The 40,850-nt window shown below is 71.5% G+C and carries 28 protein-coding genes and 1 pseudogene; 23 read left to right on the plus strand and 6 right to left on the minus strand.

Annotation, left to right across the window (positions count from 1 at the left end):
* From P3L51_RS15545 to P3L51_RS15565, 5 genes and pseudogenes are all read left to right on the plus strand, one after another.
* Positions 1 to 247, plus strand: a pseudogene (locus P3L51_RS15545) (hypothetical protein); the annotation flags it as partial.
* Positions 244 to 1,254: a 2-hydroxyacid dehydrogenase gene (locus P3L51_RS15550; protein WP_354605799.1), complete on the plus strand. Its 1,011-nt coding sequence runs from the start codon at positions 244 to 246 to the stop codon at positions 1,252 to 1,254. The pseudogene P3L51_RS15545 and the gene P3L51_RS15550, both read left to right, overlap by 4 nt.
* A gap of 39 nt (positions 1,255 to 1,293) precedes the next feature.
* Complete coding sequence (locus tag P3L51_RS15555; RefSeq protein WP_354605800.1) at positions 1,294 to 2,700, plus strand: FGGY family carbohydrate kinase; 1,407 nt, start codon at positions 1,294 to 1,296, stop codon at positions 2,698 to 2,700.
* Between the two features lie 237 nt (positions 2,701 to 2,937).
* Complete coding sequence (locus tag P3L51_RS15560) at positions 2,938 to 4,032, plus strand: glycerophosphodiester phosphodiesterase family protein (protein WP_354605801.1); 1,095 nt, start codon at positions 2,938 to 2,940, stop codon at positions 4,030 to 4,032.
* An 85-nt stretch (positions 4,033 to 4,117) separates the two neighbouring features.
* Complete coding sequence (locus P3L51_RS15565) at positions 4,118 to 4,762, plus strand: superoxide dismutase (RefSeq protein ID WP_354605802.1); 645 nt, start codon at positions 4,118 to 4,120, stop codon at positions 4,760 to 4,762.
* Positions 4,763 to 4,941: 179 nt separating this feature from the next.
* Here the strand turns inward: P3L51_RS15565 and P3L51_RS15570 are convergent, their stop codons facing one another.
* Positions 4,942 to 5,580, minus strand: a complete 639-nt coding sequence (locus tag P3L51_RS15570; RefSeq protein ID WP_354605803.1) for a mycothiol-dependent nitroreductase Rv2466c family protein — start codon at positions 5,578 to 5,580, stop codon at positions 4,942 to 4,944.
* Positions 5,581 to 5,742: 162 nt separating this feature from the next.
* Here P3L51_RS15570 and pepN (P3L51_RS15575) point away from each other — a divergent pair, with 162 nt between their 5' ends.
* The 4 genes from pepN (P3L51_RS15575) to P3L51_RS15590 all read left to right on the plus strand — a co-directional run bounded on the left by pepN (P3L51_RS15575) (position 5,743) and on the right by P3L51_RS15590 (position 14,462).
* Positions 5,743 to 8,358 carry an aminopeptidase N gene (gene pepN, locus P3L51_RS15575; protein ID WP_354605804.1) on the plus strand — a complete coding sequence of 872 codons (2,616 nt, stop codon included), beginning with the start codon at positions 5,743 to 5,745 and terminating at the stop codon, positions 8,356 to 8,358.
* A gap of 219 nt (positions 8,359 to 8,577) precedes the next feature.
* Positions 8,578 to 9,714 (plus strand): hypothetical protein, encoded by a 1,137-nt coding sequence (locus tag P3L51_RS15580; protein WP_354605805.1) that lies wholly within the window; start codon positions 8,578 to 8,580, stop codon positions 9,712 to 9,714.
* A gap of 219 nt (positions 9,715 to 9,933) precedes the next feature.
* Positions 9,934 to 13,239, plus strand: a complete 3,306-nt coding sequence (locus P3L51_RS15585) for a S8 family serine peptidase (protein ID WP_354605806.1) — start codon at positions 9,934 to 9,936, stop codon at positions 13,237 to 13,239.
* Positions 13,240 to 13,433: 194 nt separating this feature from the next.
* Positions 13,434 to 14,462, plus strand: coding sequence for an aspartate-semialdehyde dehydrogenase (locus P3L51_RS15590; RefSeq protein ID WP_354605807.1), 1,029 nt, complete (start codon positions 13,434 to 13,436; stop codon positions 14,460 to 14,462).
* A 52-nt stretch (positions 14,463 to 14,514) separates the two neighbouring features.
* Here the strand turns inward: P3L51_RS15590 and P3L51_RS15595 are convergent, their stop codons facing one another.
* Positions 14,515 to 15,012: a DUF1203 domain-containing protein gene (locus tag P3L51_RS15595; RefSeq protein WP_354605808.1), complete on the minus strand. Its 498-nt coding sequence runs from the start codon at positions 15,010 to 15,012 to the stop codon at positions 14,515 to 14,517.
* A gap of 184 nt (positions 15,013 to 15,196) precedes the next feature.
* Here P3L51_RS15595 and pepN (P3L51_RS15600) point away from each other — a divergent pair, with 184 nt between their 5' ends.
* On the plus strand, positions 15,197 to 17,767 hold the full coding sequence (pepN, locus tag P3L51_RS15600; protein ID WP_354605809.1) for an aminopeptidase N: 2,571 nt from the start codon (positions 15,197 to 15,199) through the stop codon (positions 17,765 to 17,767).
* Between the two features lie 405 nt (positions 17,768 to 18,172).
* On the opposite strand, the gene P3L51_RS15605 is transcribed toward pepN (P3L51_RS15600), so the two are convergent.
* From P3L51_RS15605 to P3L51_RS15615, 3 genes are read right to left on the minus strand one after another with little or no spacing between them, the layout of a single operon-like run.
* On the minus strand, positions 18,173 to 18,409 hold the full coding sequence (locus tag P3L51_RS15605; protein ID WP_354605810.1) for a hypothetical protein: 237 nt from the start codon (positions 18,407 to 18,409) through the stop codon (positions 18,173 to 18,175).
* A gap of 58 nt (positions 18,410 to 18,467) precedes the next feature.
* Positions 18,468 to 20,636 carry a 4-alpha-glucanotransferase gene (gene malQ, locus P3L51_RS15610; protein WP_354605811.1) on the minus strand — a complete coding sequence of 723 codons (2,169 nt, stop codon included), beginning with the start codon at positions 20,634 to 20,636 and terminating at the stop codon, positions 18,468 to 18,470.
* Complete coding sequence (locus P3L51_RS15615) at positions 20,637 to 20,894, minus strand: hypothetical protein (RefSeq protein ID WP_354605812.1); 258 nt, start codon at positions 20,892 to 20,894, stop codon at positions 20,637 to 20,639. It lies immediately after the preceding gene.
* Positions 20,895 to 21,152: 258 nt separating this feature from the next.
* Between P3L51_RS15615 and P3L51_RS15620 the strand changes: the two genes are divergently transcribed.
* Positions 21,153 to 24,173 carry a glycoside hydrolase family 84 protein gene (locus tag P3L51_RS15620; protein WP_354605813.1) on the plus strand — a complete coding sequence of 1,007 codons (3,021 nt, stop codon included), beginning with the start codon at positions 21,153 to 21,155 and terminating at the stop codon, positions 24,171 to 24,173.
* A gap of 81 nt (positions 24,174 to 24,254) precedes the next feature.
* On the opposite strand, the gene P3L51_RS15625 is transcribed toward P3L51_RS15620, so the two are convergent.
* Positions 24,255 to 24,791, minus strand: coding sequence for an HNH endonuclease (locus P3L51_RS15625; protein ID WP_354605814.1), 537 nt, complete (start codon positions 24,789 to 24,791; stop codon positions 24,255 to 24,257).
* 290 nt (positions 24,792 to 25,081) lie between these two features.
* Between P3L51_RS15625 and P3L51_RS15630 the strand changes: the two genes are divergently transcribed.
* From P3L51_RS15630 to P3L51_RS15685, 12 genes are all read left to right on the plus strand, one after another.
* A complete protein-coding gene (locus tag P3L51_RS15630) occupies positions 25,082 to 26,158 on the plus strand; it encodes a mechanosensitive ion channel family protein (RefSeq protein ID WP_354605815.1) in 1,077 nt (358 codons plus the stop codon).
* Positions 26,159 to 26,539: 381 nt separating this feature from the next.
* Positions 26,540 to 27,706, plus strand: a complete 1,167-nt coding sequence (locus P3L51_RS15635; RefSeq protein WP_354605825.1) for an ROK family transcriptional regulator — start codon at positions 26,540 to 26,542, stop codon at positions 27,704 to 27,706.
* Positions 27,707 to 27,805: 99 nt separating this feature from the next.
* The gene (locus tag P3L51_RS15640; RefSeq protein ID WP_354605816.1) at positions 27,806 to 29,140 is read left to right on the plus strand and encodes an ABC transporter substrate-binding protein; all 1,335 of its coding nucleotides are present in this window, start codon (positions 27,806 to 27,808) and stop codon (positions 29,138 to 29,140) included.
* 19 nt (positions 29,141 to 29,159) lie between these two features.
* Entirely contained in the window at positions 29,160 to 30,101 is a 942-nt protein-coding gene (locus P3L51_RS15645; RefSeq protein ID WP_354605817.1) for a carbohydrate ABC transporter permease, read from the plus strand.
* A 2-nt stretch (positions 30,102 to 30,103) separates the two neighbouring features.
* Positions 30,104 to 31,009, plus strand: a complete 906-nt coding sequence (locus tag P3L51_RS15650) for a carbohydrate ABC transporter permease (protein WP_354605818.1) — start codon at positions 30,104 to 30,106, stop codon at positions 31,007 to 31,009.
* A gap of 8 nt (positions 31,010 to 31,017) precedes the next feature.
* On the plus strand, positions 31,018 to 32,292 hold the full coding sequence (locus P3L51_RS15655; RefSeq protein ID WP_354605819.1) for a 6-phospho-beta-glucosidase: 1,275 nt from the start codon (positions 31,018 to 31,020) through the stop codon (positions 32,290 to 32,292).
* A complete protein-coding gene (locus P3L51_RS15660) occupies positions 32,289 to 33,296 on the plus strand; it encodes an N-acetylglucosamine kinase (RefSeq protein ID WP_354605820.1) in 1,008 nt (335 codons plus the stop codon). Before P3L51_RS15655 ends, P3L51_RS15660 begins: the two co-directional genes overlap by 4 nt.
* A 286-nt stretch (positions 33,297 to 33,582) precedes the next feature.
* Complete coding sequence (locus tag P3L51_RS15665; protein ID WP_435594452.1) at positions 33,583 to 34,995, plus strand: GlnX family signal transduction membrane protein; 1,413 nt, start codon at positions 33,583 to 33,585, stop codon at positions 34,993 to 34,995.
* An 11-nt stretch (positions 34,996 to 35,006) separates the two neighbouring features.
* The gene (locus tag P3L51_RS15670) at positions 35,007 to 36,086 is read left to right on the plus strand and encodes a glutamate ABC transporter substrate-binding protein (protein WP_354605822.1); all 1,080 of its coding nucleotides are present in this window, start codon (positions 35,007 to 35,009) and stop codon (positions 36,084 to 36,086) included.
* A gap of 94 nt (positions 36,087 to 36,180) precedes the next feature.
* Positions 36,181 to 37,509, plus strand: coding sequence for a coiled-coil domain-containing protein (locus P3L51_RS15675; RefSeq protein WP_354605823.1), 1,329 nt, complete (start codon positions 36,181 to 36,183; stop codon positions 37,507 to 37,509).
* Between the two features lie 118 nt (positions 37,510 to 37,627).
* Complete coding sequence (locus P3L51_RS15680) at positions 37,628 to 40,474, plus strand: serine/threonine-protein kinase (protein ID WP_354605824.1); 2,847 nt, start codon at positions 37,628 to 37,630, stop codon at positions 40,472 to 40,474.
* Positions 40,475 to 40,486: 12 nt separating this feature from the next.
* On the plus strand, positions 40,487 to 40,850 hold a 364-nt coding region (locus P3L51_RS15685; RefSeq protein WP_494338542.1), incomplete at its 3' end, for a zinc ribbon domain-containing protein.

A 40,850-nucleotide genomic window follows, 5' to 3' on the forward strand; every position in this document is an offset into this window, starting at 1 on the left:
AGAGACAGGGACGGGGGACACCGGGCCGGGCGGGGCGGCGGACGGCGCCGTACGGGCTACGGTCAGCGCCCATGAGCCGCTCCTGGAGTCCGGAATCGCCACGCTCACGCTCGACGGCGTCGCGGAACCACTCGTCGTGGAGACCGGCCCGGAGGTCCGCCTGGACCGGGACGACACCGTGCGCGTCACCGCCGACCCGCAGCACACGCACGTGTTCGACGCCGAGACAGGAGATGCCCTGACGTGAAGATCCTCGCCGCGGGTGACCACTTCGTCCTCAACTCCCTGATCACCGAGGCTTTGCGGCACGATGTCGCCGCCCCGGCCGAGATCACCGAACTCACCCTCCCCTGGCCGCTCACGCCCTTCGGCAAGGTCGCCGAGGTCGACGAGGCCAACGACTCCGAGGACGCGCTGATCGAGGCGCTGGACGGAGTCGACGTCTGTGTGACCCAGATGGGTCCCTTCACCGAACGGGTGCTGGCCGCCTCCCCCGCGCTGCGGATGATCGCCGTATGCCGGGGCGGCCCGGTCAACGTCAACGTCGAGGCGGCTCGGGCGCGCGGCGTCAAGGTCTGCTTCGCGCCGGGGCGCAACGCGGCGGCCACGGCCGAGTTCACGGTCGGGATGATGCTGGCGGCGCTGCGGCGGATCCCCGAGGCGCACAACTCCCTCGCCCTGGACGGGAAGTGGGACGCCACGCACTACACGTACGAGCGCTGCGGCCCGGAGCTGGAGGACACGCCTGTCGGGCTGATCGGTTACGGCGCGGTCGGCAGCCGGGTCGCCCGTGTGCTGACCGCGTTCGGCGCCGAGGTGGAGGTGTACGACCCGTACGTACGCGGCGACGTGCACGGCATGCGGTCCCCGTCGCTGGAGGCGCTGCTGTCCCGGTCGAGCGTCGTCACCCTGCACGCACGGCTCACCCCGGAGACGAAGGGCCTGATCGGCGCGCGCGAACTCGCCCTGCTGCCAAGGGGATCGACCCTGGTGAACGTGGCGCGCGGCGGGCTGCTCGACACGGACGCGCTGTGCGACGCGCTCGACAGCGGGCAGCTCGCGACGGCCGCGCTCGACACGTACGAGCAGGAGCCGCTGCCGCTCGGCTCGCGGCTGCTCGGCACCCCGAATCTGGTGCTGACCCCGCATCTGGGCGGGGCGAGCAAGGCCGTGGCGCGCAAGGCGGCGCGGATCGCGTCGGCGGAGGTGGCGCGCTACGCCAAGGGCGAGCCGCTGGCGCACTGCCTGACGTGACAGCCACGCCCACCGAGACCCGGACCTGAGGAGAGCGTGATGTACGTCGGTATCGATGTCGGCACGTCCACGGTGAAGGCCGCGGCCTTCGACGCGGCCGGCCACGCCCTGGCCGTCGAGTCCCGCCCGGTGCGCCTCGACATCCACGGCGGCCATGTCGAGCAGGACATGGAGGAGTTGTACGGCGCGGTCGCCGACGCCCTGGGCACGCTCACCGCCGCCCTGCCCGAGCCGGTCGAACTGGCCGGGCTCACCGGCCAGGGCGACGGGGTCTGGCTGGTCGACGCCGAGGGGCGTCCCGTGCGGCCCGCGATCTCCTGGATGGACGGCAGGGCCCACGAGTTCGTGGACGCGTGGCTGGCGTCCGGCGTCTTCGAGTCGGTGTTCCGCCACAGCGGCAGCGCGATGTTCCCCGGCTGCCCGGGTCCCGTGCTGGCCTGGCTCGACCGTCACGAGCCGGCGGCGCTGGACGCGGCGACGACGGCGCTGTACTGCAAGGACATGGTCTTCCAGCGGCTGACCGGAGTGCGGGCGACGGACGTCTCGGACGCGTCGATGCCCTTCCTGGACCCGAGGACGCGGGCGTACTCCGACGACGTGCTCGGGGAGTTGGGGCTCTCGCACCGGGCGCGGCTGCTGGCCCCGGTCAGCGACCCGGTCGCGATCGGTGAGCTGCCCTCGGGCGTACGGATCGCCAACGGGCCGTACGACCTGCCGGCCAGCGCGCTGGGCGCGGGGGTCACCGAGCCGGGCGACGGGCTGCTCATCATCGGCACCTGCCTGGCCTCGCTCGTCGCGACGGACACGCTCGACCTGGACGGCGAGCCGGGCGGGCTGCACATCTCGACGGACCGGCCGGGGCACTGGCTGCGCGCCATGCCCGCGATGGTCGGGACCGCCGCGCTCGACTGGGTACTGACGACGACCGGCACGGACCACGCGGAGGTGGACGCGCTGCTCGACGCGGTGGAACCGGGCGCGGGCGGGGTCCGGGTGCTCCCCTACTTCGCCCCGTCCGGCGAGCGCGCGCCGTTCGTCGACCCGGCGCTGCGGGCCGAACTGACCGGTGTCTCCCTGGAGTCGACGGCCGCCGATCTGATCCGCGCCACCTGTGAGGGCATCGCCTACGCCGCCCGGCACTGCCTGGAGGCGGCGGGCCTGACGGGCACCCTGGCGGTGTGCGGCGGCGGCACGCGGAGCCCCGCGTGGACGCGGCTGTTCGCGGATGTGCTGGGCCGGCCGCTGCGCATCGTGGAGGGCGAGGTGGGCGCGCGTGGCGCGGTGCTCGCGTCGGCCGCGCGCCACGGGGTCCCGCTGGACGTGGCGGCGTGGACGACCCCGACGGCGGTGGTGGACCCGGATCCGGAGCGGGCGGCGTACTACGCGAAGGGGTACGAGGACCATCTGGCGCGGCTGGGCGCGGCGCGGGGGCGGGGCGGTTCGTAGGAGGCCGCCGCCCTGCGTGCGCGGGAGGGGCCGGCACCGTACGCCGGACGCGGTCCGGCGCCGTGGGTGACGTTCTCCGGCGGCCCGTGGTGAACCCGCGATGGCCACCCGGCGCACAGCCGGTGAATCAACCGCGCATCGCGCCAACTCGCCCCGCCCACCTGCCTATCGTGCTGCCGCCGAACCCTGGATCACGCCAACTGTCCGCCGTTCACGAGCCTCACGAGGGAGACCCGTATGTCCGCAGAGCCCAGACGCCGCTCGATACTGCTCGCGGCCGGGGCCGCCACCGCGGCGACCGCCGTCACCGCGCTGCCCGCCACGGCGGCGGCCACCACTCGGTCGCCGGGGCGCCCCGGCGGCTCCGGCCGCCCCGTGGTGATCGGCCACCGGGGCGCCGCCGGCTGGCGGCCCGAGCACACCGCGGCCGCGTACACCTACGCCGTGCAGACCGGCGCCGACTGGATCGAGCCCGATCTCGTCCCCACCAAGGACCATGTCCTGGTCGTGCGGCACGAGAACGAGATCTCCGGGACGACGGACGTCTCCAAGCACCCGGAGTTCGCCGACCGGCGTACGACGAAGACCGTCGACGGGCGGGCGGTGACCGGCTGGTTCACCGAGGACTTCACGCTGGCCGAGCTGAAGACCCTGCGGGCCGTCGAGCGCCTGCCGCTGATCCGTAACCGCAACACCGTCTTCGACGGCCGTGAGCCGGTGATGACCTTCGAGGAGGTCGTGAAGCTGGCCCGCGAGCTGTCCCGGCGGTACCGCCGCCGGATCGCCGTCTTCCCGGAGACCAAGCACCCCACCTACTTCCGCTCCATCGGGCTGCCCTTGGAGCCGGCGCTGGCGCGGATCGTGCGGCGCTACCGGCTGGACGCCGACGAATGCGTGGTGCAGTCGTTCGAGCCCAGCAGCCTCGCGGCGTTCGCCGAGGAGCGGCTGCGGCTGCCGCTCTGGCAGGCGCTGGGCACGACGGGCGCGCCGTACGACCACGTCGCGGCGGGTGACCCCACGACGTACAAGGACATGATGACGCCGGAGGGGCTGCGGAAGATCGCGCGGTACGCGGACTGGATCGGGCCCGACAAGTCGTCCGTCGTGGAGCCGTTCACTCTGCTGGCGGACGCGCACCGGGCGGGTCTGAAGGTGGGCGCGTACACCTTCCGCGCGGAGAACCAGTACCTGCCCGCGCAGTTCCGGCGCGGTACGAATCCCAACGAGTTCGGTGACGCCTTCGCCGAGTACGCGCTGCACTTCGGCCGTGGGGTGGACGCCGTGGTGACGGACTACCCGGACATCGCGGCGATGGCGCGGGACGCGTCCTAGGACCGACGCCTGATCAACACCGGGCCCTCTTGCTGTTAACGTGCAGTTGCATAAGATGCGCAATAAGCAGCAGGAGGGCTCGGCCATGGCCATCTACACACTCCCCGAACTTCCGTACGACTACGCGGCGCTCGAACCGGTCATCAATCCGCAGATCGTCGAGCTCCACCACGACAAGCACCACGCCGCGTACGTGAAGGGTGCGAACGACACCCTGGAGCAGCTGGACGAGGCGCGCGACAAGGAGTCCTGGGGCGCGATCAACGGCCTTCAGAAGAGCCTTGCCTTTCATCTCTCCGGCCACATCCTGCACTCGATCTACTGGCACAACATGACGGGCGACCACGGCGGCGGCGAGCCGCTGGCGGCCGACGGCCTCGGTGACCTGGCCGACGCGATCACCGAGTCGTTCGGCTCGTATCCGGGCTTCAAGGCCCAGCTGACGAAGGCGGCGGCGACGACGCAGGGCTCCGGCTGGGGCGTACTGGCGTACGAGCCGGTCAGCGGCAGGCTGATCGTGGAACAGGTCTACGACCACCAGGGCAATGTCGGACAGGGATCCGTGCCGGTCCTGGTCTTCGACGCCTGGGAGCACGCCTTCTACCTCCAGTACAAGAATCAGAAGGTGGACTTCATCGAGGCGATGTGGCGCGTCGTCAACTGGCAGGACGTGGCGCAGCGTTACGCGGCGGCGAAGGAGCGGGACGACATCCTGCTCCTGGCCCCCTGACGCGGCACCGCCGCCCCCGAAGTCGTCCTGCTCGTGATCGTCTTCTCAGCCTTCACCTGCGGACGGAATGACGAAGGACCCTCGCGAGGACATGACTCGCGGGGGTCCTTCCACATAGGCTCGGTCACCGGCGGGCGCCGCGACGAGCTCACCGCGCGGCCCGTGACACGGACCGCCGGTCAGTCGAAGATCGGCCCCTGCGTACGGGTGCGCTTGATCTCGTAGAAGCCGGGAATCGAGGCGACCATCAGCGTGCCGTCCCACAGCTTGGCGGCCTCCTCGCCCTTGGGCGCGGGGGTGACGACCGGGCCGAAGAAGGCGATCTGCTCGCCGTCCGAGCCGGGCACCGCGATCACCGGGGTGCCGACCTCCTGGCCGACCTTGTCGATGCCCTCGTTGTGGGAGGCGCGCAGCTCGGTGTCGTACGTGTCCTTGTCCGCGTACTCGATGAGGTCCGCGGGCAGGCCGACGTCCGCCAGCGCCGCGGAGATGGTTTCGAGGCTGTTGCCCTCGCCGGCGTTGTGGAAGCGGGTACCCAGGGCGGTGTAGAGCTTGCCGACGACCTCGTCGCCGTGCAGCTGCTGGGCGGCGATCACGACGCGGACCGGGGCCCACGCGGCCTTCAGGCCCTCCCGGTACTGCTCGGGAAGTTCGTCGATCTTCGGCTCGTTCAGCACGGCCAGGCTCATGACGTGCCAGCTGACCTCGACGTTCCTGACCTTCTCCACCTCCAGCATCCAGCGGGAGGTCATCCAGGCCCACGGACAGATCGGGTCGAACCAGAAGTCGACCGGCGTCTTGGTCTTCGTCTCACTCATGGGCGTGTCTCTCCTCGTAAAAGAACGGGTTCGGTCAGGCGATGGGCAACGTATCGGGCAACGCCACGGGTCGCCGCGGTCATTCCCGGAACACTCCCGGTGGGTGGCCCGTGGGAGAATTCGAACCGTTGTAGGCAAAAACACGTACACGAAGGAGTGCCCGTGCCCGGTGAGAATCTGTCCCGCGACGAGGCCCGCGAGCGGGCCGAGCTGCTGTCCGTCGACGGGTACGAGGTCGCCCTCGACCTGCGTTCGGCCGTCGGTGAGACGCCGGACAACTCGCCGGGGAGCGGCGCGGCGCGCACCTTCCGCTCCGTGACGACGATCCGCTTCCGGTCGGCGCGGCCGGGCGTCGCCACCTTCGCCGATCTGGTGGCGCCGAGCGTGACGTCGGTGACGCTGAACGGGCGCCCGCTGGACCCGTCCGTGGTGTTCGACGGCTCGCGGATCGCCCTGTTCGGGCTGGCCGAGGAGAATGTGCTGGTCGTGGACGCTCAGTGCGCGTACAGCCGCACGGGCGAGGGCATGCACCGCTTCGTCGACCCGGAGGACGGCGAGGTCTACCTCTACACGCAGTACGAACCGGCCGACGCGCGCCGGGTCTTCGCCAACTTCGAACAGCCCGATCTGAAGGCGCCGTTCAGCTTCGAGGTGACCGCGCCGGAGGGCTGGACGGTCTGGAGCAACGGTGCGGCGACCGGGTCCGGCGCCGATACCGGTGTGTGGACATTCGCGGAGACCAAGCCGATCTCGACGTACATCACGGCCGTCGTGGCCGGGCCGTACCACCACGTCACCGACGTGTACCGGCGCGCGCTGCCCGACGGCTCCACCCTGGAGATCCCGCTCGGCGCGCTCTGCCGCAAGGGTCTCGCCCGGCACTTCGACGCCGACGACATCTTCCTGGTGACCAAGCAGGGCCTGGACTTCTTCCACGACAACTTCGACTACCCGTACCCCTTCGGGAAGTACGACCAGGCGTTCGTGCCGGAGTACAACATCGGCGCGATGGAGAATCCCGGCTGTGTGACCTTCCGCGAGGACTACGTCTTCCGGGGCCGGGTCACCCAGGCGTCGTACGAGCGCCGCGCGAACGTCATCCTGCACGAGATGGCGCACATGTGGTTCGGCGACCTCGTGACGATGCTGTGGTGGGACGACCTGTGGCTCAAGGAGTCGTTCGCCGACTTCATGGGCGCGCTGTCGCTGGCGGAGGCGACGCGCTTCACCAACGCGTGGGTGACCTTCGCCAACAGCCGCAAGTCATGGGCGTACCGCGCCGATCAGCTGCCGTCCACACATCCGATCACGGCCGACATCCGTGACCTGGAGGACGCCAAGCTCAACTTCGACGGCATCACCTACGCCAAGGGCGCGGCGGTGCTGAAGCAGCTCGTCGCGTACGTGGGGCGCGAGGCGTTCCTGGAAGGCGCGCGGCGCTACTTCAAGCGCCACGCGTACGGGAACACCCGCCTCGGCGACCTGTTGTCGGTGCTGGAGGAGACGTCGGGGCGCGACCTGACGTCGTGGTCGCGCTCCTGGCTGGAGACAGCGGGCGTCAACTCCCTTACCCCGGCGGTCACTTACGACGCCACCGGCCATGTGACGGAGCTGGCCGTGCTCCAGGAGGCCGCCGATTCGCACCCTGAACTGCGCCCGCACCGGGTGGCCGTGGGTCTGTACCGGCGCCAGAGCGTGGAGGCCGAGCTGGTCAGGTACGCGCGCGCCGAGGTCGACGTCGACGGGCCGCGTACGGTCGTCACGGAGCTGGCCGGGGCCGAGCGGCCCGACCTGATCCTGGTCAACGACGACGATCTGACGTACTGCAAGATCCGTTTCGACGAGGGCTCGCTGGAGACGCTGCGCGAGCATCTCGGCGAGCTGACCGACCCGTTGGCGCGGGCGCTGTGCTGGTCGGCGCTGTGGAATCTGACGCGCGACGGGCTGATGCCGGCCCGGGACTTCATCGCCCTGGTGCTGCGCTTCGCCGGGCGCGAGTCGGACATCGGTGTGCTCCAGATGCTGCACGCGTGGGCGCAGGGTGCGCTGATCCACTACGCGGCGCCCGCGTGGCGCGAGGAAGGCGCGAAGGCACTGGCGGAGGGCGCGCTGGGCGAGCTGCGGCTGGCCGAGCCGGGCAGTCAGCACCAGCTGACCTGGGCGCGGTTCTTCGCGTCGACCGCCACCTCGGACGCCGATTTCCAGCTGCTGCGGGGCCTGTTGGACAACACGGCGAAGATCGACGGTCTCGATGTCGACCAGGAGCTGCGCTGGAGCCTGCTGCGTCCGCTGGCCTCGCACGGCCTGGCCGACGAGTCCGTGATCGCGGCGGAACTGGCGCGCGACGACACGGCGTCGGGCAAGCGCCATCAGGTCCGCTGTCTGGCCGGGCGCCCCTCGGAGGAGGTCAAGGCGACCGCGTGGTCGGACGTCGTCGACTCCGACGCCCTGTCGAACGCGCTGGTGGAGGCGACGATCGCGGGCTTCGCGCAGCCGGGGCAGCGGGCGTTGACCGCGCCGTACGCGGAGAAGTACTTCGAGGTGATCGAAGGGGTGTGGGCCGAGCGCTCGATCCAGATCGGCATGGATGTGGTGCGGGGTCTGTACCCGAGCCTCCAGGACCGCCCGGAGACCGTACGCGACACGGACGCCTGGCTCACCGCGCACCCGGACGCGCCACCGGCCCTGCGCCGTCTGGTACTTGAGGCGCGGGACGACCTGGTGCGGGCGCTGGCCGCCCAGGCGTGCGACGCGGCGGCGGCGCGGGCGTCCGTCTGAGCGGGCGCGGGGTCGGGGAGCGCGCGGTCGGGAGGCGCGGGGTCGGGAGCGGGGCGTGTTCGAAAGCGCCCCGCCCGATCGGCGAGCGCCTCGCTGATCCGAAAGCGCCCCGCCTGATCGGCGATCGAACGTCCGTACTTTAGGGCGAGCTTGTCCAGATTTGTCGACGGGCTCGTAACAGCGGTTAGGAGATGGCCGGTTCGCGGGGAAGCCACGGACATGAACAATTCCTCCACCTCCTGCGGCGGCGAAACCCCCTCTCCGCTCTCGCCCCGCCCGCTCAGCCACCTCGACGGTGCGCGGCGGCGCGTCCTGTCCGCCGCGCAACTGCGTGAGCACGGTGTCGGCGCCGCCCGCGTCGCCGCGCGCTGCGCGCCCGAGGGGCCCTGGCAGCAGTTGCTGCCCGGGGTGTTCCTGCTCCACCGGTCGACGCCCACCAGCGAAGAGCGCCTGCGCGGGGCCCTGTTGTACGCGGAGCGCCGCCCGGCCGGCGGCGCGGCGGGCGGGGACGTCCCGGCCCAGCCCGCCCGCGCGTCCGCCGAGCGGCCGGTCGGCGGATCGGCCGGGACCGGCACCGGCACCGGCACCGGCACCCCCGGCGACACCGCCATGATCACCGGCCTCGCCGCCCTCACCCTGCACGGCCTCTCGTCGGCCCCCGCGCTGACCGCCCTGACCCACATCGACGTCCTCGTCCCCCGCACCCGCCGACTGCGCTCCACGGGCTACGTCCGAATCGTGCGCGCGCACGCGCTGCCCGGCGCCGAGCGGGTCACCGGGCTCCCCGTCGCGCCCGTCGCGCGCGCCCTGGCCGACGCGGTCGCCCGGCTCACCGACCCGGCGGCCGTACGCCTGCTGCTCACCGAGGCCGTACGGGACGCGCACTGCGAACCGGCGGCGGTCGTACGGGAGTTGAGCCAGGCCCGGCTGCTGTCCCGGCCGCATGTGGTGGACGCCGTCGACTCGCTGCTCGCCGCCGGCCGGGCGCTCGCCGAGGACCGGCTCTACGAGATGGTGCGCACGTGCGGGCTCCCCGAGCCGGTCTGGAACGTCGACCTGCGCCTGCCGGGCGGCCCGTACCTCGGCGGCCTCGACGCGTACTGGCCCGACCACGCGGTCGCCGTGGAACTGGACACCCGCGCGCCGCGCCACGGCAGGACACCGCAGGACGACGTCGCCTGGTCGGAGTGCGCCCGCAAGCGCGAGCGGTTGGAGCGGCTCGGCATCACGGTCGTCCATCTGACGCCCAGGAAACTGCGGGACTCACTGGAGTTGCAGGCGACGGTGGTCCGTACGGCCCTGCTCGCGGCGGCCGACCGGGAGCCCCCGGCGCGGGTGGCCGTGCTGCCGCGATGAGGTCGGGCCGTACGGCCGCGGTGCCGCCGACGGCGACGGCCGGGCGGCAAGAAGCCCGGATATCGGGCGGTTGATCCTCGATGGCGGAGGGCGCCCGATGGCGGATGTACGCCACCGCCACTTCCCTGCACCGACAGCTCTCCACAAACCCTGGTCATTTACGCAAAGCTGAGCGGTCATCCGGTACCGAATTCCGGACTGTCTCTTTCACAAGCAGGGATGCTGATGACCTCCGAATCCGAGAGCTCCATATCCGGTCCGAGACGCGTGGCTCGGGTCGCCGCCGCCACGGGCCTGGCCGCCGCGCTGATAGCCACCGGCGCGCTGCCTGTCTTCGCCGCTCCGGCTGCCGACGACCCGGCCGCCTCCGCACCTGTGAAACCCGCCAAGTCCGCCACCGAGAAGCTCGGTTCGGACGACGTCGACCTGCTCGACAAGGCCGTCGCCGAGGGCGAGAAGAACGTCACCGTCATGGTGGCCACGGCCCCGGGCCAGACCGAGCAGGTCTCCGACCAGTTCGACGCCGTGTCCGGCGCGGTGGTCGGCAAGACGTACGACAAGCTCGGTTACGTACGGGCCACCCTGCCCACGGGCAAGGCCGAGGCCGCGCTCAAGGCGGCCGGGAAGCTCTCCTCGGTCCACGGCATCGACCTCAAGCACGAGGTCGAGCTGGACGACCCGACGCCCGCCGCCGACACGGTGAAGGGCGCGGCGAAGGCCAAGGGTGCCGTGGCCGCGACGGCGCCCGGCGCGAACACCCCGGCGAAGAACCCGTACAACCCGTCCTTCGAGACCGGTGCGGTGGACTTCGTCAAGCAGAACCCGAAGGCCGACGGCCGCGGGGTCACCATCGGCATCCTCGACTCGGGCATCGACCTGGGTCACCCGTCGCTGCAGAAGACCAGCACCGGCGAGCGCAAGATCGTCGACTGGGTCACGGCGACGGACCCGGTCAACGACGGTGACGGCACCTGGCGTCCGATGCAGTTCGACGTCAAGGGCCCGTCGTTCACGGTCAACAACCGGACGTACTCGGCCCCGGCCGGGAACTACAAGTTCAACCTGTTCGCCGAATCCGCCACGCGCGGCGGCGACATGGCCGGGGACCTGAACCGGGACGGCGACACCACCGACGTGTGGGCGATGCTGTACGACACGGGAACCCGGACCGTGCGCATCGACCTCAACAACGACGCCAAGTTCGGCAACGACACGATCATGAAGCCGTACCGCAACGGCTTCCAGGTCGGCTACTTCGGCGAGGACAACCCGAAGACGGAGATCGTCGAGCGCATCCCGTTCGTCGTCGAGGTCCGCGAGGACGTCGTCAACAACGCGGGCGTCAAGTCCGACTACGTCAACATCGGTGTCATCGAGGGCTCGCACGGCACGCACGTCGCCGGTATCACCGCGGCCAACAGCCTGTTCGGCGGCAAGATGAACGGCGCGGCGCCCGGCGCCAAGCTGGTCTCCTCGCGCGCCTGCACCTGGAGCGGCGGCTGCACCAACATCGCCCTCACCGAGGGCATGGCCGACCTCGTCATCGAGCGCGGCGTGGACATCGTCAACATGTCCATCGGCGGACTGCCCGGTCTGAACGACGGCAACAACGCGCGGGCCGAGCTCTACAACCGGCTCATCGACACCTACGGCGTCCAGCTGGTGATCTCCGCGGGCAACGACGGCCCCGGTACCAACACCATCAGCGACCCCGCCGTCGCGGACAAGGTCATCTCGGTCGGCGCCTCCATCTCCAAGGAGACCTGGGCGGCGAACTACGGCTCGGTCGTCACGACCGACTACGACATGATGCCGTTCTCCGCCCGCGGTCCGCGTGAGGACGGTGGCTTCGCGCCGATCATCTCGGCCCCCGGCGCCGCCATCAACACCACGCAGACCTGGTCCCCCGGCGGCCCCGTCGCCGAGGCCGGTTACACGCTGCCGCCCGGCTACTCGATGCTCCAGGGCACCTCGATGGCCTCGCCGCAGGCGACCGGCGCGAGCGCGCTGCTGCTCTCGGCGGCCAAGCAGGAGGGGATCGAACTGACCCCCGCGAAGCTGCGCACCGCTCTCACCTCCACCGCCACCAAGATCGTCGGCAAGAAGGCGCACGAGCAGGGCGCGGGCCTCATCGACGTCGTCGGCGCGTGGGACGCGATCCAGGACGGCGCCAAGGCCAACGAGTACAGCGTCAAGGCCCCGGTCGACACCTCGATCGACTTCGCGCTCAAGACCCCGGGCTTCGGCACCGGTCTCTACGACCGCGAAGGCGGCCTCCAGGCCGGCAAGAGCCGGACGTACGACGTCACCATCACCCGCACCACCGGTCCCAAGGGCCTGGTGGCGCACCAGCTCAACTGGAAGTACAACGACGGCACCTTCAAGCTGCTGAGCGGCAAGAACGTCAAGCTGCCGAAGAACAAGCCGGTCACCGTCACCGTGCAGGCCAAGGCCGACCAGGCCGGCGCGCACAGCGCCATCCTCGAACTGGACGACCGTTCCAGCACGGGCGTGGACAAGCAGATCCTCACCACGGTGGTCGTCTCCAAGAAGCTGGCGAAGCCCTCGTTCGCGTACTCGTCGCTGGGCTCGGTCGACCGCAACGGCACGGAGTCGTACTTCATCACCGTCCCCGAGGGCGCCAAGACCCTTGAGGTCGCGCTCGGCGGACTCGCGGCGGGCAGCCAGACCCGCTTCATCAGCCTGCACCCGCAGGGTGTGCAGATGGAGGACAGCTCGACGATCTTCTGCTACCCGAACTACGTGAACCCGGCCAACACCTGCCGTCCGGACCTGCGTTCGTACGTGGATCCGACGCCGGGCGTCTGGGAGATCGAGGTCGAGTCGCGTCGTACGTCGCCGCTGCTGAACAACCCGTACAAGCTGGACGTCACCGTGCTCGGTGCCTCGTTCGACCCGGCGGTCACCACGCTCCCCGAGGCCAAGATCGGTACGCCGACCCCGGTCGAGTGGACCGTCACCAACGGGTTCGCCGCCATCGACGGCAAGCTCGCGGGCGGCTCGCTCGGCTCGGCGAAGGTCGACCGGCCTTCGATCGGCCAGGGCGAGGAGAAGGAGACGACCGTCACCCTCGGTGCGGGCGTCGAGCGGCTCGACGTGGCCATCGGCGGCGTCTCCGACCAGTCGGCGGACCTGGACCTCGCGGTCTTCAGGGACGGCGTGCTCGTCGGCCAGGCGGCCGACGGCGACTCCGAGGAGGCCGTGAGCCTGATCGCGCCGGCAGCCGGTGAGTACACCTTCGTGGTGGCCGGCTACTCGGTCCCGGCCGGGACCACCGAGTACAACTACCGCGACGTCTTCTACTCGGCGTCGCTCGGCAAGGTCACGGTCGGCGACACCCCGGTGAAGCTCGCCAACGGCGCGTCGGCGGAGGTCTCCGCCGAGGTGACGGTGGGCGGCGCGGCTCCGGAGGGCCGGCAGTTCTTCGGCGAGGTCCAGCTGCTGAACGCGCGCGGTACGGCCGCGGGCACCGGCAGTGTCGTGATCGAGAAGGTCCTGCCGTAACGGTTACGCCGTAACGGTGCATACGTAGGAGGAGGGGCGGGCGTCCGGACGGGCGCCCGCCCCTTACGTACGTCGCCTGCCCTGTGACCCACGACGCACCGTCCCGACCGGCGGAATGGATTGGACAAGGCGGGCACGGGGAGACGCATCATGGACGCGGCACCCGGGCCGCATGTACGTACGGAGGAGTCCCTGTGAAGGTCGGAATCGTCGGAGCCACCGGTCAGGTCGGCACAGTCATGCGCACCATCCTGGCCGAGCGGAACTTCCCGGCCGACGAGCTGCGGCTGTTCGCCTCCGCCCGCTCCGCGGGATCGATCATCGAGTGGCGGGGCGAGCGGATCACCGTCGAGGACGCGTCCACCGCCGACTACACCGGCCTGGACATCGTGCTCTTCTCCGCGGGCGGCGCCACCTCCAGGGCGCTCGCCGAGAAGGTGGCGTCCCAGGGGCCCGTCGTGATCGACAACTCGTCCGCCTGGCGCGGCCACCCCGAGGTCCCGCTGGTGGTCTCCGAGGTCAACCCGCACGCGGTCGCCAACCGGCCCAAGGGCATCATCGCCAACCCGAACTGCACCACGATGGCCGCGATGCCCGTGCTGCGCCCGCTGCACGACGAGGCCGGTCTCACCGCGCTCGTCGCCACCACCTACCAGGCCGTGTCCGGCTCCGGGCTCGCGGGCGTCGCCGAACTGCACGACCAGGCCCGCAAGGTCGTCGAGAACGCCGACCGGCTGACCTTCGACGGCGACGCCGTGGAATTCCCCGAGCCCACCGTCTACAAGCGCCCGATCGCCTTCAACGTGCTGCCGCTCGCGGGTTCGATCGTGGACGACGGCTCCTTCGAGACGGACGAGGAGCAGAAGCTCCGTAACGAGTCCCGCAAGATCCTGGAGATCCCGGAGCTGAAGGTCTCCGGGACCTGTGTGCGGGTGCCGGTCTTCTCCGGGCACTCCCTCCAGGTCAATGTCCGCTTCGAGCGCCCGATCAGCGTGGAGCGGGCGTACGAGCTGCTGAAGGACGCCCCCGGGGTCGAGCTGTCCGAGATCCCGACGCCGCTCCAGGCCGCGGGCAAGGACGCCTCCTACGTAGGCCGCATCCGCGACGACGAGACGGTGGAGAACGGCCTGGCGCTGTTCGTCTCCAACGACAACCTGCGCAAGGGCGCCGCGCTGAACGCGGTCCAGATCGCGGAGCTGGTGGCGGCGGAGCCGCGCGCGTAGATCTTCCGGTCCCGAAGCGCCGGACGGGCTCGAAGCCCGTCCGGCGTTCGCGTCAGCGGCGTACCTCGAAGTGGAAGCAGCCGTACTCCACCGCCCGTACATGGACGAGCACCACCTCCGGGTCCGCGAAGGCCTCCGCGAACGCCTCGTCGAAGCCCTCCTCGGCCGCCTCGGGGATCTCCAGCAGCCGGCCGCCGACGATGCGCCCCTCGGAGTCGTAGCGGCGCACGGTGCGCAGCGCCCCGGACCTGGCGAAGGGGTAGCCGGTCGCGTCCGGGGCCGGCCCCTCGCACTCCTCGGCGTGGATGAAGACGGGGCCCTGCTCGTCGTACGCACCGGGTTTCGCCCACGTCTCGGCGGCCCAGCGGCGCAGCGGCGCGTATGTCACGAGCATGATCCGCTCGCCCGGGCGGCCGGCCCGCAGACAGCAGCGCAGCGTGGCGCCGCCCTCGGTGTCGGTGTACGGGGCGCGGGTGGCGCCCGCGTCGTCGGTGTCGCGGAGTTCCTTGAGGACGGCGGGCTCGACGGCCCGTGCGGTGTATCGCGTCATGTACCCGAGCATCACGCCCCCGGACCGCGCTGACCGGCGGTTTTCGGACGTCGCGGTACGGCTCCGGGAATGGCTTCGGGAATGCTCCGGGAACGGCCCCGGGCGGCGTGAATACTCGCGGGCGGCGGACCGGGTCCGCATGGAAGGATGGGCCCAAAACGTACCGATCCGAGGAGATGACCGGGTGCCTGGCACAAATCTGACCCGTGAAGAGGCGCAGCAGCGGGCGCGCCTCCTCACCGTTGACTCGTACGAGATCGACCTCGATCTCAGGGGCGCTCAGGAGGGCGGGACCTACCGGTCCGTCACGACCGTGCGCTTCGAGAGCACGGAAGCCGGGGCGGAGACGTTCATCGACCTGGTGGCGCCGGCCGTGCACCAGGTGGTACTGAACGGCAAGCCCCTGGACGTGGCCGCGGTCTTCCGGGACTCGCGCATCGCGCTGCACCATCTGCGGCAGGGCGCGAACGAGCTGACGGTGACCGCGGACTGCGAGTACACCAACACCGGCGAGGGGCTGCACCGGTTCGTCGACCCGGTCGACCAGCAGGCTTATCTGTACACGCAGTTCGAGGTTCCGGACGCGCGGCGCGTGTTCGCCTCGTTCGAGCAGCCGGACCTCAAGGCGACGTTCCGGTTCACCGTGACGGCCCCCGGGGGCTGGACCGTCGTCTCGAACTCCCCCACGCCGGAGCCCGAGGGAGACGTGTGGCGCTTCGAGCCGACGCCGCGGATCTCGACGTACATCACCGCGCTGATCGTCGGCCCGTACCACTCGGTGCACAGCACGTACGAGAAGGACGGCCGGTCGGTACCGCTCGGCGTCTACTGCCGGCCCTCGCTCGCCGAGTACCTGGACGCGGACGCGATCTTCGACGTCACGCGACTCGGCTTCGACTGGTTCGAGGAGAAGTTCGACTACGCGTACCCGTTCGCCAAGTACGACCAGCTGTTCGTGCCCGAGTTCAACGCGGGCGCGATGGAGAACGCGGGCGCCGTCACCATCCGCGACCAGTACGTCTTCCGCTCGAAGGTGACGGACGCGGCGTACGAGACGCGCGCCGAGACGATTCTGCACGAGCTGGCGCACATGTGGTTCGGCGACCTGGTCACCATGGAGTGGTGGAACGACCTGTGGCTGAACGAGTCGTTCGCGACGTACACCTCGATCGCGTGCCTCGCGCACGCGCCCGGCTCGCGGTGGCCGCAGTCGTGGACGACCTTCGCCAACTCCATGAAGACCTGGGCGTACCGGCAGGACCAGCTCCCGTCGACGCACCCGATCATGGCGGAGATCACCGACCTGGACGACGTGCTCGTCAACTTCGACGGGATCACGTACGCGAAGGGCGCCTCGGTCCTCAAGCAGCTCGTCGCGTATGTCGGTCAGGACGAGTTCTTCCGGGGCGTGCAGGCGTACTTCAAGGCGCACGCGTTCGGCAACACGCGCCTCCCCGATCTGCTGGGCGCGCTGGAGGAGACCTCCGGGCGTGATCTGAAGACCTGGTCGAAGGCGTGGCTGGAGACGGCCGGCATCAACGTCCTGCGCCCGGAGATCGAGCTGGACGAGGCGGGGCACGTGGTCTCCCTCGCCGTACGGCAGGAGGCGCCCGCGCTGCCCCCGGGCGCGAAGGGCACGCCGGTGCTGCGCCCGCACCGCATCGCGATCGGCTGCTACGACCTGGACGGGGACGGCAAGCTGGTCCGCACCAGCCGGATCGAGCTGGACGTCGACGGCGAGCTGACGCGCGTGGAGTTCCCGGCGAACACCCCGCGGCCCGCGGTCATCCTGCTCAACGACGACGACCTTTCGTACGCCAAGGTCCGCCTCGACGAGGAGTCGCTGCGGGTCGTCACCGCGCACCTCGGAGACTTCGCCGAGTCGCTGCCGCGCGCGCTGAGCTGGGCCTCTGCGTGGGACATGACGCGCGACGGCGAACTCGCCACGCGCGACTACCTGGCGCTGGTCCTGTCGGGCATCGCCAAGGAGACGGACATCGGCGTCGTGCAGTCGCTGCACCGCCAGGTGAAGCTCGCACTGGACCTGTACGCGGCGCCGGAGTGGCGGGAGGCGGGGCTCGCGCGGTGGACGGAGGCGACGCTGGCGCACCTGCGCACGGCGGAGCCGGGCAGCGACCATCAGCTGGCCTGGGCCCGCGCCTTCGCGGCGACCGCCCGTACGCCGCAGCAACTGGACCTGCTCCAGGGGCTGTTGGACGGTACGGAGTCGGTCGAGGGGCTGGCCGTGGACACCGAGCTGCGCTGGGCGTTCGTGCAGCGGCTGGCGGCGGTCGGCCTGCACGACGAGGAGGAGATCGCCGCGGAGTACGAGCGCGACCGTACGGCGGCGGGTGAGCGGCACGCGGCGGCGGCCCGCTCGGCGCGGCCGACCGAGGAGGCGAAGGCCGAGGCGTGGGCGTCGGTCGTGGAGTCCGACAAGCTCCCGAACGCGCTCCAGGAAGCGGTCATCGGCGGGTTCGTCCAGACGGACCAGCTGGAACTGCTGGCGCCGTACATGGACAAGTACTTCGCCGCGGTCAAGGGCGTGTGGGACTCGCGCAGCCACGAGATGGCGCAGCAGATCGCGCTGGGCCTGTACCCCGCACTCCAGGTCGGGCAGCCGACCCTGGACGCGACGGACGCGTGGCTGGCCTCGGCCTCCCCGAACGCGGCGCTGCGGCGTCTGATGTCGGAGTCCCGGGCGGGCGTCGACCGCGCGCTGCGGGCCCGCGCGGCGGACGCGGCGGCGGAGTAACGGCGCTCCTGGGTGACGTGGTCGGGGGGGGCGGCTCTTCGGGGCCGCCCCCCCCTTTCGCGTGCAGGTGTGTTCAGGCGGCCCGTGGCGGGCTCCCGAGGGGCCTCCCACCAGGGCGGAGACGTCCTGGTCGGCGTGGCCCACCGTGGCCGCGCGGCGGGGAGGGTCGTTCGACGGGGCCCGCCAGGGGTCGTCGATGTGCGCCCCGCGCTCAACCCGCTGCCGTGGTCGATGGCGCGGTCGCCGCCGGGGCGTTACGCCGCGCGGTTACACGGAGGATCCGCAGCTTCTTGATGTCGCACTCGGTCATGACCGTCACCCCGCCACGCCGAACGTTCGAGGCGGACAGAAAGGCGCCGCACGGCGCACCTGTGCCACGCGGCGCCTCCGAAGGGAGAGGGGCCGTCAGACCCGGTGCTGCTGCTTGGACTTGTCGAGGACCATCACCAGACCGGCGATCACCGCGAACAGCACCAGCGGCGCCGCCACGTACAGACCGAGGGTCTCCCCGACGGTCAGACCCGGTCCCGGGTCGTCGCCGTCGTCGCGAGTGACGGCGAGCACGGGAGACGACATAAGCAGCATCATCAGCGTCGTTCCGGCCATGACAGCGCCGGCGCGCAGGGCGTTCTTCTTGTCCACGGTGCCAACGTAGCGAACGCGTGGGGCGTGCGCGCGCCCGGGGGTCCCGTACAAGGTGTCAATTGATTACAGAGGGCCGCAATACGCCCATCAGGCCGTGCAGTCGGGGCGAGGCGGCCAGCTCCTCCAGCGTCATCGGCCGGCCCTCCGCGTCGGCGACCGGCAGCCGCCAGTTCGGATACTGGTCCCAGGTGCCCGGCAGATTCTGCGGCCTGCGGTCACCCACCGCGTCGGGCAGCCAGACACCGATCATGCGGGCCGGTGTGCGCAGCAGGAAGCGGTGGACCGCGCGGATCTGTTCCTCCTCGTCGCCCCCGTCGGCCGGCAGCAGACCGAGCCGGATGAGGGTGCCGAGCCAGTCGGCGACCTCGGCGGACTCCTCGCGCTGCTCCTCCTCCAGCGGGCGGCCGAGCAGCCCCAGCCGGTGCCGCAGCTCCACGTGCTCGCCGGTGAGGCGCGCGGCGGTGGACGGCAGGTCGTGGGTGGTGGCGGTGGCGACGCAGTCCTCGCGCCAGCTCTCGGGGGCCAACGGGCGGCCCGTGCCCTCCCAGTCGCGCTCGAACCAGAGCACGGAGGTGCCGAGCACCCCGCGGCGGTGCAATGCCTCCCGCACGCCGGGCTCGACCGTGCCGAGGTCCTCCCCTATGACGACGGCGCCCGCGCGGTGCGCCTCCAGGACGAGGACGGCGAGCATCGCCTCGGCGTCGTAGCGCACATACGTGCCCCGGGTGGGGTCCGCGCCCGCCGGGACCCACCAGAGCCGGAACAGGCCCATCACATGGTCGATCCGCAGGGCGCCCGCGTGGGTGAGCAGACCGCGGAGCAGTCCTCGGTACGGAGCGAAGCCGGAGGCGGCGAGGACGTCGGGGCGCCAGGGCGGCAGCCCCCAGTCCTGGCCGTGGGCGTTGAAGGCGTCCGGCGGGGCGCCCACGGACATGCCCTCGGCGAACGCGTTCCGCTGCGCCCAGGCGTCGGCGCCGTCGGGGTGCACACCGACCGCGAGGTCGTGGACGATGCCGACGGCCATGCCCGCGTCCCTGGCGGCGCGGCCCGCCGCCGCGAGCTGTTCGTCGGTGAGCCAGGCCAGCCAGCTGTGGAAGTCGACGCGGTCGATCAGTTCGTGCCGTGCCCGGCCGGTCTCGGCGGAGCGCGGGTCGCGCAGCCCCGTCGGCCAGTCGTGCCAGTTCGAGCCGTGCGCCTCGGCGAGGGCGCACCAGGTCGCGTGATCCTCAAGGGCCTGGCCCTGCTCGGCCAGGAAGTGGTGGTAGGCGGCGCGGCGGCCGGGGCCGAGCGGGACGTCGCGCACGATCTCCAGCGCCTCGCGCTTGAGCTGCCACACGGCGTCGCGGTCGATCAGCGCGCCCTTGTCGAGGACCGCGGCGCGCAGACCGGCGGCCCGCTCCAGCAGCCCGTCGAGCAGGGCGGTCCCCCGGCCGGTGACGTACGCGTACTCCGGGACGGCCTCGACCCGCAGATGGACGGGGTCGGGGAAGCGGCGCGAGGAGGGGCGGTACGGCGAGGGGTCGGTCGGGTCGCCGGGGACGGCGGCGTGCAACGGGTTGATCTGGACGAATCCGGCGCCCAGTTCACGGCCGGACCAGGTGGCGAGTTCGGCGAGGTCACCGAGGTCGCCCATGCCCCAGGAGCGGGTGGACAGCAGGGAGTAGAGCTGGACGAGGAAGCCGTGCGTACGCGGCGGCTGCGGCACCTCGCGCGGGGCGACGACGAGCACGGAGCCCGCCGTACGGCCGTCGGCGGCGACGGCGGCGAGCCGGTGCACCCCGAGCGGCAGATCGGGCCAGGAGCGGCCCTCGGGGGCGGCGGGCACGGTGCCCGGGGCGGGTCCGTCGGTCAGCGGTGCGTCGAGCGACGGCCACTCGACCGTGTCGCCCTGCTCGGTCTCCACCCGCAGGACGGTGCCCGGCGGCAGATCGGCCAGCGCGGGCGGGAGCGCGGGCGGCAGGACCTGCGCGGGGACGCCGGAGGCGAGCCCCGTCGAGTCCTCCGGAGTGGTCCACACGACGACGGTGGGCGGCAGCAGGCGGCTCGCGGCGGCGGACTCGGCGCGGGTCAGCGCGGACCGGACGGCCTCGTCCGAGGACGCGTCGACGCCCAGCGCGGCGAGCACCGCGACGACCGTCTCGTCGGGGACCGGGACGGCGACGTCGGGGCCGGGTGAGTGGACGGTGGCGACACCGTGCAGCGCCGCGAGCGTGGCCAGGCCCATTCAGACTCCTGAGAACTCCGTGCCACCGGCCGTACCGGGCGCGGTCGGCTCGCTGGTGAGGGGTGCGGCATCGGCGAGCGGGGGCTCGCTGGTGAGGGGTGCGGCATCGGCGAGGGGCGGTTCGCTGGTGAGCGGGCCCGGGATGTCGCTGGTCAGCGGTCCGGGCAGCGTGACGGCGAGAGGTTCTTCGCCGATCGGGTCACCAGGAACCGCCTGTTTGGAAAGGGCGGAGAGAAGCAGCTGTGCGGATGCGGCCATGGCGGCGCCTCCAAGGACGGGTCGGACAACGGGACACAGCAGCCCTACCCAGTCGGCACGGCCGCAGACGTACTGGTCCGGTAAACGTGCCCCGGTCACGCTGCGTTCCCCGAGCGGGAGTTGATCCCCCTGCCTATCACAGCGGGTGATAAAGGGCATAGCGGCCACGCGCATTGACACCTTCACCCCGGGGTGGTGGGCTCGACGCCGATCGGCCGGAACGACGGGAATCCAGGGAGTCACGAGGGGAGCAGGGGCGTGCAACTCGGGCGCAGACAACGGACTGCGACAGCTGTCGCGGTCGCCGTGATCGGCGGACTTCTCGGCACGGCACCCGGCGCGACGGCGGCACCTGTCGATCCGGGCTCCCCCGCCGCCAGCACACCCGACGGGGAGGGCGAGGCGGCGCTGCCCGCCGTCTGGCCCCGTCCCCAGTCGCTCAAGGCGGCGGGCAGAGCCGTCACCCTCGGTGACGAGGTCACCGTCGTCGCGGCGGACGACACGGATCCGTACGCCGTCGAAGCCCTGAAGGAAGCGCTGCGCGAGGCCGGGGTCCGTACGGTGCGCACCGCCGCCCCGCCCGTCTCGGGCCGCCTTCCGGCCACGCCACCGCCGAGCGGCGGCGCGGTCGTCCTCGCGGGCGGCAGCGGCGCCCAGAGCGCCCTCAGGGCCCTGCGGGCACCCGAGCGGACCGATCTCCCCCCGGGCGGCTACCGGATCGCCGTGGGTACCGTCGCGGGCCGCGCCACGGTCGCGCTCGACGGGGTCGGCGACGACGGCCTCTTCCACGCCGCGCAGACCCTGCGCCAGCTGATCGGCGGCGCACCGGGCCGGGCGACGGTCCCCGGCGTCCTCGTGCGCGACTGGCCGGGAACGGCCGTACGGGGAATGACCGAGGGGTTCTACGGGGATCCCTGGAGCCATCAGGACCGGCTGGCGCAGCTGGACTTCATGGGGCGGACCAAGCAGAACCGCTACCTCTACGCACCGGGGGACGACGCCTTCCGCCAAGCGCGCTGGCGCGAGCCCTACCCGGCCGGGCAGCGGGCCGAGTTCCGCGACCTGGCCGAGCGCGCGGGACGCAACCATGTGACGCTCGCGTGGGCCGTGGCCCCGGCGCAGGCCATGTGCCTGACGTCCAAGGACGACGTCAAGGCGCTCAACCGCAAGGTCGACGCGATGTGGGCGCTGGGTGTGCGCGCCTTCCAGCTCCAGTTCCAGGACGTGAGTTACAGCGAGTGGCACTGCGACGAGGACCGGGAGACCTTCGGTTCCGGTCCCGGCGCCGCCGCGAAGGCGCAGGCGCGCGTCGCGAACGCGATGGCCGAGCACCTCGCGCGGCGGCACCCGGGCGGCGAGCCGCTGACCGTGATGCCGACGGAGTACTTCCAGGACGGCGCCACCGAGTACCGCACGGCGCTCGCCGGCGACCTCGACGGCCGGATCCAGGTCGCGTGGACGGGCGTCGGGGTCGTGCCGCGCACCATCACCGGAAGTGAACTGGCCGGTGCGCGCGAGGCGTTCAAGCACCCGCTGGTGACGATGGACAACTACCCCGTCAACGACTACGAGCGGGGGCGCATCTTCCTCGGCCCCTACACGGGCCGCGAGCCCGCCGTCGCCGCCGGCTCGGCCGCGCTGCTCGCCAACGCGATGGAGCAGCCGTCCGCGTCCCGTATCCCGCTGTTCACGGCCGCCGACTACGCCTGGAACCCGCGCGGCTACCGGCCGCAGGAGTCCTGGCAGGCGGCGATGGACGATCTCGCGGACGGCGATCCCAAGGCGCGCGAGGCGATCGGCGCGCTGGCCGGGAACGACTCCTCGTCGATCCTGGACCCGACGGAGTCGGCGTATCTGCGCCCTCTGTTGAAGGAGTTCTGGCGCAGCCGTACGGACGCGGAGGCCGCGAAGGACCCGGCGGCCAGGGACACGGCGGCGAAGCGCCTGCGGGCGGCCTTCTCCGTGATGCGGGAGACGCCGGAGCGCCTGTCCGGCACGGCCGAGGGCCGGCTGGACGACGAAGTGCGGCCGTGGAGCGAGCAGTTGGCGCGGTACGGGCGGGCCGGTGAGCTGTCGGTCGACATGCTCCAGGCGCAGTCGCGCGGTGACGGCGACGCCGCCTGGCAGGCGTCGCTCGCCCTCGAACCGCTGCGGGAGGCGGCCGGGAAAAGCACGGTCACCGTCGGCAAGGACGTGCTCGACCCGTTCCTCGACCGCGCGGCCAAGGAGTCGGCGGCCTGGACGGGCGCCGACCGCTCGGCCGGACCGGAGGCCCGCGCCGGGCGGAGCACCGACGCGTACACCGTCGGCGTCGGCCGCACCCGCCCCGTGGGCGTGATCACGACCATGACGGAGCCGGGCACCGGCGACGGCGCCTCGGTGGAGGCGCATGTCCCGGGCGAGGGCTGGCGGCGGCTCGGCCCCGTGTCGCAGTCCGGCTGGACGCAGACGGACGCGAAGGGGCTGCGCGCCGACGCCGTACGGATCACCTGGCCCGGATTGCCGGGCACGACGGCGCCGTCGGTGCGGCGCGTCGTGCCGTGGTTCACCGACGAGCCGCGTGTGCGGTTCGATCTCGCCCGGAGCGTGACGGACGTCGAGATCGGCGGGAGGACGGAGACGGTCGAGGCGGAGCTGGAGGCGCAGCGCCCCGGCTCGATCAGCGGCGCCATGACGGCGAGGGCACCGGACGGCGTGCGGGTGACGCTGCCGAAGCGGGTGACGGTGCCGCGCGGTGTCCGTACGACGGTCCCGGTCCGGATCACCGTTCCCGAGGGCACCCCCGCGGGGAGCTACCGGATCCCGCTGTCGTTCGGCGGTGAGGAGCGCGTCCTGACCGTGCGGGCCTCCCTGCGTACGGGCGGACCCGACCTCCTGAGGACACCGACGGCCACGGCCTCCTCGTCGGGCGACGAGACGCCCGATTTCCCGGCCGCGGCGGCAGCCGACGGCGACCCGGCGACGCGCTGGTCGTCACCGGTCGAGGACGGCGCGTGGTGGCAGATGGAGCTGGCGGAGCCGGCCCGGGTGGGCCGGGTGGTCCTGAACTGGCAGGACGCCTACGCGAGCGCCTACCGGATCCAGGTGTCGGCCGACGGGCGCGTGTGGCGGGACGCGGCGCGGGTGGCGGACGGCAAGGGCGGAGCGGAGTCGGTCCGGATGGACGCGAAGGACACCCGCTTCATCCGGATCCAGGGCGAGCGGCGCGGGACGGAGTTCGGTTACTCGCTGTGGTCGGTGGAGGCTTACGCGGTGACGGAGTCGGCTCCGGCGGACTGAGCCCGCCGGCGACCGCGGACAGGCCGGTCACCGCACCGCGCCCCGCGACGACCCCTCCCCGGGACGACGAAGGCCCGGATCCTAGGCAGAGATGCCGTCGATCCGGGCCACCGCGTCCTCGGCGCCGAAGGGTTGCAGATACGGCATCCAGCGCGGATCCCGGTGTCCGGTCCCGATGATCCGCCAGGCGAGCCCGGACGGCGGCGCGGGCTGGTGGAGCAGTCTCCACCCCAGCTCCCGCAGATGCCGGTCCGCCTTCACGTGGTTGCAGCGACGGCACGCGGCCACCACGTTGTCCCACACGTGCTTCCCGCCCCGGCTGCGCGGGATGACGTGGTCGACGCTGGTGGCGACGCTGCCGCAGTACATACAGCGCCCGCCGTCCCTGGCGAAGAGCGCGCGCCGGGTCAGCGGGACGGGCCCGCGGTAGGGGACCCGTACGAACCGTTTCAGCCGTACGACGCTGGGCGCGGGCAGCACCCGGGTCTCGCTGTGCAGGAAGGCGCCGGATTCCTCAAGGCAGATGGCCTTGTTCTCCAGAACGAGGACGAGCGCGCGACGGAGCGGTACGACGCCGAGCGGCTCGTACGACGCGTTGAGGACCAGGACATGTGGCACGGTGCCTCCAAGTACGCCGGCGGCGCGTGGCTCGCGCCGGGACGATCTGTCTCAGTCTCTCCTCATGCCTGGTCGAAACGCCACCACGTCTTGGTAACGGGCTCGGAGTGTTTTCGCCCACACACACGCCGTGACCCCTTGACCTGGTATGTCCCCGCCCCCGCGCCTTCCTGGGACTTCGTCCCGTGCCGGGGGGTGAGGAGTGTCTCTCCCTCCCGCACGGCAGCGGAGTACACGCGATGCCCCGTTAGTGTGGTTGGTCCCGCCCGTGTTTCCAGGAGGTTCCCGCCGTGTCCCTGTCCGCCCCGCCGGCCCCGGACCCGTCGTCCGGGCCCGCGACATTCGACGAGGCCGCGGAACGGGCCAACGACGCCGCGGGCTGGGTGGAGCAGAACTGGTCCACCTGGCTGAGCGTCGGCCTGCGCATCCTGCTGATCATGGTCATCGCGCTCGTCCTGCGCCATGTCCTGCGGCGCACCATCACCAAGCTGATAGCGCGGATGAACCGCAGCGCCACGGCGGTCGAGGGCACGGCGCTCGGCGGCCTGCTGGTCAACGCCGAACGGCGCCGGCAGCGCTCCGAGGCCATCGGATCCGTGCTCCGGTCGGTGACCTCGTTCACGATCCTGGGCACGGCCGCGCTGATGGCGCTCGGAGCGCTGAACATCAATCTGGCCCCGCTGCTGGCGTCGGCGGGTGTCGCCGGTGTGGCCCTGGGCTTCGGCGCGCGCAATCTCGTCACCGACTTCCTCTCCGGGGTCTTCATGATCCTGGAGGACCAGTACGGCGTGGGCGACACCATCGACGCGGGCGTCGCGTCCGGCGAGGTCATCGAGGTCGGGCTGCGGGTGACCAAGCTGCGCGGCGACGACGGCGAGATCTGGTACGTCCGCAACGGCGAGGTGAAGCGGATCGGCAACCTCAGCCAGGGCTGGGCCACGGCCGGTGTCGATGTGACGGTCCGGCCGACCGAGGATCTGGACAACGTCCGCGACGTCATCACCGCGGTCGCGGAGAAGATGGCGAAGGAGGACCCCTGGGCCGAGCGCCTGTGGGGCCCGGTCGAGATCCTGGGCCTGGACTCCGTCCTGCTGGACTCGATGACGATACGGGTCACCGCCAAGACGATGCCGGGCAAGGCGCTGGGGGTGGAGCGCGAGCTGCGCTGGCGTATCAAGCAGGCGTTCGACGCGGCCGGCATCCAGATCGTCGGCGGGCTGCCCCTGGCGGGCACGGAGGCGGCCGGACCCGACCCGACGGCCGGTGTGGCCGCGCCGTCGGCCCTGGCGAGCCCCACGTCGCCGCAGTCCCTCGCGGCGTCCCCGATACCGCCACAGCAGGCCGTCAACCCCAATCTGTCCAAGTAGGACCGGGAACCCCGCGTCGGGGGTCCGCCCGCGGGGGCGGGGCCCGGAAGCACCGCGCCGGCGGCCGATGCCACCGCGGCGCCCCGGGCCGGGCTTCGCGTACGTGCCCGAGGGGCCCGTATCAAGCCGTCCGGCTGCCTTTCGAAAGCCCGTCGCACACGCGCCCCCGCAGGTAACGCTTTGGTTGCTGCGGGGTGCTGGGCGTTTTACAGGTATTGACTGCTCCCTGACGCCCGGCCTACTTTCCTCCCATCAAATAGGAAACTTTCCTAACAGTGTCGCGAACACGACACACGGGAGAGCAGTCGCCGAAGGGCAGGTGCACACGTCGTGAGCGATCCGTCCACGCCGTCCCCGGGCACACCACGCGTGCTGCGTGCGATGAACGACCGTGCCGCGCTGGACCTGCTGCTGGCGCACGGCACCCTCTCCCGTACCCGGATCGGCAAACTGACCGGTCTCTCCAAGCCCACGGCGTCCCAGTTGCTGGCCCGCCTGGAGGCTGCCGGTCTCGTCGTCGCCACCGGCACCACCGAGGGACGTCCGGGCCCCAACGCCCAGCTGTACGCGGTGAACGCGGGCGCCGCCCACGCCGCCGGGCTCGACGTGAACCCGCAGCGCGTCCTCGCCGCCGTCGCGGACATCACCGGCGCCACCGTCGGCCGCTTCGAACTGCCCACGCCGGGGCGCCGGCCGGCCGACAGCGTCGTGACGCGGGTGACCGACGCGCTGGACGGCGCCGTCAAGGCCGCCGGACTGGCGCGCGGCGACGTGCACCGCGTCGTGATCGGTACGCCGGGCGCCTTCGACCCGTCCACCGGGCGCCTGCGGTACGCCTCGCACCTGCCCGGCTGGCACTCCCCCACGCTGCTCGACGAACTGGCCGCCGCCCTGCCGATGCCCGTCGAGTACGAGAACGACGTGAACCTCGCGGCCGTCGCCGAACAGCGCCTGGGCGCGGCCCGCGGCCACGACGACTTCGTCCTCCTGTGGAACCAGGAAGGTCTCGGCGCCTCCCTCGTCATCGGCGGCCGGCTGCACCGCGGCTTCACCGGGGGCGCCGGCGAGGTCGGCTTCCTGCCGGTGCCGGGCACTCCCCTCGTACGCCAGGTCGTCAAGGCCAACAGCGGCGGCTTCCAGGAGCTGGCGGGCGCGCAGTGCGTACCCCGCCTCGCCCGCGGCCTCGGCATCGATACGCCGGAGCAGCCGTACGCCGACGTCGCCGCCGACCTCCTCACGAAGGCCGCCGCCGGACACGAGGAGGAGCCGCGGCTGGCCGAGCTGCTGCGGCTGTTCGCACAGCGGCTCGCCACCGGCCTCGCGTCCGTGACCGCGGTGCTCGACCCCGAACTCATCGTCCTCGCGGGCGGGGTGACCGCCGCCGGCGGCGAACCGCTGCGCGCCCTGGTCCAGGCGGAACTCGCCGAACTGGCCGCCTCCAGACCCCGGCTGCTCATCGGCGAGGTACAGCGGGATCCCGTGCTGCGCGGCGCGCTGGAGAGCGCGCTGGCGACCACCCGCGACGAGGTCTTCGACACCTCCCGCTGACCCGGCCCGGGCCCCCGGGCCCCCGGACCCTCGCCCCCAAGCCCCCTCACGACCCCACCACATCCCTTTCAGGACCCGACCGACACCGGGAGTTCCGTCATGCCCAGAAACCGCCGTCTGACCGCTTCCGCCGTCGCGGTCGCCGCGCTGTCCGTGCTCACCGCCGCGTGTACCGGGGAGTCCGGCAACTCGGCCTCGGACGACCCGAACGCCAAGACCACGATCACCTTCTGGCACGGCTGGAGCGCACCCTCCGAAGTCAAGGCGATCAAGGAGAACATCGACCGGTTCGAGGAGGCCCACCCGAACATCAAGGTCGACGTCGTCGGCAACATCAACGACGACAAGCTCAACCAGGCGCTGCGCGCGGGCGGTTCCAAGGGCCCGGACGTCGTGTCGTCCTTCACCACCTCCAACGTGGGCAAGTTCTGCTCGTCCGGCGCCTTCGCCGACCTTGAGCCCTTCATAAAGAAGGACAAGATCGACCTGGAGAAGACCTTCCCGAAGGTGCTGCTCCAGTACACCCAGTTCGAGGGCGACCGCTGCGCGCTGCCGCTGCTCAGCGACGCGTACGGGCTGTACTACAACAAGGACGCCTTCAAGGAGGCGGGCATCACGGCCCCGCCGAAGACGATGTCCGAGCTGGCAGAGGTCGCCAAGAAGCTCACCAAGCCCAAGGGCGACAGCTACGAGCAGGTCGGCATGATGCCGACCTACCACGGCTACGAGACGGTCGTCGACCACTACATGTCGAGCTGGGACCACACGTACTTCGACAAGGACGGCAAGTCCAACATCGCCAAGGACCCGGCCTTCGCCAAGATGTTCACGTATCAGAAGAAGCTCGTCGAGGACCTCGGCGGCTTCCAGAAGCTGGAGAAGTTCCGCAGCACCTTCGGTGACGAGTGGGGCGCCAAGCACCCCTTCCACACCGGTCAGGTCGCGATGCAGCTGGACGGCGAGTGGCGGCTCGGCATGGCCGAGGACGCGGGCGCCGACTTCGAGATCGGCGTGGCCCCGATGCCCGTCGCCGACGACGAGGCCGACAGCTACGGCAAGGGCTTCCTCTCCGGCACGATCATGGGCATAGCCCCGCAGAGCAAGAAGCAGAACGCCGCGTGGCAGCTGATGAAGTACATGACCACCGACACGAAGGCGGTCGTGGAGTTCGCCAACGGCATCAACAACGTGCCCTCGACGCTCGCCGCGCTCAAGTCGCCCGACCTGAAGTTCGACCCCCGCTTCAAGACGTTCCTCGACATCGCCCAGCACCCGAAGTCCAACACCCCCGACGGCGCGATCAACGGCGCGACGTACCAGCAGACGCTCCAGGACTTCGGCTTCCAGTACGAGAAGGGCTCCGTGAAGGATCTCCAGGAGGGCCTGGAGAAGACGGCGAAGCAGATCGACCGCGACATCGAGCAGGCCAAGTAGCGGGCCGGGAAGCCCGCTGATGTCCAGCAACACGCTGCGTTCGAAGCGGCGCAGGAGCGCCCTTCGGACGATGGCGTTCATGTCGCCCTGGTTGATCGGGTTCACGGTCTTCTTCGCGTATCCGCTCGTGTCGACCGTGTACTTCTCCTTCATGAAGTACGACGGTTTCAACTCCCCCGTCTGGAACGGGCTCGGGAACTGGTCGTACGTCTTCAGCGACTACCCGATGTTCTGGCCGTCGCTGCGCAACACCCTGTGGCTGGTCCTGGTGATGGTCACCTGCCGGGTGCTGTTCGGTCTCGGCGTCGGCATGCTGATCACCAAGATCAAGACGGGCACCGGGGTCTTCCGGACCCTGTTCTACCTGCCGTACCTGGCGCCGCCGGTCGCGGCCACGCTGGCCTTCGTCTTCCTCCTCAACCCCGGTACGGGGCCGGTCAACACGATCCTCGGCGACCTCGGGCTGCCCACGCCGGGCTGGTTCAACGACGCCTCCTGGTCCAAGCCGGCGCTCACGGCGCTGGCCGTCTGGGGCATCGGCGACCTGATGGTCATCTTCATGGCCGCGCTGCTCGACGTACCGAAGGAGCAGTACGAGGCGGCCGAGCTGGACGGCGCGTCGTCCTGGCAGCGCTTCCGCTTCGTGACGCTGCCGAACATCTCACCGATCGTGCTGTTCGCCGTGGTCACGGGCGTGATCCAGGCGATGCAGTACTACACGCAGCCACTGGTGGCGGGCAAGGTCGCCTCCGGCGTGATCGGCGGCTCGGGCCAGCAGTTCGAACCCGGCTACCCGGACAAGTCGACGCTGACCCTGCCGCAGCTCGTCTACAACCTCGGTTTCCAGCGCTTCGACTACGGCGCCGCCTGCGTCGTCGCGCTCGTCCTGTTCGCCCTGGCCATGGTCTTCACCGCGTTCCTGATGCGGCGTCGCGGCGGACTGATCGGAACGGGTGACTGACCATGTCCCAGCAACTCCTGGACGCGCCCGGCCGGCCGCCGAAGACGTCGGACGGGCGGACCCCGGCGGCGCGTACCGCGCGCCGCAAGGCGGTGCTGCACTGGATCGCCGTGCACTCGCTCGGTGTCGCCGCGGCGCTGTTCTTCGTCCTGCCGTTCGTCTTCCTCTTCCTCACCTCGGTGATGAGCGACCAGCAGGCGCTCACCCGCGACCTCACCCCGAACAGCTGGGAGTGGGGCAACTACACCAAGGTCTTCGACACCCCGGGCTTTCTGACCTGGTGGAAGAACACCCTGCTGTACGCGGGTCTGGGGACCCTCCTGTCGGTGGCCTCCTCGATCCCGGTGGCGTACGCGCTGGCCAAGTTCCGCTTCCGCGGGCGGCAGTTGTCGCTGATGCTCGTCATCTCGATGATGATGCTGCCGCCCCAGGTGATCATCATCCCGATGTATCTCTTCTGGGCGAAGCAGTTCGACCTGTCGGGGACGCTCTGGCCGCTGATCATCCCGATGGCGTTCGGCGACGCGTTCTCCATCTTCCTGCTGAGGCAGTTCCTGCTCACCATCCCCAACGAGTACCTGGACGCGGCCCGCGTCGACGGCTGCGGTGAGTTCCGTACGCTGCTCAGGGTCGTCCTGCCGATGGCGAAGCCGGGCATCGCCGCCGTGGCGCTGTTCCAGTTCTTCTACGCGTGGAACGACTACTTCGGCCCGCAGATCTACGCCTCGGAGAACCCGGCCGCGTGGACGCTCAGTTACGGGCTGGAATCCTTCAAGGGCGCGCACCACACCGACTGGAATCTGACCATGGCCGCGACCGTACTGGTCATGGCCCCCGTGATCCTCGTCTTCTTCTTCGCACAGAAGGCCTTCGTCGAGGGCGTCACACTGACCGGAGTGAAGGGCTAGAAGAACAAATGAAGCTCGCAGTAGTGGGTGGCGGGTCCACCTATACACCTGAGTTGATCGACGGCTTCGCCCGGTTGAGGGACACGCTCCCGATCAGTGAGCTGGTGCTCGTCGACCCGGCGGCCGACCGTCTTGAGCTGGTGGGCGGTCTCGCTCGGCGGATCTTCGCCAAGCAGGGGCACCCCGGAAAGATCGTCACCACGTCCGACCTGGACGCGGGCGTGGCCGGCGCCGACGCCGTCCTGCTCCAACTGCGCGTCGGCGGACAGGCCGCGCGGCTGAAGGACGAGACGTGGCCGCTGGAGTGCGGCTGCGTCGGCCAGGAGACGACGGGCGCGGGCGGTCTCGCCAAGGCGCTGCGTACGGTGCCGCTGGTCCTGGACATCGCCGAGCGCGTACGGCGCGCCAACCCGGACGCGTGGATCATCGACTTCACCAACCCGGTGGGGATCGTGACGCGCGCCCTGCTCCAGGCCGGGCACAAGGCGATCGGGCTGTGCAACGTCGCGATCGGCTTCCAGCGCAAGTTCGCGAAGCTGCTGGACGTCGCCCCGTCGGCCGTCCATCTGGAGCACATCGGGCTGAACCACCTGACCTGGGAGCGGAGCGTACGGCTCGGCGGCCCCGACGGCGAGGACGTGCTGCCGAAGCTGATCGCCGAGCACGGCGACGCGATCGCGGCCGACCTGCGGCTGCCGCGCCGGGTGCTCGACACCCTCGGCGTGGTGCCCTCCTACTACCTGCGCTACTTCTACGCGCACGACGAGGTCGTCCGGGAGCTGGGCACCAAGCCGTCGCGGGCCGCGGAAGTGGCCGAGATGGAGGCGCGGTTGCTCGCCATGTACGGCGACCCGACCCTGGACGAGAAGCCCGAGCTGCTGGCCAAGCGCGGCGGCGCCTTCTACAGCGAGGCCGCGGTCGATCTGGCCGCCTCGCTGCTCGGCGACGCGGGCAGCGGCGGCAGCCCGATCCAGGTCGTCAACACGTACAACAACGGCACGCTGCCGTTCCTCGCCGACGACGCGGTGATCGAGGTCCAGGCCAGGGTCGACGCCTCGGGGGCGACGCCGCTGGCCGTGCCCGCGGTCGACCCGCTGTACGCGGGGCTGATCGCGAGCGTCACGGCCTACGAGGAGCTGGCGCTCCAGGCCGCGCTGCACGGTGGGCGCGACCGCGTCTACAAGGCGCTGCTGTCACACCCGTTGATCGGTCAGTACGAGTACGCCGAGGGCCTCACCGACCGACTGATCGCGCACAACCGGGAGCACCTCGCGTGGGCATGAGCCGGACCGGGCCGGCGGCGGGGCGCGGAAGCGTCCTGGCCGTCGACGCCGGGAACAGCAAGACCGATGTGACCGTGATCGGTGCCGACGGGTACGTGCTCGGCGCGGCCCGCGGCGGCGGCTTCCAGCCGCCGGTCATCGGCGTGGAGCCGGCGATCGACCGGCTGGCCGCGATCGTCGCCGACGCGGCGGCCGACGCCGGGCTCCGTACGGAGGGGATCGCCGGGCATGTCTCGGCCTGTCTGGCCAACGCCGATCTCCCGGTGGAGGAGCGGGAGTTGGCGGCGGCGGTGCAGCGGCGCGGCTGGGGCCGTACCACCGAGGTGCGCAACGACACCTTCGCGATACTGCGTGCCGGGCTGCCCGGCGGCGCCGAACCGCGCGGAGTCGCCGTCGTGTGCGGCGCGGGCATCAACTGCGTGGGCATGCTCCCCGACGGCCGTACGGCTCGCTTCCCCGCCATCGGCCGGATCTCCGGTGACTGGGGCGGCGGTTCCGGGCTGTCCGAGGAGGCGCTGTGGTTCGCGGCGCGCGCCGAGGACGGGCGGGGCGAGCCGACGGAGCTGGTGCGTACGGTGCCGGGGCACTTCGGCCTCGGCTCGGTGTACGCGCTGATCGAGGCGCTGCACCTGGGTCATCTCCCGTACGCGCGCAGGCACGAGCTGACGCCGGTCCTCTTCGCCACCAGCGCGGCGGGCGACGCGGTGGCCAGGTCGCTGGTCGACCGGCTCGCCGCCGAGGTCGTGGCGCTGGCCGGGGTGGCGCTGGAGCGGCTGGGGCTGCTGGACGAGGAGGTGCCGGTGCTGCTGGGCGGCAGTGTGCTGGCGGCCCGGCATCCGCAACTGGACGACGGGATCCGGGAGTTGCTGGCCGCCCGCGCGCCGAAGGCCGTGGTGGGGGTGGTGACGGCTCCGCCGGTGCTGGGCGCCGGGCTGCTGGGGCTGGACCACACCGGCGCCGCAGCGGGGGCGCACGCCAGACTGCGGGCGCACTACGGCGCCTGACGCCTGACGCGCCCGGTGCGCGGCCGACGCCGGGCGCGCACCGGGCGCGTACGGCTCCGGGACCCGTGATCGGACCCTTTCGAGTGGGAACCGATCCCGGGTCCCTGACGTATTCAATGGGGGAGCATGGTGGGGGGATCGTGCTCCATCGGCAGGCTTCGTCCGCACAAGATCCAGTCAAGGCTTGTGTGGATGCCGGTCCCTGCGGCCATACTGCTGGCCGGGGCTCGTCCCTCCGTCCGCCGAGGGGCGAGACGCCGTCGTCAGTGACCGAGGGGGAGGTCAAGTGACATACCCGCCGAATGTGCGCACAGCGCCTGTTCCGGCGCCGACGCGCGCGCCCGCGCCGTCCGCTCCACCGCCCGCGCCGCCACCCGCGCCGCGTGGCGCGTGGGCCGAGGGCAGGGAGCGCGTGCGCGCGGCGGCGACGACGGAGCCGGGGCGGCTCCAGATCATCGGGGCGCTTCTGGCCCTGCTGGTCGTGGTGTTCGCGGCGGTGACGGCTTTCGAGGTCTCCGACCGGTACTCCTCCGCCGACGACGTCGTCGAACGCAGCCAGCCGCTGAGCGCGGTCGCGGCGAAGATCTACGGCTCGCTGGCCTCCGCCGACACGGCCGCGTCGAGCGGCTTCCTGGCGGGCGCGCAGGAGCCGGAGACGGTGCGGAAGGTGTATCGGGACGACATCACGACGGCGTCGAAGCTGCTGATCGAAGCCGCGACGAGCACGGACACCTCCAGCGACTCGGGCCGGCAGATCGCCGCCATCAACGAGAAACTGCCGCGCTACACCGGCCTGATCGAGCGCGCGCGGGCCAACAACCGGCAGGGACTGCCGCTGGGCGGCGCCTATCTGCGCTACGCCAACGCGATGATGACGAAGGAGATCCTGCCGGCGGCCGAGAAGCTGTACGCGTCGGAGACGGCCCGGCTCGACCAGGACCACCAGGACGCGCGGGTGTGGCCGTTCCTGGCCCTCGTCGCCGGTGTCGCCGCCCTGGGTGTGCTCGCCTGGGCGCAGCGCCGCAACTACCTTCGGACGAACAGGGTGTTCAACCACGGTCTGCTGGCGGCGACGGCCGCTGCCACCGTGGTGCTGCTGTGGCTGGCGGTGGGCCACACGGTGGCGCGCGTCGAGCTGAACAACGCGAACGCGGACGGGCAGGCGTCGCTGAAGGTCCTCAACGACGCCCGGATCAGCTCCCTGAAGGCCCGCGCGAGCGAGAATCTGACCCTGGTCGCGCGCGGCGCCGTCCTCACCGAGAAGAAGGACGACGAGCCGCAGAAGGACCAGTACGAGGTGGACCACCAGACCAACATGGGGAATCTCCGCGCGGCGCTGGCGAAGGCGGAGAAGCTCGCCGACGACGGCGCGGGGCGCCTGCCGGTCGACAAGGCCCTGGAGTCGACCACCGAGTGGCAGAAGCGCCACAAGTCGGCGAACGACACCGACAAGGCCGGTGAGTACGACGACGCCGTGGAGATGGTCATCGGCGAGAAGTCCTCGACGGGCGAGTCGTTCAACCTCGTGGACGACTCGCTGGAGAAGGCGATCACGCACGAGCAGCGGGAGTTCACCGACTCCGCGAAGGCCGGCCGCGGCGCGCTGTTCGGCCTGGCGATCGGGGCCCTCGTGCTGGGCCTGCTGGGCGCGGTCTGCGCCATTCTGGGTATCAACCGCAGGCTTTCGGAGTACCGGTGACAGGGGGAGGAATGAAAGCCGCCACGGACACGAACGACTCGCGCGATCCCTATGGTCCGCCGGGGACCGGTGGCCGGTCGCCCGGCCGCCGTACGGGAGTCACCGTCGCCGCCGTCGTCGCGCTGACCGCGACACTCACCCTGCTGCCGCTGTCCCGTGACGACCGGGCCGACGACGTCCGGGAGCCGCGGAAGGTCGCCGCCGAGGTCGCGCCCGCCGACGCCGAGGCCGCGGACTGTGTCGAGCCGGAGCGCAGTCTGCGGCCCTCGCCCCAGCTCGACGAGGGGCCGAGCATCGACAAGATCAAGGCGCGCGGCCACCTGATCGTCGGCATCGACCAGAGCAGCTACCGCTGGGGCTACCGCAACCCCGCCACCAAGACCATCCAGGGCTTCGACATCGACCTCGCGCGAGCCGTCGCCAAAAACATCCTCGGCTCCCCCCAGGACATCGTCTTCCGCGCCATTCCCACCAACCAGCGGGTCGACGCCCTGAACACCACCACGGACAGCGGGGTCGACCTGGTCGTACGGACCATGACGATCAACTGCGCGCGCAGCGAGCAGGTCGCCTTCTCCACCGCCTACTTCCAGGCCGGCCAGCAGGTGCTCGCCCCCAAGGACTCGGACATCACGGGGTACGACGAGTCGCTGTCCGGCAAGCGCGTCTGCTCGGCGGACAGCACGACGGCGTACGACGAGCTGGCGAAGAACTCGTTCGGCGCCATCTTCGAGGACGAACACGACGGGACACCGCGGGACGAGGACAAACTGACGGTGCCGAACCAACTGGACTGCCTGGTGCGGCTCCAGCTGGGCGAGGTCGACGCGATCGTCACGGACAACGCGCTCGCGGCCGGGCAGGCCGCCCAGGACCCGGCGGTCAAGCTGGTGGGTAAGCCGTTCACCGAGGAGTACTACGGCATCGCCGCCAAGCTCGGCAACAACGACCTGGTGCGCCGGGTCAACCACGTACTGGAGGAGTACCGCGCGGGCGGCGGCGACAGCCTCTGGATGAAGTCGTACCGACAGTGGCTGGAGGCCGGACTGCCCGACATAAAGGCGCCGCCGGAGGCAAAGTACAAGGACTGAGCACCGGGTGGCGGGAACAGAGGGATGCGAAGACCAGGACCGAGGACCGCGCACCGGTGACGGAAGCGGTCAGGCCAGAGCGGAGAGGTGATCGATGGGCGACGCGGGCTCCTTCACCGGCCCGACGGGCAAGCCGGCCGGTCCGGCCATGGACCGGGACGAGGCGGACCGTGCCCTCGCGCGCCTCGGCGCCGAGCACGAGGCGATCGAGACGTCCCTGTTCGCCCTCCAGGACCACGCCGGCCGCCGGCTGCTCGAAGGGGCAGGCCTCAGCGGGGTCACCAAGGACCGCTGGGCCGCCACCGAGCAGGCGATCACCCTGCTGTGGAGCTACTTCGACGCCTACTCCGCCGCCCTGCGAGGCGCCCGTGAGGCCCGCGCCCGGCTGCGGTGGCTCAACCAGCAGGATCTGGTGGACCTGACCGAGAAGCTGCGGGGCCGCAGTGTCACGGTCGCGGGCTCGGCCCGGGCGACGCCGTCCCTGACGGGGCCGGCCAAACTCTCCGAGCAGTTCACGCTGGCCGAGCTGGTCGCGCGGATGAACGAGCTGTACGCGCGGTCGCTGGACATGGTCGTGGCGTCGGACTCGGTCTGGTCGGCGCTGCCCGCCCGGATAGATCTGCTCGCCGCCGAGCTGAACCGCACCCGTTCGCTGGCGCACTCCGCCGGGGTGCGGCCCGGGGAGCATCCGGCGGGTGACGACCTGGAGGCGATCACCGACGAGCTGACGACGCTGCGAGCCCAGGTGATCTCCGATCCGCTGGCCTTCTGGCAGCCGGTGCACGGCAGTTCGGCGCCCGGCGGCGGCAGGCCCGACACCGAGCGCTACGACCGGGCGGCGCGCGCCCTGGAGGACGTACGCCGGGAGATCGACGCCGTCCTGACGGTCCGTCAGGACTCGGAGGCGCGGCTGCTGCGGCTGCGGGACGTGCTGTCGCGCGCCGACCGTACGCTCACCGAGGCCCGGTCGGCCCGCGGCGAGGTGCTGGCGAAGATCGCCGCCTCCGAGGTGCCCGCGGTGAGCGGCCCCTCGACGGCGCTCCAGGAGCGGCTGTCCACGGCCGCCGAATACCGCAGGCACGCCCAGTGGCATCGCCTCTCCCCGCTGCTGGAGTCCCTGGAGCGCGAGGCCGAGGACGAACTGCACCGGGCGCGCGAGTCGTTGACGGCCGTCACGGCGCCGCTCGCGGTCCGGGCCGAGCTGCGCGGCAGGCTCGACGCGTACAAGGCGAAGGTGGCCCGGCACGGGCTCGCCGAGGACATGGTGCTGACCGAGCGCTACGACGCCGCCCGCCGGATGCTGTGGAGCGCGCCCTGCGATCTGCGCGTCGCCGAGCAGGCGGTCCTGCGCTACCAGCAGGCGGCGGCCGAAGCACTGGCCCAGTCGGCGTCCGGGCCCAGCGACCGCGGGGGGAACACGTGAGCGCCGGCAGGGCACGGGGCGGGGATCCGGGCGAACGGAACGGATCACCCGTACGGAAAGCACGGCAGGCACGGCAGGCACGGATCGTATTGAACGGCTTGAGCGAACGGGGGGACCGATGAGCGGGACGAGGAGATGCCAGCGCCCCGGTTGCGAGGGGTCGTACGAGGACATGGGCGGCGGTGAGCTGTACTGCGACACCTGCGGTCTGGCTCCGGTCGTCTCGCCGACCGGCATGGTGTCGTCCCCGCCCACCGGGATCACCGGCGGCGGCAGGGAGAGCAAGGCGAGCGGCAAGGGCAGCGGTTCGGAGCGCAGCGGCTCGTCCCGCGCGTCGTCGCGGGCCTCCTCGCGCTCGTCGACGTCGCGGCGTTCGGTCTCGGGGCGGCTGTCGCGTTCGCTGTCCGGCCGGCTCTCCAACCGGTCGGTCTCGGTGCGCAGTTCCGGCGTCGCCACCGGCGCGTCGGGGCGCAACCGGCTGGGCGCGGGCCTCGTCTCCGTACCGGACGTGCCGAGACCCGATCCGCGGTCGGCCGTGATGACGAGCGCCGAGGTCCCGGAGCGCAAGCGGTACTGCTCGCGTTCCGACTGCGGGGCGCCGGTGGGGCGTTCGCGCGGTGAGCGGCCCGGGCGCACGGAGGGGTTCTGCACCAAGTGCGGCCACCCGTACTCGTTCATGCCGAAGCTGCGCGAGGGCGACATCGTCCACGGGCAGTACGAGGTCGCGGGCTGTCTGGCGCACGGCGGTCTGGGCTGGATCTATCTCGCCGTCGACCGCGCGGTCTCCGACCGCTGGGTGGTCCTCAAGGGCCTGCTCGACACCGGTGACCAGGACGCCATGGAGGCGGCGATCTCCGAGCGGCGCTTCCTCGCCGAGATCGAGCACTCCAACATCGTCCGCATCTACAACTTCGTGGAACATCTCGACCAGCGGACCGGCTCCATGGACGGCTACATCGTCATGGAGTACGTGGGCGGCAAGGCGCTCAAGGAGATCGCCAACGAGCGGCGCGGCCCCGACGGCAAGCGCGACCCGCTGCCGGTCGAGCAGGCGTGCGCGTACGGCATCGAGGCGCTGGAGGCACTCGGGCATCTGCACAGCCGCAATCTGCTCTACTGCGACTTCAAGGTCGACAACGCGATCCAGTCCGAGGACCAGCTCAAGCTCATCGACATGGGCGCGGTCCGCAGGATGGACGACGACGAGTCGGCGATCTACGGCACCGTCGGCTACCAGGCACCGGAGGTCGCCGAGGTCGGCCCTTCGGTGGCCTCGGACCTGTACACGGTGGCGCGCACTCTCGCGGTGCTGACGTTCGACTTCCAGGGCTACACGAACGTGTTCGTGGACTCGCTGCCCGACCCGGACAACATCGACGTGTTCCGGACGTACGAGTCGTTCTACCGGCTGCTGGTGCGCGCGACGGACCCCGACCCGGCGCGGCGGTTCGCCTCGGCGCAGGAGATGGCCGAGCAGCTGACCGGCGTGCTGCGCGAGGTCGTGGCGCTCCAGACGGGCCGGCCGCGGCCGGCCCTGTCGACGCAGTTCGGCACGGAACTGCGCGTCACGGACACGCGGTTGTTCGCCGACGCCGGACAGGACGTGTCGCGGCTGGGGCTCCGCCCCGAGCCAGTGCGGACAGGGCTGTTCGGCCGCCGCGACAAGGCCGCCGAGAGCGCGAACGGCGCCTCGTACCGTCCGCCGAACGGGGCCGTGATCGGCACGGTCGGCGCCGCTGCGCTGCCACCGGGCGGCGGGCAGCACGCGGGTACGGGTGTGCCCGCGCCGCTGCCCGGCCACCCGGCGATCCAGCCGCCTCCGCCGCCCTTCGGGGCACCCTCCCCACTCCCGCCCGGCGCCCCGCAGGGCGGCATCCCGGCGCCCAGGACCCGACCTGGCTCCGGACCTGGCTCCGGACCGAACGGTGGCGGCCTGGGCGGCGTACCCGGCGGCGGCGTACCCGCCGTCCCGGCCGCCGAAGCCCTGGAGACCGGCGCCGCGCTCGCGCGTATCGACTCGCGTGCCACCGCGCTGGCGCTGCCGGTGCCACGGGTCGACGCGAACGACCCCAACGCCGGCTTCCTGGCCGGTCTGATGGCGTCCGCTCCCGCCGAGCTGATCTCCGCGCTCGCGTCCGCGCCCGCCGACTCCGTCGAGCGGCGGCTGCGCGAGCTGCGCGCCCGGCTGGAGATGGGTGAACTGGCCACGGCCTCGCAGGCGTTGGGCGAGCTGGAAGCGCGCCACGCCGACGACTGGCGGGTCGTCTGGTACCGGGGCGTCACCTCGCTCGTGGCGGGAGAGAACGAGATCGCCGCGCTCTCCTTCGACGCGATCTACGACGCCTTCCCGGGCGAGGCCGCGCCGAAGCTGGCGCTCGGAGTCTGCGCCGAGGTGCTCGGCCAGCTCGACAACGCGGCCGAGTACTACCGCCTCGTATGGATGACGGACCCGAGCTATGTCAGCGCCGCCTTCGGCCTCGCCCGGGTGCAGAACGCGGCGGGCGACCGGACCGGAGCCGTACGGACACTGGAGTCGGTCCCCGAGGCGTCGATCCACTACACGGCGGCCAGGATCGCGGCCGTACGGTCGCGGTTGCGCCGCCGTGACCTGCGCGAGCTGTCGCCCCTCACCCCGCCGGGACCCACCGCGGACACACCGCTGATCGACGATCTGAGAGCGGCGGCCGACCAGGTTTCGCGCCTCGGCCAGTTCGGTCTGGACTCGATGCGTCGCGAGCAGTTGTCGACGGAGGTTCTGGGCACGGCTCTGGACTGGGTACTCTCCGGTGGTCCTGGGAATCGGCCCGGACAGACCTCACTGCTCGGCAGTGAACTGAACGAGCGCGGTCTGCGCTTGGGACTGGAACGCTCGTACCGGGTGCTCGCCCGGCTCGCTCAACGCGGCGAGGAGCGGATCGACCTGGTGGAGCGGGCCAACCGCTTCCGCCCCCGGACGTGGGTGTGATTGATGTCGCGGATGCACGAGCCGACAGCCCTTTCGAGGTGTCCCGGTTGCGAGGAGCCGCTGGAGTCGGGCGACCTGTTCTGTGGTGCGTGCGGGTACGACCTGTCGGCCGTGCCGCCGCCCCCGGACGACCACCCCACGATCATCATGAACGGCGCGCCGGGGGCGGCTCCTTCGGGCGCCGTCGACTGGCCGTCAGCCGCCGAGACGGACAGCACGGCCACGCCCGCGCCGGTGCATGTGCCGGGCGAGCTGCCGGGACTGGACTCGACCGGGGTGCCGCTGTCCGGGCACACCGCGGCGGGGCAGCCGGCCGCAGGCCACCGGCCCGCGCCGTCGGCCGTGCCCACCGCCGCGCCACGCGTCCCGCCGCCCG

It is taken from the genome of Streptomyces panacea (genome assembly GCF_040560175.1).
Taxonomy (GTDB): domain Bacteria; phylum Actinomycetota; class Actinomycetes; order Streptomycetales; family Streptomycetaceae; genus Streptomyces; species Streptomyces panacea.

Coding starts and splice junctions, on each gene's coding strand:
- P3L51_RS15615 (WP_354605812.1), bottom strand. CDS start 20,894: ATGGCCGCATCCGCACAGCTGCTTCTCTCCGCCCTTTCCAAACAGGCG.
- P3L51_RS15585 (WP_354605806.1), top strand. CDS start 9,934: ATGCTGATGACCTCCGAATCCGAGAGCTCCATATCCGGTCCGAGACGC.
- P3L51_RS15645 (WP_354605817.1), top strand. CDS start 29,160: ATGTCCAGCAACACGCTGCGTTCGAAGCGGCGCAGGAGCGCCCTTCGG.
- P3L51_RS15580 (WP_354605805.1), top strand. CDS start 8,578: ATGAACAATTCCTCCACCTCCTGCGGCGGCGAAACCCCCTCTCCGCTC.
- P3L51_RS15565 (WP_354605802.1), top strand. CDS start 4,118: ATGGCCATCTACACACTCCCCGAACTTCCGTACGACTACGCGGCGCTC.
- P3L51_RS15635 (WP_354605825.1), top strand. CDS start 26,540: ATGAACGACCGTGCCGCGCTGGACCTGCTGCTGGCGCACGGCACCCTC.
- P3L51_RS15680 (WP_354605824.1), top strand. CDS start 37,628: ATGAGCGGGACGAGGAGATGCCAGCGCCCCGGTTGCGAGGGGTCGTAC.
- P3L51_RS15555 (WP_354605800.1), top strand. CDS start 1,294: ATGTACGTCGGTATCGATGTCGGCACGTCCACGGTGAAGGCCGCGGCC.
- malQ (WP_354605811.1), bottom strand. CDS start 20,636: ATGGGCCTGGCCACGCTCGCGGCGCTGCACGGTGTCGCCACCGTCCAC.
- P3L51_RS15660 (WP_354605820.1), top strand. CDS start 32,289: ATGAGCCGGACCGGGCCGGCGGCGGGGCGCGGAAGCGTCCTGGCCGTC.
- P3L51_RS15570 (WP_354605803.1), bottom strand. CDS start 5,580: ATGAGTGAGACGAAGACCAAGACGCCGGTCGACTTCTGGTTCGACCCG.
- P3L51_RS15640 (WP_354605816.1), top strand. CDS start 27,806: ATGCCCAGAAACCGCCGTCTGACCGCTTCCGCCGTCGCGGTCGCCGCG.
- P3L51_RS15650 (WP_354605818.1), top strand. CDS start 30,104: ATGTCCCAGCAACTCCTGGACGCGCCCGGCCGGCCGCCGAAGACGTCG.
- P3L51_RS15675 (WP_354605823.1), top strand. CDS start 36,181: ATGGGCGACGCGGGCTCCTTCACCGGCCCGACGGGCAAGCCGGCCGGT.
- P3L51_RS15670 (WP_354605822.1), top strand. CDS start 35,007: ATGAAAGCCGCCACGGACACGAACGACTCGCGCGATCCCTATGGTCCG.
- P3L51_RS15595 (WP_354605808.1), bottom strand. CDS start 15,012: ATGACGCGATACACCGCACGGGCCGTCGAGCCCGCCGTCCTCAAGGAA.
- P3L51_RS15560 (WP_354605801.1), top strand. CDS start 2,938: ATGTCCGCAGAGCCCAGACGCCGCTCGATACTGCTCGCGGCCGGGGCC.
- P3L51_RS15655 (WP_354605819.1), top strand. CDS start 31,018: ATGAAGCTCGCAGTAGTGGGTGGCGGGTCCACCTATACACCTGAGTTG.